The sequence below is a fragment of the Mycobacterium cajalii genome, from assembly GCF_045809005.2.
Classification (GTDB): Bacteria; Actinomycetota; Actinomycetes; order Mycobacteriales; family Mycobacteriaceae; genus Mycobacterium.
Map to the genome: position 1 here is coordinate 4,971,341 of NZ_CM141436.1, position 56,333 is coordinate 5,027,673.

The 56,333-nt window shown below is 70.2% G+C and carries 51 protein-coding genes, 1 tRNA gene and 4 pseudogenes (2 of these 56 running past the window's edge); 24 read left to right on the forward strand and 32 right to left on the reverse strand.

All coding sequences use genetic code 11. The annotated features are described in order from the left end of the window. The 3 genes from ACJ512_RS23545 to glyA all read right to left on the reverse strand — a co-directional run. Window positions 1–960: the 5' portion of a PhoH family protein gene (locus ACJ512_RS23545; protein ID WP_407685609.1), read on the reverse strand. 342 nt of this gene lie to the left of the window's left edge; only the first 960 of its 1,302 coding nucleotides appear in the window; its start codon is at window positions 958–960; the stop codon falls past the left edge of the window. 195 nt (window positions 961–1,155) lie between these two features. Then, the gene (locus ACJ512_RS23550; protein WP_369737351.1) at window positions 1,156–1,983 is read right to left on the reverse strand and encodes an acyl-ACP desaturase; all 828 of its coding nucleotides are present in this window, start codon (window positions 1,981–1,983) and stop codon (window positions 1,156–1,158) included. A 98-nt stretch (window positions 1,984–2,081) separates the two neighbouring features. Further along, on the reverse strand, window positions 2,082–3,362 hold the full coding sequence (gene glyA, locus ACJ512_RS23555; RefSeq protein WP_369741469.1) for a serine hydroxymethyltransferase: 1,281 nt from the start codon (window positions 3,360–3,362) through the stop codon (window positions 2,082–2,084). A gap of 126 nt (window positions 3,363–3,488) precedes the next feature. Between glyA and coaA the strand changes: the two genes are divergently transcribed. Continuing rightward, window positions 3,489–4,427: a type I pantothenate kinase gene (gene coaA, locus ACJ512_RS23560; RefSeq protein WP_369737350.1), complete on the forward strand. Its 939-nt coding sequence runs from the start codon at window positions 3,489–3,491 to the stop codon at window positions 4,425–4,427. Window positions 4,428–4,468: 41 nt separating this feature from the next. Here the strand turns inward: coaA and ACJ512_RS23565 are convergent, their stop codons facing one another. From ACJ512_RS23565 to ACJ512_RS23575, 3 genes are all read right to left on the reverse strand, one after another. Beyond that, window positions 4,469–4,891: a hypothetical protein gene (locus tag ACJ512_RS23565; protein ID WP_369737348.1), complete on the reverse strand. Its 423-nt coding sequence runs from the start codon at window positions 4,889–4,891 to the stop codon at window positions 4,469–4,471. Between the two features lie 105 nt (window positions 4,892–4,996). Beyond that, window positions 4,997–6,097 carry a methyltransferase gene (locus ACJ512_RS23570; RefSeq protein ID WP_369737347.1) on the reverse strand — a complete coding sequence of 367 codons (1,101 nt, stop codon included), beginning with the start codon at window positions 6,095–6,097 and terminating at the stop codon, window positions 4,997–4,999. Window positions 6,098–6,250: 153 nt separating this feature from the next. Then, window positions 6,251–7,039, reverse strand: coding sequence for a (2Z,6E)-farnesyl diphosphate synthase (locus ACJ512_RS23575; protein WP_407685610.1), 789 nt, complete (start codon window positions 7,037–7,039; stop codon window positions 6,251–6,253). Between the two features lie 164 nt (window positions 7,040–7,203). On the opposite strand from ACJ512_RS23575, the gene trhA reads away from it, so the two are divergent. Continuing rightward, window positions 7,204–7,974: a PAQR family membrane homeostasis protein TrhA gene (gene trhA, locus ACJ512_RS23580; protein WP_369737345.1), complete on the forward strand. Its 771-nt coding sequence runs from the start codon at window positions 7,204–7,206 to the stop codon at window positions 7,972–7,974. A 13-nt stretch (window positions 7,975–7,987) separates the two neighbouring features. Here the strand turns inward: trhA and ACJ512_RS23585 are convergent, their stop codons facing one another. The 4 genes from ACJ512_RS23585 to mca are packed head-to-tail and all read right to left on the reverse strand — an operon-like array spanning window position 7,988 to window position 11,585. After that, window positions 7,988–8,371 carry a nuclear transport factor 2 family protein gene (locus tag ACJ512_RS23585; protein ID WP_369737344.1) on the reverse strand — a complete coding sequence of 128 codons (384 nt, stop codon included), beginning with the start codon at window positions 8,369–8,371 and terminating at the stop codon, window positions 7,988–7,990. A 22-nt stretch (window positions 8,372–8,393) separates the two neighbouring features. Beyond that, window positions 8,394–10,418, reverse strand: coding sequence for a thioredoxin domain-containing protein (locus tag ACJ512_RS23590; protein ID WP_407685611.1), 2,025 nt, complete (start codon window positions 10,416–10,418; stop codon window positions 8,394–8,396). Next, on the reverse strand, window positions 10,405–10,716 hold the full coding sequence (locus ACJ512_RS23595; protein ID WP_369737342.1) for a hypothetical protein: 312 nt from the start codon (window positions 10,714–10,716) through the stop codon (window positions 10,405–10,407). Before ACJ512_RS23595 ends, ACJ512_RS23590 begins: the two co-directional genes overlap by 14 nt. Continuing rightward, complete coding sequence (gene mca / locus ACJ512_RS23600) at window positions 10,713–11,585, reverse strand: mycothiol conjugate amidase Mca (protein ID WP_369737340.1); 873 nt, start codon at window positions 11,583–11,585, stop codon at window positions 10,713–10,715. The genes ACJ512_RS23595 and mca overlap by 4 nt, the downstream gene beginning before the upstream one ends. A 113-nt stretch (window positions 11,586–11,698) precedes the next feature. Between mca and ACJ512_RS23605 the strand changes: the two genes are divergently transcribed. Then, window positions 11,699–12,133 carry a DUF4307 domain-containing protein gene (locus tag ACJ512_RS23605; protein WP_407685612.1) on the forward strand — a complete coding sequence of 145 codons (435 nt, stop codon included), beginning with the start codon at window positions 11,699–11,701 and terminating at the stop codon, window positions 12,131–12,133. Window positions 12,134–12,343: 210 nt separating this feature from the next. Continuing rightward, window positions 12,344–12,838: a transcription elongation factor GreA gene (gene greA, locus ACJ512_RS23610; RefSeq protein WP_369737338.1), complete on the forward strand. Its 495-nt coding sequence runs from the start codon at window positions 12,344–12,346 to the stop codon at window positions 12,836–12,838. A gap of 21 nt (window positions 12,839–12,859) precedes the next feature. Here the strand turns inward: greA and ACJ512_RS23615 are convergent, their stop codons facing one another. The 4 genes and pseudogenes from ACJ512_RS23615 to ACJ512_RS23630 all read right to left on the reverse strand — a co-directional run bounded on the left by ACJ512_RS23615 (window position 12,860) and on the right by ACJ512_RS23630 (window position 17,359). Further along, entirely contained in the window at window positions 12,860–14,029 is a 1,170-nt protein-coding gene (locus ACJ512_RS23615; RefSeq protein WP_407685613.1) for a cystathionine gamma-synthase, read from the reverse strand. Between the two features lie 8 nt (window positions 14,030–14,037). After that, on the reverse strand, window positions 14,038–14,781 hold the full coding sequence (locus ACJ512_RS23620; protein ID WP_461479861.1) for an RDD family protein: 744 nt from the start codon (window positions 14,779–14,781) through the stop codon (window positions 14,038–14,040). Between the two features lie 79 nt (window positions 14,782–14,860). Further along, window positions 14,861–16,253, reverse strand: a pseudogene (locus ACJ512_RS23625) (cystathionine beta-synthase). A 32-nt stretch (window positions 16,254–16,285) separates the two neighbouring features. After that, a complete protein-coding gene (locus ACJ512_RS23630) occupies window positions 16,286–17,359 on the reverse strand; it encodes an alpha/beta hydrolase (RefSeq protein WP_369737335.1) in 1,074 nt (357 codons plus the stop codon). 245 nt (window positions 17,360–17,604) lie between these two features. On the opposite strand from ACJ512_RS23630, the pseudogene ACJ512_RS23635 reads away from it, so the two are divergent. Then, window positions 17,605–18,409: pseudogene (locus ACJ512_RS23635) on the forward strand (SGNH/GDSL hydrolase family protein); the annotation flags it as partial. A 231-nt stretch (window positions 18,410–18,640) separates the two neighbouring features. Next, a complete protein-coding gene (locus ACJ512_RS23640; RefSeq protein WP_369737334.1) occupies window positions 18,641–19,858 on the forward strand; it encodes an acetyl-CoA C-acetyltransferase in 1,218 nt (405 codons plus the stop codon). A 58-nt stretch (window positions 19,859–19,916) separates the two neighbouring features. On the opposite strand, the gene ACJ512_RS23645 is transcribed toward ACJ512_RS23640, so the two are convergent. Beyond that, complete coding sequence (locus tag ACJ512_RS23645; RefSeq protein WP_369737333.1) at window positions 19,917–20,762, reverse strand: Bax inhibitor-1/YccA family protein; 846 nt, start codon at window positions 20,760–20,762, stop codon at window positions 19,917–19,919. A gap of 260 nt (window positions 20,763–21,022) precedes the next feature. Between ACJ512_RS23645 and ACJ512_RS23650 the strand changes: the two genes are divergently transcribed. The 3 genes from ACJ512_RS23650 to ACJ512_RS23660 are packed head-to-tail and all read left to right on the forward strand — an operon-like array spanning window position 21,023 to window position 24,608. Continuing rightward, entirely contained in the window at window positions 21,023–22,060 is a 1,038-nt protein-coding gene (locus ACJ512_RS23650) for an enoyl-CoA hydratase/isomerase family protein (protein ID WP_369737332.1), read from the forward strand. A gap of 14 nt (window positions 22,061–22,074) precedes the next feature. Further along, entirely contained in the window at window positions 22,075–22,857 is a 783-nt protein-coding gene (locus tag ACJ512_RS23655) for an enoyl-CoA hydratase (protein ID WP_369737331.1), read from the forward strand. Window positions 22,858–22,865: 8 nt separating this feature from the next. Then, complete coding sequence (locus ACJ512_RS23660; RefSeq protein WP_369737330.1) at window positions 22,866–24,608, forward strand: alpha/beta hydrolase; 1,743 nt, start codon at window positions 22,866–22,868, stop codon at window positions 24,606–24,608. On the opposite strand, the gene ACJ512_RS23665 is transcribed toward ACJ512_RS23660, so the two are convergent. Together ACJ512_RS23665 and ACJ512_RS23670 are read right to left on the reverse strand one after the other, a co-directional pair. Further along, entirely contained in the window at window positions 24,605–24,994 is a 390-nt protein-coding gene (locus tag ACJ512_RS23665; RefSeq protein ID WP_369737329.1) for a rhodanese-like domain-containing protein, read from the reverse strand. The genes ACJ512_RS23660 and ACJ512_RS23665 overlap by 4 nt on opposite strands. Further along, complete coding sequence (locus tag ACJ512_RS23670; protein ID WP_369737328.1) at window positions 24,994–25,554, reverse strand: cysteine dioxygenase; 561 nt, start codon at window positions 25,552–25,554, stop codon at window positions 24,994–24,996. The genes ACJ512_RS23665 and ACJ512_RS23670 overlap by 1 nt, the downstream gene beginning before the upstream one ends. A gap of 116 nt (window positions 25,555–25,670) precedes the next feature. Here ACJ512_RS23670 and ACJ512_RS23675 point away from each other — a divergent pair, with 116 nt between their 5' ends. Both ACJ512_RS23675 and ACJ512_RS23680 read left to right on the forward strand, forming a co-directional pair. Then, window positions 25,671–26,126 (forward strand): lipoprotein LpqV, encoded by a 456-nt coding sequence (locus tag ACJ512_RS23675; RefSeq protein WP_369737327.1) that lies wholly within the window; start codon window positions 25,671–25,673, stop codon window positions 26,124–26,126. A gap of 87 nt (window positions 26,127–26,213) precedes the next feature. After that, window positions 26,214–27,284, forward strand: coding sequence for a patatin-like phospholipase family protein (locus tag ACJ512_RS23680; RefSeq protein ID WP_369737326.1), 1,071 nt, complete (start codon window positions 26,214–26,216; stop codon window positions 27,282–27,284). Between the two features lie 10 nt (window positions 27,285–27,294). Here ACJ512_RS23680 and ACJ512_RS23685 read toward each other — a convergent pair whose 3' ends face one another. The 8 genes from ACJ512_RS23685 to ACJ512_RS23720 all read right to left on the reverse strand — a co-directional run bounded on the left by ACJ512_RS23685 (window position 27,295) and on the right by ACJ512_RS23720 (window position 35,739). Further along, a complete protein-coding gene (locus ACJ512_RS23685) occupies window positions 27,295–28,164 on the reverse strand; it encodes a patatin-like phospholipase family protein (RefSeq protein WP_369737325.1) in 870 nt (289 codons plus the stop codon). 28 nt (window positions 28,165–28,192) lie between these two features. After that, the gene (locus ACJ512_RS23690; RefSeq protein ID WP_407685615.1) at window positions 28,193–29,059 is read right to left on the reverse strand and encodes a class II glutamine amidotransferase; all 867 of its coding nucleotides are present in this window, start codon (window positions 29,057–29,059) and stop codon (window positions 28,193–28,195) included. Between the two features lie 93 nt (window positions 29,060–29,152). Next, the gene (locus ACJ512_RS23695; RefSeq protein ID WP_407685616.1) at window positions 29,153–30,787 is read right to left on the reverse strand and encodes a fatty acid--CoA ligase; all 1,635 of its coding nucleotides are present in this window, start codon (window positions 30,785–30,787) and stop codon (window positions 29,153–29,155) included. A 105-nt stretch (window positions 30,788–30,892) separates the two neighbouring features. Next, a complete protein-coding gene (locus ACJ512_RS23700) occupies window positions 30,893–31,966 on the reverse strand; it encodes a YncE family protein (protein ID WP_407685617.1) in 1,074 nt (357 codons plus the stop codon). A gap of 363 nt (window positions 31,967–32,329) precedes the next feature. Further along, a complete protein-coding gene (locus ACJ512_RS23705; protein WP_407685618.1) occupies window positions 32,330–33,094 on the reverse strand; it encodes a DUF427 domain-containing protein in 765 nt (254 codons plus the stop codon). Between the two features lie 7 nt (window positions 33,095–33,101). Further along, complete coding sequence (locus ACJ512_RS23710) at window positions 33,102–33,374, reverse strand: DUF6295 family protein (protein ID WP_407685619.1); 273 nt, start codon at window positions 33,372–33,374, stop codon at window positions 33,102–33,104. 12 nt (window positions 33,375–33,386) lie between these two features. Further along, entirely contained in the window at window positions 33,387–34,142 is a 756-nt protein-coding gene (locus ACJ512_RS23715; RefSeq protein WP_407685620.1) for a dienelactone hydrolase family protein, read from the reverse strand. A gap of 112 nt (window positions 34,143–34,254) precedes the next feature. Beyond that, on the reverse strand, window positions 34,255–35,739 hold the full coding sequence (locus ACJ512_RS23720) for an esterase-like activity of phytase family protein (protein ID WP_461479862.1): 1,485 nt from the start codon (window positions 35,737–35,739) through the stop codon (window positions 34,255–34,257). Here ACJ512_RS23720 and ACJ512_RS23725 point away from each other — a divergent pair. After that, the gene (locus ACJ512_RS23725) at window positions 35,708–35,887 is read left to right on the forward strand and encodes a hypothetical protein (protein ID WP_461479863.1); all 180 of its coding nucleotides are present in this window, start codon (window positions 35,708–35,710) and stop codon (window positions 35,885–35,887) included. The genes ACJ512_RS23720 and ACJ512_RS23725 overlap by 32 nt on opposite strands. Window positions 35,888–35,901: 14 nt before the next feature. Here the strand turns inward: ACJ512_RS23725 and ACJ512_RS23730 are convergent, their stop codons facing one another. After that, entirely contained in the window at window positions 35,902–36,684 is a 783-nt protein-coding gene (locus ACJ512_RS23730) for a hypothetical protein (protein WP_407685621.1), read from the reverse strand. Between the two features lie 160 nt (window positions 36,685–36,844). Between ACJ512_RS23730 and ACJ512_RS23735 the strand changes: the two genes are divergently transcribed. The 4 genes from ACJ512_RS23735 to ACJ512_RS23750 are packed head-to-tail and all read left to right on the forward strand — an operon-like array spanning window position 36,845 to window position 42,434. Next, window positions 36,845–39,283 (forward strand): GcvT family protein, encoded by a 2,439-nt coding sequence (locus ACJ512_RS23735; protein ID WP_407685622.1) that lies wholly within the window; start codon window positions 36,845–36,847, stop codon window positions 39,281–39,283. 6 nt (window positions 39,284–39,289) lie between these two features. Next, window positions 39,290–40,438 carry an N-methyl-L-tryptophan oxidase gene (gene solA, locus ACJ512_RS23740; protein ID WP_407685623.1) on the forward strand — a complete coding sequence of 383 codons (1,149 nt, stop codon included), beginning with the start codon at window positions 39,290–39,292 and terminating at the stop codon, window positions 40,436–40,438. Further along, a complete protein-coding gene (locus ACJ512_RS23745) occupies window positions 40,435–41,586 on the forward strand; it encodes an aromatic ring-hydroxylating oxygenase subunit alpha (protein WP_407685624.1) in 1,152 nt (383 codons plus the stop codon). The genes solA and ACJ512_RS23745 overlap by 4 nt, the downstream gene beginning before the upstream one ends. A 38-nt stretch (window positions 41,587–41,624) precedes the next feature. Continuing rightward, entirely contained in the window at window positions 41,625–42,434 is an 810-nt protein-coding gene (locus ACJ512_RS23750) for an IclR family transcriptional regulator (protein ID WP_407685625.1), read from the forward strand. An 8-nt stretch (window positions 42,435–42,442) separates the two neighbouring features. On the opposite strand, the gene ACJ512_RS23755 is transcribed toward ACJ512_RS23750, so the two are convergent. The 5 genes and pseudogenes from ACJ512_RS23755 to ACJ512_RS23775 all read right to left on the reverse strand — a co-directional run bounded on the left by ACJ512_RS23755 (window position 42,443) and on the right by ACJ512_RS23775 (window position 46,385). After that, window positions 42,443–43,786: a ClC family H(+)/Cl(-) exchange transporter gene (locus tag ACJ512_RS23755; protein WP_407685626.1), complete on the reverse strand. Its 1,344-nt coding sequence runs from the start codon at window positions 43,784–43,786 to the stop codon at window positions 42,443–42,445. Window positions 43,787–43,852: 66 nt separating this feature from the next. Beyond that, complete coding sequence (locus tag ACJ512_RS23760; protein WP_407685632.1) at window positions 43,853–44,224, reverse strand: ArsI/CadI family heavy metal resistance metalloenzyme; 372 nt, start codon at window positions 44,222–44,224, stop codon at window positions 43,853–43,855. A gap of 21 nt (window positions 44,225–44,245) precedes the next feature. Beyond that, a pseudogene (gene arsB / locus ACJ512_RS23765) lies at window positions 44,246–45,692 on the reverse strand (ACR3 family arsenite efflux transporter); the annotation flags it as partial. A 35-nt stretch (window positions 45,693–45,727) separates the two neighbouring features. Then, a complete protein-coding gene (locus ACJ512_RS23770; protein WP_407685627.1) occupies window positions 45,728–46,093 on the reverse strand; it encodes an ArsR/SmtB family transcription factor in 366 nt (121 codons plus the stop codon). Between the two features lie 218 nt (window positions 46,094–46,311). After that, a tRNA-Leu gene (locus ACJ512_RS23775) sits at window positions 46,312–46,385 on the reverse strand. A gap of 470 nt (window positions 46,386–46,855) precedes the next feature. On the opposite strand from ACJ512_RS23775, the gene ACJ512_RS23780 reads away from it, so the two are divergent. The 4 genes from ACJ512_RS23780 (at window position 46,856) to ACJ512_RS23795 (ending at window position 49,756) form a co-directional block, all read left to right on the forward strand. Then, window positions 46,856–47,704 (forward strand): PPE family protein, SVP subgroup, encoded by an 849-nt coding sequence (locus ACJ512_RS23780; RefSeq protein WP_407685628.1) that lies wholly within the window; start codon window positions 46,856–46,858, stop codon window positions 47,702–47,704. 66 nt (window positions 47,705–47,770) lie between these two features. After that, window positions 47,771–48,961 carry a PPE family protein gene (locus ACJ512_RS23785; protein WP_407685633.1) on the forward strand — a complete coding sequence of 397 codons (1,191 nt, stop codon included), beginning with the start codon at window positions 47,771–47,773 and terminating at the stop codon, window positions 48,959–48,961. A gap of 169 nt (window positions 48,962–49,130) precedes the next feature. Next, window positions 49,131–49,427 (forward strand): WXG100 family type VII secretion target, encoded by a 297-nt coding sequence (locus tag ACJ512_RS23790; protein WP_066914021.1) that lies wholly within the window; start codon window positions 49,131–49,133, stop codon window positions 49,425–49,427. A 44-nt stretch (window positions 49,428–49,471) separates the two neighbouring features. Then, the gene (locus tag ACJ512_RS23795) at window positions 49,472–49,756 is read left to right on the forward strand and encodes a WXG100 family type VII secretion target (protein WP_144947333.1); all 285 of its coding nucleotides are present in this window, start codon (window positions 49,472–49,474) and stop codon (window positions 49,754–49,756) included. A 75-nt stretch (window positions 49,757–49,831) separates the two neighbouring features. On the opposite strand, the gene ACJ512_RS23800 is transcribed toward ACJ512_RS23795, so the two are convergent. Next, on the reverse strand, window positions 49,832–51,184 hold the full coding sequence (locus tag ACJ512_RS23800; protein ID WP_407685629.1) for a PPE family protein: 1,353 nt from the start codon (window positions 51,182–51,184) through the stop codon (window positions 49,832–49,834). Between the two features lie 715 nt (window positions 51,185–51,899). Here ACJ512_RS23800 and ACJ512_RS23805 point away from each other — a divergent pair. The 4 genes and pseudogenes from ACJ512_RS23805 to ACJ512_RS23820 all read left to right on the forward strand — a co-directional run. Beyond that, window positions 51,900–53,210 carry an ISL3 family transposase gene (locus tag ACJ512_RS23805; RefSeq protein ID WP_461479864.1) on the forward strand — a complete coding sequence of 437 codons (1,311 nt, stop codon included), beginning with the start codon at window positions 51,900–51,902 and terminating at the stop codon, window positions 53,208–53,210. 325 nt (window positions 53,211–53,535) lie between these two features. Continuing rightward, window positions 53,536–54,309: a response regulator transcription factor gene (locus tag ACJ512_RS23810; protein ID WP_407689725.1), complete on the forward strand. Its 774-nt coding sequence runs from the start codon at window positions 53,536–53,538 to the stop codon at window positions 54,307–54,309. Further along, a complete protein-coding gene (locus ACJ512_RS23815; RefSeq protein WP_407689726.1) occupies window positions 54,306–55,835 on the forward strand; it encodes a sensor histidine kinase in 1,530 nt (509 codons plus the stop codon). Before ACJ512_RS23810 ends, ACJ512_RS23815 begins: the two co-directional genes overlap by 4 nt. 210 nt (window positions 55,836–56,045) lie before the next feature. Continuing rightward, window positions 56,046–56,333, forward strand: a pseudogene (locus tag ACJ512_RS23820) (PPE family protein) (its annotated part continues 317 nt past the right edge of the window); the annotation flags it as partial.

The following is a 56,333-nucleotide window of genomic DNA, read 5'->3' on the forward strand; positions in this document are numbered from 1 at the left end:
GTCGAGAACCGCCGGGCTGGCCAGGCCCTCGAGGGTGTCGAACACCGCCTGCGCCCACGGCCCCATCTTCTCGCTCTCGCTGCCCGGCAGGTAGCCCAGCTCCTGGCCGCCGACCGCGTAGAGCGGGCGGAACACCACCACCTTGCGGTGGGTCCGCCGTTCCAGCACGGCCTCCAGGCCCGCGCACAACGCCAGCGCGGACTTCCCGGTGCCGGCCTTGCCGCCCAGCGACACGATGCCCACCGACTCGTCGAGCAGCAGGTCGAGCGCGACCCGCTGCTCGGCGGAACGGCCGCGCAGCCCGAACACCTCGCGGTCACCGCGGACCAGCTGGACGCGTTTGGTGGCGGTGACCCGGCCGAGCGCATGCGAGCTGCCGCCAAGAAGCCGAATCCCGGTGTGGCACGGCAAATCCCGCGCCTCGGCCAAGTCGATCTCACCGTCGGCGAACAGCGTGTCGATGTCCTCGGCTGCGGTGTCGATCTCGTGCATCCCCGACCAGCCGGAGGTCACGACGTCCTGGGCGTGGTACTCGTCGGCGGGCAGGCCCACCGCAGCCGCCTTGACCCGAAGCGGAATATCCTTGCTGACCAACGTAACTCGTCGACCTTCGGCGGCGAGGTTGGCGGCGCAGCTCAGGATCCGGGAGTCGTTGCTGTCGGTGCGGAAGCCGGCCGGCAGCACCGAGGGATCGGTGTGGTTCAGCTCGACGTGCAGCGTACCACCTTGTGTCCCAACGGAAATAGGCTGATCGAGTCGTCCGTTCTCGAGGCGCAGGTCGTCGAACAGGCGCAACGCCTGACGCGCGAACCACCCCAGCTCGTGGTGGTGCCGTTTGGCCTCCAGTTCGCTGATCACCACCAGCGGAACCACCACCTCGTGCTCGGCGAACCGGCTGCACGCCCACGGGTCGGACAGCAGCACGGAGGTGTCGAGAACGTAGGTCCGGATATCGGTCACGTGGCGCTCCTCGAGCGGGTTGAGCCCGCGCGGACCCACACAGGCATGTCGGTGGGAATCGCGACACCAGGGCCGGGGCCGGTCCTGCCGTTGTGTTGACGGGAGGTGCCGCCCTGGCAGCTGAGCTTGTCGCTGGCCATCACCGACGACGCTACTCTCGTGGGCGCGTGCGCGCCGCGCAGGCGCGCCGAGGTCTTAACCGATGACGAACTGGCCCAGCGCGGGCTCGTCGGCCACACCCCAGGCGGTGATGCGGTCCGAGATCGCCTGCCGCAGTTCCGCGGGACCGAAGATGCCCGCCTGGGCGACGTTGCGCACCTTGTCCTGGTAGGAGTCGATGTCGGCGCCGGGGACCTGCAGGTCGGCGGCGCGGGCCGCGATCGCCGCGATGGTCTCGTCGCGGGTGTAGTCGAGGCAGTGCGCGACGAGGTTGGAGAAGAACTCCTCGTGCCGCACCTCGTCGCGGGCGATGCGGTCGACGAGTCCGGCCAGGACCGGCTCCTCGACCTTGGCCGCCAGGTTGGCGCAGAAGATCGCATGGGTGCGTTCGGTGAACGCCATGTACACCAGGGTTTCAACTTGGGTGTACGTGTCGGCGCGGTAGCCCTTCATCACGTGCTCGACCCGCGCCTGCTCGTTGGCGGTCGGGTCGACCTCGCGGGTCACCACCAGGTATTCGCGCAAAGCGATCGCGTGCAGGTGCTCCTCGGCGGTCCAGCGGCCCAGCCAGCGGCCCCACCACTCCTCGAGGATGAAGTGCTCGACGAGCTCGCGGTGATGGCCGGCGAGGTTGTCCTTGAGCAGCAACATGATCTCGCAGGCGTCGGTGATGTCCTTGGGCAGCGTGGCCTGCGACGCATCCCAGTCGCGACCGCCCAGGAAGGCGAAGTTCTCCCCGCGTTCGAACGGCACGTAGTCGTGGGCGAACCAGAGTTCCTCGGTGTTGAGGTGCCGGTCCATGTTCGCCTCGACGACGGGCTCGAGTTCCAGCGTCAGCGCATTAGCGACAGGTTTCTGTGCCATGGGGTTACTGTAACCTGCGTACACAGGTGAGTGAAATTCTCCGGTCGTGTCGCAACCGATTGGTGACTTTGGTCCTTTCGGGACCGACCGGCCGTCCGCTAACCGTCGACCAGCGTCCAGTCCTCGATGCCCTCGTAGAGGGGAAAGTTCGCGGCCAGCGTGGTGACCCGGCGCCGGAGCGCGGCGACGTCGGCCGACGTCCCCGCCGCGAGCGCGGTGGCGATGATGTCGGCGACCTCGGCGAACTCGGCGTCGGCGAAACCGCGGGTGGCCAGCGCCGGGGTCCCCACCCGCAACCCCGACGTCACCATCGGCGGGCGGGGGTCATTGGGCACCGCGTTGCGGTTGACGGTGATGCCGATGTCGTGCAACAGGTCCTCGGCGGCCTTCCCGTCGAGCGGCGAATCGCGCAGGTCGACCAGCACCAGGTGGACGTCGGTGCCGCCGCTGACCACCGACACGCCGGCCTTGGTCACGTCGGGGGCCGTCAGCCGCTCGGCGATGAGGCGCGCGCCGGACAGCGTGCGCCGCTGCCGGTCGGCGAACTCCGGCGTGGTGGCGATCTTGAGCGCGACCGCCTTGCCCGCCACTACGTGCATCAGCGGGCCGCCCTGCTGGCCCGGGAAGACCGCCGAGTTGACGGCCTTGGCGTACTCCTGCTTACCCATGATCATGCCGGAGCGGGCTCCGCCCAACGTCTTGTGCACGGTGGTGGACACCACGTCGGAGTGCGGCACCGGCGACGGGTGCAGTCCGGCGGCCACCAGGCCGGCGAAGTGCGCCATGTCCACCCACAACTTGGCGTCGACCTCGTCGGCGATCGCCCGGAACGCCGCGAAGTCGAGGGTCCGCGGATACGCCGACCAGCCGGCGATGATGACCTTCGGACGGAACTCGAGGGCCTTGGCCCGAACCGCGTCCATGTCGACCAGGTGCGTGGTGGGGTCGACGCCGTAGAAACCGGTCTCGTAGAGCTTGCCGGAGAAGTTCAGCTTCATGCCGTGCGTCAGGTGCCCGCCGTTGGCCAGGTCCAGCCCCAGCAGCCGCTCCCCCGGCGTCATCAACGCGTGCAGCACCGCCGCATTGGCCTGGGCCCCCGAATGCGGCTGGACGTTGGCGAACTCCGCGCCGAAAAGCGCCTTGGCCCGGTCGCGGGCGATGTTCTCCACGACGTCGACGTACTCGCAGCCGCCGTAGTAGCGCCGGCCGGGCAGACCCTCGGCGTACTTGTTGGTCAGCACACTGCCCTGGGCCTGCAGCACCGCGCGCGGCACGAAGTTCTCCGACGCGATCATCTCCAGGGTGTCGCGCTGCCGCTGCAGCTCCTTGCCGATCAACTCCGCGATGTCCGGGTCGACCTCGGCGAGCGGGGCGGACATCACAGAGGACGTGCCGGGAGCGGTGGCGCGGGCGTCAGGTGCAGCAGTCACACGGGCAGTCTATCGAGCGGCACTTTTAGCCAGCCCAGCCGTCGGGCGCCCGACGGGCCCTGCCACACTTGCTCTATGCCGCGGCTTAGCGAGCCGAGCCCTTATGTGGAGTTCGACCGGAAGCAATGGCGTGCGCTTCGCATGTCGACGCCGCTGGCCCTCACCGAGGAGGAGCTCGTCAGCCTGCGCGGACTCGGCGAGCAAATCGACCTGCTCGAAGTCGAAGAGGTGTACCTGCCGCTGGCCCGGCTCATCCACCTCCAGGTCGCCGCCCGCCAGCGCCTGTTTGCTGCCACGGCGGAGTTCCTCGGCGAACCGCAGCAGAACCCCGACCGGCCCGTGCCGTTCATCATCGGCGTCGCCGGCAGCGTCGCGGTCGGCAAGTCGACGACCGCGCGCGTGCTGAAGGCCCTGCTGGCCCGCTGGGAACACCACCCGCGGGTCGACCTGGTGACCACCGACGGGTTCCTGTACCCCAACGCCGAGCTGGACCGGCGAAACTTGATGCACCGCAAGGGATTTCCCGAGAGCTACAACCGGCGGGCGCTGATGCGTTTCGTGACCGCGGTCAAGTCCGGTTCCGAGTACGCGTGCGCGCCGGTGTACTCCCACCTGCACTACGACATCATCCCCGCGGCCAAGCAGGTCGTCCGCCACCCCGACATCCTGATCCTGGAGGGCCTCAACGTCCTGCAGACCGGCCCGACCCTGATGGTCTCGGACCTGTTCGACTTCTCGCTGTACGTGGACGCCCGCATCGAGGACATCGAGCAGTGGTACATCTCGCGGTTCCTGGCCATGCGCAGCACGGCGTTCGCCGACCCCGAATCGCACTTCCACCACTACGCGCCCCTCAGCGACACCAAGGCCGTCGCCGCCGCGCGCGAGATCTGGCGCTCGATCAACCGGCCCAACCTGGTCGAGAACATCCTGCCCACCCGGCCGCGCGCGACCCTGGTGCTGCGCAAGGACGCCAACCACTCCATCAACCGGCTGCGCCTGCGCAAGCTGTAGCTGCGGGGCCCGCCCGGACCCCGCAGCCACGCGTCGGGCGCTCAGGCCGCCAGGCGGCGCACCCCCAGATACTGCAGCGCGGCGAACGCCGTCGTGTACACGGCGCTGCCCAGCATCGCCGCAACCCCGAGGCCGGTCATGGGCACCAGGTCGGCGGCCAGCACCGCGGCCAGCGTGCAAGCGACGTTCGCGACGACGACACTGGCCCCGGCGCGGCGCGGACGGGGCACCGCCGCGAGGCTGAACACCACCAGCCCGTAAAGCACGAAAGCGGCGCCGAGGCCGTATTCCACGCCCGACGGCAGGCCGGTCAGCGACGACAGCGGGTCGGCGGCGAAGGCGACGGCGAGCCCGCACAGCCCGGTCACCGTCGCGTCGGCGCGCATGGCGAAACGCAGCAGCGAGTCGGTCGAGTCGTAGAGATGAGGGGCGCCGAGACCGGACGCACCGGATACCGAGGTCATGCGATCACTCCTTGCGATGGCGGATGGGTCGAACACGTCTCAGCGTCGCCGCGGAGCACTGCCACGTCGACGCGCGGCACTGCCAACCACTGCCACCGACCCCGCCTACACCGCCTCGGCCTCGATGACGCTGAACGGCGAGGCCGTCTCGACCACCCGCGTCAGCCGGAAGCCGGCGCGCTGCAGGAGCCGGCGGTATTCCTCCGCGGTGCGTTCGCGGGCGGCGGCGCTGACGAACATGTCCAGGTCCAGCCATTTGCCGGGGGAGTCGCGGTCGTGCGCCGGGATCACCAGCTCGATGAGCAGCACGTGCTTGCCGGTCGCGCACGCCGAGCGCACGTTGCGCAGGATGCGCTCGGCGTCGTCGTCGAGCCAGTCGTGGATCACGTTCTTCAGGACGTAGATGTCGCCGCCGGGCGGAATCACGTCGTCGAAGAACGAACCCTCGGCGATCTCGACGCGGTCGGCGACGCGGTGTCTGCGCAGTTCCTCCGGCGCCCCCGCCACCACCTGCGGCATGTCGAACAGGACGCCGCGCGCCTGCGGGGTGGCGGCCAGGATGGCCGAAAGCAGCCGGCCGTGCCCACCCCCGACGTCGACGATGGTGGCGCGGGCACCGAAGCTCCCGAAGTCGTAGGCCGCCATGAGCGGGGCGATCGAGAGTTCGGAGACGTTGGTCATGGCCTGGTTGAAGATATCGTTCAGTTCCGGCTGGCCGGCCAGGTAGTCGAACATGTTCTGGTCGGCCATCTCGGCGGCGACGCATCGGCCCGCGCGGATGCCGTCGCTGAGATGGCTCCAGCGCTCGCGCAGCTGGGGCGAGCCCGCCCAGCGGGCCCACGCGGCCAGCGAGATCTCGGCGTCGCGACGCAGCGGCTGAGCCAGCGGGGTCAGGTCGTAGCGGCCGTCACGGCGCTGGCGAAATATCCCGCGCGAGATCAGGGCGCGCATGAGCCGGGTGAGTGCGTCGGTGTCCGCGCCGACCGCCTTCGCCAGGTCCCCGGCCGCGAGCGGGCCGCTCGCCAGCGCGTCGGCGATGCCGAGATCGGCCGCCGCCGTGATCGCCTGCGCCACCCACGCGTCCATCAGCATTTCCAGCAAGACCGCCGGAGCGGGAAGCGTCCGGCGGTACAGCCGGCCGAGGTGATGCCTGGCGCGTTCGATCGCCCGGACGACCTTCGCGGGCGGAATCGTCGACATAGCCATTCCAGTGCCCTTTCGGTAACCGATGCCCCGGCTGCGAGAGTAACTGCCGCGGCGCGGGTGCACCGGGTTCGTCAACGCGGGGCCGCGGTCGGCGAACCGGCATCGACGCGCCCGCGCAGGTCTGGCACGCCGGGGACCCGCCGATAACCCTCGCTACTTGCCGTACCTGCGGTGCCGCTCGCTGTAGGCGCGCAACGCGCGCAGGAAGTCCACCCGGCGGAACGCGGGCCAGTGCGCCTCGGTGAACCACATCTCCGAGTACGCGCTCTGCCACAGCAGGAACCCGGACAGACGTTGTTCGCCGGACGTGCGGATCACCAGGTCGGGGTCGGGTTGCCCGGAGGTGTAGAGGTTCTCGGAGATGGCGTCCACGGTCACCGCCTCGACGAGTTCCTCGGCCGTCGCGCCGTTGGCGAGTTCCTTGCCCAGCAACGCCCGCACCGCGTCGACGATCTCGCGGCGGCCGCCGTAGCCGACCGCGACGTTGACGTGGAAGGACGCCACGGCCGGTGTCGACTTCACCGCGCCGCGCAGCCGCCGGGCCGGTTCCTCGCCGAGCAGCTCGAGGTCCCCGACGGTGCGCACGCTCCAGCGGTTGGCCGGGGCGCAGATCTCCTCGACGACATCGGTGATGATCTCGATCAGCCCGGCCAGCTCGGTGGGATCGCGTTGCAGGTTCTCGGTGGACAGCAGGTAGACGGTGGTCATCTCGATGCCGGCCTCCTGACACCAGCGCAGCATCTCGGCGATCTTGGCGGCGCCCATCCGGTAGCCGTAGCTGACGTCGTCGTAACCCGCGTCGCGCGCCCAACGCCGGTTGCCGTCGCACAGGACCGCGATGTGGCGCGGCAGTTCGGCTTTGGACGCGGCCAGGCCCTGCCGCAGCCGCAGCTCGTAGACCTTGTAGAGCGGCTCCTTGAGCCGGGGCGGGATGATCTCCACGAAGACCCACCCTACTGTCGGGCGGCCCGATTCCCGCCGTGATTGCGGCGGATGACACCGCGCGGGCGTCATCGCAGCGACGACCCTCCGCGGCTAGTGTGGAAGGCCAGCGCTCGTGGCATGTTTTTCGACGTGCGAGCCCGACGTGCAAGGCAACAGGAGACATGAGCAGGCAAACCAGCACACCCGCCGATTCGGGGGCCGATTCGGAACCCCGATCAGAGTCATCCGCCCCGGAGAACCCGGTCGAAGAGCTCGTCGAAGACGCCGCCCGGATCCTGACGAAGCCGCGGATGCGCGGCTGGATCCACTTCTACTCGGCGTGGCTGGCGGTGGTGTGCGGGACGACCCTGGTGTCGGTGTCGTGGGCGCTCGCCTCGCCCCGCGCCGGGCATTCGACGCTCATCTACGCCGCGGCCACCGTGGCGATGTTCGCCGTCAGCGCCACCTACCACCGCGTCCAGTGGAAATCGGTGGCCGCCCGGCAGTGGATGAAGCGGCTGGACCATTCGACGATCTTCTTGTTCATCGCCGGCAGCTACACTCCGTTCGCGCGCCTGGCCATGCCGCAGAGCACCGGGGTGACGGTGCTGTGGATCGTGTGGGGCGGCGCGGCGGCGGGGATCGTGCTGAAGGTGTTCTGGCCGACGGCGCCCCGCTGGGTGGGCGTGCCGCTGTATCTTCTGCTGGGCTGGGTGGCGGTGTGGTACGCCCCGACGATCATCCACACCGCCGGGGTGGCGGCGATGGTGCTGCTGGCCGTCGGCGGAGTGTTCTACAGCGTCGGCGGCGTGTTCTACGCACTGCGCTGGCCCGACCCGTGGCCGCGCACGTTCGGCTATCACGAGGTGTTCCACACGTTCACCGTGCTCGCGGCGGTACTGCACTACATCGCCATGTGGCTGGCGGTCTTCTACGTCGGCCACCCGGCCTGATCGCGCCGGAGCTTCAGAGCTGGGTCACGTCGGTGGCCGACCAGTACGCCTTCATCGTGGTGACCTTGCCGCGCTCGTCGAAGGCCATGACGTCGATCGGCTCGATCAGCATCCGCTGACCGCCCGCGTTCACGGTCAGCCGGAACTGGAAAGCCGCCTCGTTGCCGGCCACCCGCAGCGACACCAGTTCGCACTCGCGCTGCGCACCCTCGAGCGCGGAGTAGAAGCCGTGGATCGCCTGGCGGCCGATGTGCACCTCACCGCCGACCGGGTCCTCGACCGTGGCATCGTCGGCGTAGAGCTCGACCAACTCGTCCGCGCTGCCCCCGGCGACCAGCGCGATGTAACGGTTGACGGTTGCGGTGATCGCTGGGGTGCGATCGTCGGCGTGCGGCATGAGACGCAGGGTAACGGCCGCGCTAGCGCCGGGGGATACCCAGGGCCGCGGCCAGCTCCGCGGCCCGGGTCACCGGGAGGTCGCACACCCGGCCCCGGCACACGTAGGCAGCGTCGGCGTCGCCGACCCTGGCGCGGCCGGCGAGCAGCGCCGACGAGTCGGGCGCGCCCCCGACGACAATCGCCCCGCCGGGCGCCAGGCGGCGCGCCTCGGCGAGCAGCTCCGAGCGTGCCGGGTCGCAGGCGACAGCGACCTGCAGCGGCCCGCGAACCGCCAGCTCGGCGACCGACACCCAGTTGCCGGCCGAGCGCGGCGCCTGCGCCAGCAGCACCGAATGGGCGTCGAGCGCGGCGGAGGCCGCCTGCAGGTACCGTTCGGCGCGGGGCCCGTCGACCAGGTGCGCCGCAGTCAGCAGCGCCTCGGTGACCGACGACGCGCCCGACGGCGTCGCGCCGTCCAGCGGGTCGGCGGGCCGCAACATCAGCTCCTCGGCATCGTCGGCCGTGTCGAACCAGCGGCCGGGCCGGTCCGGGTCGGCGAAGCGCTCCAGCGCGGTGTCCAGCAGCCCGGCCGCCGCCGTCAGCCAGTCCTCCTGGGCGGTCAGCTGATACAGCGCCAGCAGGCCGGCGGCCAGCATCGCGTGATCGTCCAGGGTGGCGGCGCTGTCGCCGACCACCCCGCCCAGGCTGGTCCGCCGCAGCCGGCCGCCGACGATATGCAGGTCCAGCAGCGCGGCCGCACAGCGCGCCGCGGCGCGGGCCAACTCGGGTTCGTCCAGAGCCACGCTGGCCTCGGCCAGCGCGGCGATCGCCAGCCCGTTCCAGCAGGTGACGACCTTGTCGTCGCGGCCCGGCTGGGCCCGGGTGCGGCGGGCGGCCAGCAGCGCGGACCGCACCCGTTCCAAGCGTTGCGGATCGTCGGGGTCTTCGCGCAGCTGCAGCACCGAGGCCCGGTCCTCGAACGTGCCGGACCGTGTCACCGCGAAAATCTGCGCCGCCCAGCGGCCTTCGTCGTCACCGAGCACCTCGCTCAGCTGCTTGCGCGTCCAGACGTAGGTCGAACCCTCGCGGCCGTCGGCGTCGGCGTCCAGCGACGAGACGAACATGTCGGCGTCGGACAGCTCGACGAGCAGGAAGCGCGCCGTCTCGGCGGCGATGCGGCGGGCCAGCGGATCCCCGGTGCGGCGGGCCCAGTGCGCGTAGGCGCGCAGCAGCAGCGCGTTGTCGTAGAGCATCTTCTCGAAATGCGGGACCACCCAGGCGTTGTCGACGCTGTACCGGGCGAAGCCACCGGCGAGCTGGTCGTAGATTCCGCCGCGGGCCATCGCGTTGCCGGCGCGTTCGACCGCCTCCAGGGCGGCCGGCGAACGGGTGCGCTCGTAGTTGCGCAACAACGCCTCGAGCACGGCAGCCGACGGGAACTTGGGTGCATCGCCGAAGCCGCCGTTGACCTTGTCCTCGCCGGCCAGCAGTGCCGCGACGGCGTGGTCGCACACCGCCGGGACCAACGCCGAACTCCCGCTTGCTTGCTCCCAGAACGTGGCCGTCATCGTCCGCAGCTCCCCGGCGATGCGGTCAGACGCCTCCTCGACGTCGTCGCGGCGGTCCCGCCAGGTCTCCGTGACGGCCGTGAGGATCTTCAGAAAATCGTCTTTCGTGTAGTACGTGCCGCAGAAGAAGGGCCGGCCGTCGGGGGTCAGAAAGCATGTCATCGGCCAGCCCCCCTGACCGGTGAGCGCGACGGTGGCGTTCATGTAGACCGCGTCGATGTCCGGCCGCTCCTCGCGGTCGACCTTGACGCAGACGAACCCCGCGTTCATCGCGGCGGCCACCTCGTCGTCCGCGAACGACTCGTGGGCCATGACGTGACACCAGTGGCAGGCGGCGTAGCCGACGGACAGCAGGATCGGCACGTCGCGCGCCGCCGCGGCCGCCAGCGCCTCCGGCGTCCACTGCTGCCAGTGCACGGGATTGTCGGCGTGCTGGCGCAGGTACGGGCTGGCCGCCAGCCCCAGCGTGTTCGTCCGGGCCAGGTCAGCGGGGCTCATCACCGGATCCTGGTGGCCGCGTCGCGCCGTCGACGTCGCCCCCCTCGTCCGCGGCCGGGTCGACGGTGTCGGTGCCCTCGTCCGCGGCCTGGTCGGGGGCCGGGTGCTCGGGGTCGAACGATTCGGGCACCTTCTTCAGTTGCCGGTTCATCGACCGCAGCAGAAACAGCGTGGCAATCAGCAGCAGCACGATCACCAGCAGCCCCAGCGGGCTGGCCTTGCCGAAGTCGGGCCCATGGTTGCGCGGCGCACCGTCGGCCCAAACCGCGACATGGGCCGCGAGAAGAACATGATTCACCCGTCGACCTCGATTCCGGCGAACAAGTCGTCCTCGGGCAGGCGGACCGGCACCCGGGAGCGGGCCAACTCGAACTCCTCGGTCGGCCACAGCCGCTCCTGCCATGCGATGGGAGCGGCGAAGAAGTCGTGGTTGGGGTCGATCTGCGTGGCGTGCGCCCGCAGTGCGTCGTCGCGCCGGCCGAAATAAGCCGAGCACTCCACACGCGTCGTCACCCGCGACTCGAACGGGTCATGCTCGGGATCCCAGTGCTCGAGCCACTTCTTGAACGGGGCGTCGCGGCCGTGCTTGAGGGCCTCGTCGTGCAGCAACTGCATGCGCGCCCGCAGGAACCCGTGGATGTAGTAGAGCTTGGACACCGTCCACGGGTCGCCGGCCTCCGGGAAGCGCCGGTAGTCGCCCGCGGCCTCGAAGGCGCCGACCGAGACCTGGTGGCAGCGGATGTGGTCGGGATGGGGGTAGCCGCCGTTCTCGTCGTAGGTGGTGATCACGTGCGGCCGGAACTCGCGAACCAGGCGCACCAGCGCCTCGACCGACTCCTCCAGCGGCGCCAGCGCGAAGCAGCCCTCGGGCAGCGGCGGCGGCGGTTCGCCCTGGGGCAACCCGGAGTCGACGAAACCCAGCCAGGCGTGCTCCACGCCCAGGATCTCGGCCGCCTTCGCCATCTCGTCGCGGCGGACCTCCGGCAATCGCCCGCGCACGTCGGGCAGGTCCATCGCCGGGTTGAGGATGTCGCCGCGTTCCCCGCCGGTCAACGTCACCACCAGCACGCGATGCCCCTTGTCGGCATACTTGGCCAGTGTGGCCGCACCCTTGCTGGATTCGTCGTCGGGGTGGGCATGCACCGCCATCAACCGCAGTTCGCTCACACGCTCCCTCGTCGCTCCGCCGGCCGGCCCGTTCGACCATATAATTGCAGTTCTCGATCGTCGGCATCCCCTAGGCCGGGGTTGCCCGATCGCCATCCAGATATGAATCACGCATGAGCGAGACTTTTATTCCTCGCCCCGAGGGCCGCTACGGGCGTCCTCGACTGTCGCGGATGTCGCGGCGGGGCCTGGCCATCGCGCTGGCCGTCCTCGCGGTCGCGGCCGGTGTCGTGGTCGCCGTCATCGGCTATCAACGGCTCGGCACCAGCGACGTCTCGGGTTCGCTGGCCGGCTACCAGGTCATCGACGACGAGACGGCCTCGGTGACGATCAGCGTGACGCGCTCGGACCCGTCGCGGCCCGTGGACTGCATCGTGCGGGTTCGCGCCCGGGACGGCAGCGAGACCGGTCGACGAGAGGTGCTGGTCCCGCCATCCGACCAGGCCACGGTGCAGGTCACGACAACCGTGGACTCCTACCGGCCGCCGATGATGGCCGACATCTACGGCTGCGGCACCGACGTCCCCGACTATCTGCGACCGTCCTGACCGCGAACTGCGAATTTGTGGGTCACCAGATGTTTCCGCGGTGGTAACATGGATGAATGCACGGTTCCTGCTGGGACCGTGTATTGCTGCATTAATGGCCGTGGGCGGGGCGACGCGGCAGCAACCGGGGGTTCCCGAGGCGCCCGCCGGCGGCAGCACACGAAGGCTTACGCGACGGCGCGGAAGCGACAACACGAGGAGCGCGACGAGATGACGGATACTCAGGTGACCTGGTTGACCCAGGAGTCACATGACCGACTCAAGGCCGAGCTCGATCAGCTGATCGCCAACCGTCCGGTCATCGCAGCCGAAATCAACGACCGCCGCGAGGAGGGCGACCTGCGCGAGAACGGCGGGTACCACGCGGCGCGTGAGGAGCAGGGCCAGCAGGAGGCCCGTATCCGCCAGCTGCAGGACCTGCTGAGCAACGCGAAGGTCGGCGAGGCGCCCAAGCAGTCCGGCGTCGCCCTGCCCGGCTCGGTCGTGAAGGTCTACTACAACGGCGACAAGTCCGACACCGAGACGTTCCTGATCGCCACCCGCCAGGAGGGCGTCAACGACGGCAAGCTCGAGGTGTACTCGCCGAACTCGCCGCTGGGCGGCGCGCTGATCGACGCCAAGGTCGGCGAGACCCGCAGCTACACTGTTCCCAACGGCAGCACCGTCGAGGTCACGCTCGTCAGCGCGGAACCCTACCACTCCTAACGCCTAGTGCTGGCGCGCGGGTTAGCGCAGGGCCTGGTCGAGATCGGCCAGCAGATCCGCCACGTCCTCGATGCCGACCGAGAGCCGCACCAGGTCGTCGGGAACCTCCAGCTGCGACCCGGCCGTCGACGCGTGCGTCATGGCGCTGGGATGCTCGATCAGCGACTCCACCCCACCCAGGGACTCGGCCAGGATGAACACCTCGGTGCGGGCGCACAGTTCCTGGGCGGCGCGCCGCCCGCCCCGCATCCGCACCGAGACCATGCCGCCGAAGCCCCGCATCTGCCGCGCCGCGACCTCGTGCCCCGGGTGGCCGGCCAGGCCCGGGTACAGCACGGTGGTCACCGCGGGGTGCTCGGCGAGGAATTGCGCCACGGCCAGGGCGTTCTCGCCGTGGCGTTGCATCCTTAGCACCAGCGTCTTGAGGCCACGCATCGCCAGGTAGGCGTCGAACGGGCCCGGTACCGCGCCGGCCCCGTTCTGCAGAAAACCGAAGGCGGCGTCCAACTCCTCGTCATCGGTGACCAGCGCGCCGCCCACCAGGTCGGAGTGGCCGCCGATGTACTTGGTGCACGAGTGCAGCACGACGTCGGCGCCCAGCGTCAGCGGTTGCTGCAGCGCGGGTGAGGCGAACGTGTTGTCGACCAGCACCCTCGCACCGCGGTCCGCCCCGAGACCCGCGATGGCGGCGATGTCGGCGATCGACAGCAACGGGTTGGTCGGTGTTTCGACCCAGATCAGCCGCGTCTGCGGGGTGATCGCGGCGCGGACGGCGTCCAGGTCCGCCAGCGCCACCGGCGTGTAGCCGACACCCCATTGGGTGAACACCTTGTCGATGAGGCGGAAGGTGCCGCCGTAGGCGTCGGTGGGGATGATCAGGTGGTCGCCCGGTCTCAGCATCGCCCGCAGGGCGCAGTCGGCGGCGGCCATCCCGGAGCTGAACGCCCGCGCGAACGCGCCCTCCTCGACGGTCGCCAGCGAGGCTTCCAGCGCGGCCCTGGTCGGGTTGCCGGTGCGCGCGTACTCGAACCCACCGCGCAGGACGCCCACACCGTCCTGCGCGAACGTGCTGCTGGCATAGATCGGGGCGTTCACAGCCCCGGTCGCGGGATCCGGCGGGTAGCCGGCGTGGATGGCCCGGGTGGCCAGTCCGGCCGTCCCGCGGGGAGGTGTGCTGCGCTCTCCTTTCATCCGCGCGGCTACCTACCTCCGATCGGCAGACAAACCGTCGACATGATCTTGTCGGCCAGCGTCTGCCGCTTGGCGTCCCACAGCGGGAACAGGAAGCCGACGAAGCAGATGATCGCGTCGACGAAATGCGCGAAGACACGCAGGATGGACCGCCCGAACCCGATGGGCTGCCCCGTGACCTCGCTGACCACCTTGAAGTTGAGCACCGACTTGCCCAGGGTCGAACCGGTGGTGCCCTGGCGGTAGCCGTAGTTCCAGATCAGGTAGAACAACCCCACCGCCGAGGTCAGTGCCTGCGCCAGCACCCCGACGGGTGAGTTCTGGGTGGCGCACACCTGGTTGACGGCGTACGACGTGATGTCGGTGACGCAGGACGTCTGCTGGGTGGTCATCAGGATTCCGGTGCCGATCGAGTGCAAGATGACGTAGGGCAGGATGTCGATGACGAACGCCAGCACCCGGGAAAACCACGACGTGTAGTCGCTTTTCGGCAGGGTGCGGATCGCCGGGCCGGGCGGCGGGGGCGCGTACCCGCCGGAGGGCGGGGGCGGCGGGGGGTAAGCCCCCCCGCCGGGCGGCGGGGGCGGCGGCGGGGAGGACGGGCCGGGGGGCGGCGGGTAAGCGCCTCCGCCCGGCGGTGGGGGCGGCGGTGGCGCCTCGTGCTTACCGGCTTCCGGCTCAGGCCCGCCGGAGGGCCCGGGCGACGACGGCGGGGGCGGGTAAGCGCCGCCGGGTGGCGGTTGATCGGTCATGGGCAACCTTCCGCTGCGGAGTTGGTCGAACCGGGCCGACCCACATTACCTGAGACGGGGGCCGCCCAAGAGGTCTCCCCTAGCGCCGCCGCGGCACGTCCGAGAGGAAGCCGAGCAGGTCCTGCCGTGTGATGACACCGACGGGTTTGCCCTGTTCCACCACCATGAGGGCGTCCGAGTCGCGCAGGGCTGCGCCGGCCACCGAGCGACTCGCCGGCGCCGATCATGCGCAGCGGCGGGCTCATGTGTTGCGATACGGCGTCGGCCAGTCTGGCGCGACCCTCGAACACGGCCGAGAGCAGTTCGCGTTCGGAGACGCTGCCGGCGACCTCGCCGACCCGCACCGGGGGCTCCGCGCCGACCACCGGCATCTGTGACACGCCGTATTCGCGCAGGATCCCGATGGCGTCGCGCACCGTCTCGGAGGGATGGGTGTGCACCAGGGCGGGCAGCGCACCGGATTTTCCGCGCAGCACCTCGCCTACCGTGGGTTGCTCGGTGGAGCCGTCGAGGCGGCTGCGCAGGAACCCGTACGACGACATCCAAGCGTCGTTGAAGATCTTCGACAGGTAGCCGCGGCCGCCGTCGGGAAGCAAGACGACGACGAGGGCGTCGGGTCCGGCCCGCTCGGCGACCTCCACCGCGGCCACCACCGCCATCCCGCACGAGCCGCCGACCAGCAGCGCCTCCTCGCGAGCCAGCCGCCGCGTCATGTCGAACGAGTCGGAGTCGGACACCGCGATGACCTCGTCGGGCACGCCCGGGTCGTAGGCCGCCGGCCAGAAGTCTTCGCCGACCCCCTCGACCAGGTAGGGCCGGCCACTGCCGCCGGAGTACACCGATCCCTCGGGGTCGACGCCGACGATGCGCACCCGCCCGCCGGACACCTCCTTGAGGTAGCGGCCGGCGCCGGTGATGGTCCCGCCGGTGCCGATCCCGGCGACGAAGTGGGTGACCCTGCCGTCGGTGTCGGCCCAGATCTCCGGGCCGGTCGTCTCGTAGTGGCCGGCCGGTCCCTCCGGGTTGGCGTACTGGTCGGGCTTCCACGCCCCGTCGATCTCTCGGGTCAGCCGGTCCGAGACGCTGTAGTAGCTGTCGGGATGCTCGGGCGGCACCGCCGTGGGGCAGACGACGACCTCCGCGCCGTAGGCGAGTAGCACGTTGCGCTTGTCCTCGCTGACCTTGTCGGGGCACACGAAGACGCACCGGTACCCGCGGCGCTGGGCGACCATGGCGAGACCGACGCCGGTGTTGCCCGACGTCGGTTCGACGATGGTCCCGCCCGGTCTGAGCTGCCCGCCGGCCTCCGCGGCATCGATCATCTTGGCCGCGATCCGGTCCTTGGAGCTGCCTCCGGGGTTGAGGTATTCGACCTTTGCCGCCACGACGCCGGCACCGGCGGGGACGACGGCGTGCAGGCGCACCAGCGGGGTACCACCGATCAGGTCACTGATGTGCTGCGCGATCCGCATCCGCTCATCGTCTCAGGCGCACGTCGGGCCGCCTAGCCGGTGGCCTCGCGGATGTACTCGCCGATCTGGCGCAGCGAGCGGACCGCTTCCGGCACCATCGGCGCGGCCAGCTGGAAGTCGTGGATCTGACCGGGCCAGACGCGCAGTTCGGCCGGGACCCCGGCCGCCGCCAGCCTGCCGGCGGCCAGCTGGGCGTCGTGCAGCAACACCTCGGAACCCGAGACGTGGATCAGGGTGCGCGGCAGCCCGGGGGTGATGTGCTCCAACGGCTCGTAGATCTCCTCGGGTTTGCCGTCCACCGTGTTCTTGGCTGCCGAGCTGGTGACGAGGACGTCGAGGGCGTCGAACGCCTTCGGGGGGAACATCGCGTCGCTCCTGATGTTGGGGTGCGCCTGCTTGCACTCCTTCGCCAGCTGCAGCAGCGGCGAGATCGCCACCAGCGCGGCCGGTACCTCGCTTTCCTCTTCGCGTTGCAGACGTTGCGCCAGCGCGAGCGCCAGGTAGCCGCCGGCGGAGTCGCCGGCCAGCACGATCTGGTCGGGCTCATAGCCGCGCTCACGCAGCCACCGGTATCCGTCGTGGCAGTCGTCGAGGGCCATGCCGATCGAATGTTTGGGCAGCAGGCGGTAGTTGACCACCAGGACGGGCGCGTCGGCGAACTCGGACAACGCTTCGACGAGCCTGCCGTGCGAGTTCGCCCCGCAGGTCAAGAACGCGCCGCCGTGCAGGTAGACGACGACCCGGCGGGTGCCGTCCGCGGGCAGGACCCCGGGCGCGCGCACCAGTTGCGCCGAGGCGTTGCGCAGGTTGATCGTCTCGCGAACGGTGGCCGTCACCGGGAGCAGCACCCGCGACGCGAAGTCGATCAGCCCCCAGGGCCACGGCACGTGAGGGGCATGGCTGCCCACGGCAAGCACCGGCCGGATCGTCAGCCGCGCGGCCAGGCCTGCCACCCGCGCGGCGATGCTGGGCCCGGATTCGAGGACCTCGACCGGTGCGCCGTCGCTGATGGCGAATCGGCGGGCCCGGGCTCTGCGGGCCTTGAGGACATCGTGGGTGCGGACGGGGGGTCGGGGCGAGCTGTATTCGTCGCGAAATGCGGTCATGCTCAACACTTCCTACGTCTTTGTAGTCCGATACGGCATGCGACGCGGCAGCTAAGCGTCTGGTTACCGGCTCCCGCCGCGCCATTCAGCTAACCCGTCGAGCGTCAGCTTGACACGCGTTGCCACAGAAGGCGATTGAACGGCCAAAGTTGATACCACATCTGATTCACAACGTGATCAGTTTGTTCAGAAGGCGCCCGCGCAAACCCCCGAGCCGGTCTAAACTGATCACCGTGACCATCCGGGTGCCGCGTCGTTCGACGATCGCCCTGGCCACAGCAGGGGCTCTCGCCTCGACGGGTACCGCGTACCTGGGCGCTCGCAACCTGCTGCTCGGCCAGGCGACGCACGCGCGCACCGTGATCCCGAAGTCGTGGGACATCCCGCCGCGGGCCGACGGCGTCTACGCGCCCGGCGGCGGTCCGGTCGAGCGATGGTATCGCGGCATTCACTCCGACCTGCATGTGATGATCTTCGGCGACTCGACGGCAACCGGGTACGGCTGCACGAGCGCCGAGGAAGTGCCGGGCGTGCTCATTGCCCGCGGGCTCGCCGAACGCACTGGAAGCCGCATCCGGCTGAGCACCAAGGCCATCGTCGGCGCGACGTCGAAGGGGGTGTGCGGGCAGGTCGACGCGATGTTCGTCGCCGGCCCCCCGCCGGACGCGGCGGTGATGATGCTGGGCGCCAACGACGTGACCGCCCTCAACGGCGTCGGCCCGTCGGCGCAACGGTTGGCCCTGACGGTCCGCAGGTTGCGCACCCACGGCGCGGTGGTGGTCGTCGGCACCTGCCCGGACCTCGGCGTGATCAGCGCCATCCCGCAGCCGCTGCGCTCGCTGGCACACGCGCGCACCTCGCAGCTGGCCCGCGCCCAGGCCGCCTCGGTGCGGGCCGCGGGCGGGGTCCCGGTGCCCCTGGCCCATCTGCTGGCGCCGCAGTTCCGGGCCACGCCCGAGGCGATGTTCTCCGCCGACGGCTACCACCCCTCCCCCGCCGCCTACGCGCTGGCGGCCGACGCGCTGTTGCTGGCGCTCGTCGATGTGCTCAGCGGGAGGGACGAAGCCCCTGCGCCGGCCATCCCGGCGTCGCCGGCGCAGTCCGGCATCCCCGTGGTGTCGCGGCTGTGGCGGCGTCCGGAAGCGGGGTCATCAGCCCCGTCGTCGTACCAGCCGGTGGGCAGCGATTAGATTTGGGGTGGTCGCGTCCGGGCCCGTAGGCGGTGGGCGCACGACCGGCTCTTGAAGCGCGCACGCCCCATCGGATTCGAAGGAAATCGTCATGCCTGAAGCTGTCATCGTGTCCACCGCTCGCTCGCCGATCGGCCGCGCCATGAAGGGGTCACTGGTCAGCATGCGGCCCGACGACCTGGCCGCCCAGATGGTGCGCGCCGCGCTCGACAAGGTTCCCGCGCTCAACCCGCACCAGATCGACGACCTGATGCTGGGCTGCGGCCTGCCCGGCGGCGAATCCGGGTTCAACATGGCGCGCGTCGTCGCCGTCGAGCTGGGCTACGACTTCCTGCCGGGCACCACGGTCAACCGGTACTGCTCGTCGTCGTTGCAGACCACGCGGATGGCGTTCCACGCGATCAAGGCCGGGGAGGGCGACGCGTTCATCTCCGCGGGCGTGGAAACGGTCTCCCGCTTCGGTAAGGGCAACTCCGACTCGTGGCCCGACACCAAGAATCCGCTGTTCGACGCGGCCCAGGAGCGCTCGGCGGCCGCCGCGGCTGGCGCCGACGAGTGGCACGACCCCCGCGCCGACGGCAACCTGCCCGACGTCTACATCGCGATGGGCCAGACCGCCGAGAACGTGGCGCTGCTGACCGGGATCAGCCGCGAGGAGCAGGACCGCTGGGGGGTGCGCAGCCAGAACCGGGCCGAGGAGGCCATCAAGAGCGGCTTCTTCGAGCGCGAGATCTGCCCGGTGACCCTGCCGGACGGAAGCACTGTCAGCACCGACGACGGCCCGCGGGCCGGCACCACCTACGAGAAGGTCAGCGAGCTCAAGCCGGTGTTTCGGCCCAACGGCACGGTGACGGCGGGCAATGCCTGCCCGCTGAACGACGGCGCCGCCGCGCTGGTCATCACCAGCGACACCAAGGCCAAGGAACTCGGCCTCACACCGCTGGCGCGCATCGTGTCCACCGGGGTCAGCGGGCTGTCGCCGGAGATCATGGGCCTGGGCCCGATCGAGGCGTGCAAGCAGGCCCTGGAGCGCGCCCGGATGTCGATCGGCGACATCGACCTGTACGAGATCAACGAAGCGTTCGCGGTGCAGGTGCTGGGCTCGGCGCGCGAGCTGGGCATGGACGAGGACAAGCTGAACGTGTCGGGCGGGGCCATCGCGCTGGGCCACCCCTTCGGCATGACCGGCGCGCGCATCGCCACCACGCTGCTCAACAACCTGCAGACCCACGACAAGACGTTCGGCCTGGAAACCATGTGCGTGGGCGGCGGCCAGGGCATGGCGATGATCATCGAGCGGCTGAGCTGAACCGGCGAGCACCAAAAAAACGGCACGCCGGTCGGCGTGCCGTTTTTTGGTGAAGGAACTAGTCGTTCTGCAGGTAACTGAGCAGGCGCAGAATCTCGATGTACAGCCAGACCAGGGTCACCGTCAGCCCCAGCGCGATGCCCCAGGCCGCCTTCTCCGGCGCGCCGGCGCGGACCATCTGGTCGGCGGCGTCGAAGTCGATGAGGAAGCTGAAGGCCGCGATGCCGATACACACCAGCGAGAAGATGATCGCCAGCGGCCCGCCGCTGCGCAGGCCCATGCCCGTGCCGCCGCCGACGCCGAACATCGCCAACACGAAATTGCCGAGCATCAGGACCAGCACACCGAACAGGGCGGCGACGACCATGCGGGTGAACTTGGGCGTGACCCGGATGGCCCCGGTCTTGTAGACCACGAGCATCCCGAAGAACACCCCGAAGGTACCCAGCACCGCCTCGCCGATCAGGGCGCCGGCGCTGGCCGAGGACACCTGGAAGTTCGCGAACACGAACGAGATGGCGCCCAGGAACAGCCCCTCCAGGACGGCGTAGCTGAGCACGATCGCCGGGCTGTCCTGCTTGCGCCCGAAGGTGGCGACCAGCACCAGTCCCAGTCCGCCGAGCGCACCGATCATGGTCAGCGGCATCGCCAGCGCGGCATTCCCGGCCACCAGGAAGTAGGAGACGACCGCGGCGGCCGACAGCACGGCCAGCGTGATGCCGGTCTTGGTGACGACGTCGTCGATGGTCACCGGACGGGTGGCTTTGGCCTCCTGGTAGGGGGCCCGATAAGCATCGGCCTGGTAGTAGCCCTGCTGCACCTGCGACGCGCCCGTGCCGAAGCGCGCGTATCCGCCGCTCTGCTTGGGCAGCGAACGAAATACCGGGTTGCTAGTCTCCCGCACCGTCGGATCCTCTCTCATGGCTGTGGCTTCGAGATATGTGCGAACACACACTCAACGATCGATGGCCCGACCGGAGTTCCCGACAGAGCCGGCGTCTAACGAGTGTTTCCTGCCTCGGATGTGGTCGTCGGCTTAAACATAAACCTTACCCGCAGGCATTGCCGACCTCGGAACGATCTAGATTTCTCGTCGAGGCCGGGTTCGGCTTCGGGGCGGCCGCGCAGAATGCGAACGGATCGCGAACAAGAGGAGGCCAGGGCGTGACAGAGGGATCCGACGAGGTTCTGACCCGCGTCGAGGGGGACGTCGGCTTGATCACGCTCAACCGCCCCAAGGCGATCAACTCGCTGAACCAGCCGATGGTCGACGCGCTGCGGGCGGTGCTCACCGACTGGGCCGGTGACGACGCAGTCCGCGCGGTGGTGCTCGCCGGGGCGGGGGAACGCGGTCTGTGCGCCGGCGGCGACGTCGTCGCGGTCTACCACAGCGCCCGCAAGGACGGGGTGGAGGCGCGGCGGTTCTGGCGTGAGGAGTATCTGCTCAACGCCCAGATCGGCCGGTTCGCCAAGCCGTACGTCTCGTTGATGGACGGCATCGTGATGGGCGGCGGGGTCGGCGTCAGCGCGCACGCGAACACCCGGGTGGTGACCGACACGTCGAAGGTCGCGATGCCCGAGGTCGGCATCGGGTTCATCCCCGACGTGGGCGGGGTTTTCCTGCTGTCCCGCGCGCCGGGCGGGCTGGGTCTGCACGCCGCCCTGACCGGTGCGCCGTTCTCCGGCGCCGACGCCATCGCGATGGGATTCGCCGACCACTACGTCCCGCACGGCGACCTCGAGGCCTTCACCCGCGCGGTCGTCGCCGACGGGCCCGACGCCGCGCTGGCCCGCCACGCCGTCGAACCACCACCGAGTGAGCTTGCCGCACAACGGGACTGGATCGCCGAATGCTATGCCGCCGACAGCGCCGAGGACATCCTGGCCGCGTTGCGCGGACACGGCGCACCCGCCGCGCAGGAGGCCGCCGACCTGATCGCCACCCGCTCCCCCATCGCGGTGTCGGTGACGCTGGCCGCGGTGCGCCGGGCCGAGAAGCTGGGGACGCTGGAAGATGTTCTGGTGCAAGACTATCGGGTGTCGAGTGCGTCGCTGCGATCGCACGACCTGGTGGAGGGCATCCGGGCGCAGCTGATCGACAAGGACCGCAACCCGAAGTGGTCGCCGGCGACGCTGGCCGCGGTGAGCGCGGCCGACGTCGACGCGTATTTCGCGCCGGTCGACGACGACTTGAGCTTCTGAGAAAGGCGGATTCGGTGACAGACACGGAATACGAGACCATCCTCGTCGAGCGCGACGAGCGGGTCGGCGTCATCACGCTGAACCGGCCGCAGGCGCTCAACGCTCTCAACAGTCGGGTGATGAACGAAGTCACCCGCGCAGCGACGGAATTCGACGAAGATCCCGGCATCGGGGCGATCATCATCACCGGATCGGCGAAGGCATTCGCCGCCGGTGCCGACATCAAGGAGATGGCCGCGCTGACGTACGCGGATGCCTTCGGCGCCGACTTCTTCGCCCCCTGGGCGAAATTGGCGGCCGTCCGCACCCCGACGATCGCCGCGGTGGCGGGTCATGCCCTCGGCGGCGGCTGCGAGCTCGCCATGATGTGCGACCTGCTGATCGCCGCCGACACGGCGAAATTCGGCCAGCCGGAGATCAAACTCGGCGTGCTGCCCGGCATGGGCGGCTCCCAACGGCTCACCCGCGCCATCGGCAAGGCCAAGGCGATGGACCTGATCCTGACCGGGCGCACCATCGACGCCGCGGAAGCCGAACGCAGCGGCCTGGTCTCGCGCGTGGTACCGGCCGACGACCTGCTGACCGAGGCCAGGGCCGTGGCCACCACGATCTCGCAGATGTCGCGCTCGGCGACCCGGATGGCCAAGGAGGCCGTGAACCGCTCGTTCGAAACCACCCTGTCCGAGGGCCTGCTCTACGAGCGCCGGCTGTTCCACTCGACCTTCGCCACCGAGGACCAGTCCGAGGGCATGGCCGCCTTCATCGAGAAACGCCCTCCGAACTTCCGCCACCGGTAGGGCTTTCGATGGACCAAGCGGCTTCCGCGACCAGCACCGTCGGCCACCAACCGGCGGCCGACAGTGCGGAAGCCGGAACCGCAACAGCCACACCACGGGAGTCGGTGCTCGGCCGCCGGCAGTGGTGGCTGCGCCACTACACCTTCACCGGCACCGCCGTCGGGCTGGTCTTCGTGTGGTGCTCGATGACGCCGTCGCTGCTGCCGCGCACCGCGCTGTTCCAGGGACTGGTCAGCGGGATCTCCGGAGCTATCGGCTACGGGCTCGGCGTCTTCGCGGTCTGGCTGGTCCGCTACATGAGCGACCGGAATTCCAGCCCGCCGGCGCCGCGTTGGGCCTGGATGGTGCTGATCCCGATCGGGGCGGTCGGCATGGTGATCATGGCGATCCGCTTCCACGTCTGGCAGGACGACGTGCGCGACCTGATGGGCGTGCCGCACCTGCGCTGGTACGACTACCCGGTGGCCGCCGGACTGTCGCTGGTGGTGCTGTTCACGCTGGTCGAGATCGGGCAGGCCATCCGCTGGCTGGTCAGCTTCCTGGTCAGGCGGGTCGACCGGGTGGCGCCGTTTCGGCTCTCGGCGACCATCGTGGTGGTCACGCTCGCGGTCCTCACGATCACCGTGCTCAACGGCGTCGTACTCAAGTCCGCGATGCGCACAATGAACCACACCTTCGCCTCGGCCAACGACGAGATGAACCCCGCCACCGCGCCCCCGAGAACGCCGCTGCGCTCCGGTGGCCCGGGATCGCTGGTGTCGTGGGAGTCGCTGGGCCGGGAGGGCCGCATCTTCGTCGAGGGCGGCCCGACCGTCGAGCAGCTCACCGAGTTCAACGGGGCCCCGGCCACCGAGCCGATCCGCGCCTACGCCGGCCTGGACGCCACCACGGACGGCATCACCGCGACCGCCGAGCTGGCGGCCCAGGAGCTGCAGCGCACCGGCGGGCTGCAGCGCGCCGTCGTCGCGGTGGGGACCACCACCGGCACCGGCTGGATCAATGAGGCCGAAGCCTCGGCGCTGGAGTACATGTACAACGGCAACACCGCGGTCGTGAGCATGCAGTACTCGTTCCTGCCCAGCTGGCTGTCGTTCCTGGTGGACAAGGAGAACGCCCGCCACGCCGGCCAGGCGCTCTTCGAGGCCGTCGACAGGCTGATCCGGCTGATGCCCGAGGGGCATCGCCCCAAGCTCGTGGTGTTCGGCGAGAGCCTGGGGTCCTTCGGCGCCGAGGCGCCGTTCATGAGCCTCAACAACGTCCTGGCACGCACCGACGGGGCGCTGTTCAGCGGCCCGACGTTCAACAACACCATCTGGACGGACCTGACCGCCACCCGCGATCCCGGCTCACCGGAGTGGCTGCCGATCTACCACGACGGCAAGAACGTCCGGTTCGTCGCCCGCCCAAGCAATTTCGCGCGTCCGGACGCCGCCTGGGACGTCCCGCGGGTGGTCTATCTGCAGCACGCGTCGGACCCGATCGCCTGGTGGACGCCCAGCCTGCTGTTCAAGGAACCGGACTGGCTGAAGGAAAAACGGGGCTACGACGTGCTGCCGCAGACGCGCTGGATCCCGGTGGTGACGTTCCTGCAGGTCACCGCCGACATGGCGGTCGCCCTGGACGTGCCCGACGGCCATGGCCATCGCTACGTCGCCGACGTCGCCAACGGCTGGGCCGCCGTCCTGTCGCCACCCGGCTGGACAGCGGCCAAGACCGAGCGACTGCGGCCGCTGCTGCACTCCGGCGACTAACGGGATCCGGGCAGCCGGTCGAGCACCCCGGCGTCGGCCAGCGCGTGATAGCCGCCGACGACGTCGGTGGCCCGGTGCAGACCGATGTCCAGCAGCGCGGCCGCCGCCAGGCTCGAGGTGTAACCCTGCGAGCACACGATCACCCATTCGACATCGTCGCCGACGGCCTCGGGCAGCCTGGCCTCGCTGGTCGGATCGCAGCGCCATTCCAGCACGTTGCGTTCGACGACCAGCGCCCCGGGCAGCTCACCTTCGTCGGAGCGCTGCGCCTGCGGCCGGATGTCGACGAGCACCGCCCCGCGGCGCAGCGCCTCGGGCACCTCGGCGGCGGGAAGCCGGCGGTAGCGGCGCCGGGCGGATCGAAGGACGACGTCGATGCGGCTCATCACGGCCCCTTTGGGTGGCCGGTCAGTTCGGTGCGGTTGCGGCGCAACGTGTCGGCGTCGGTGACCTCGTAGTACGACATCGCGGTCAGCGGCGGCGAGTAGGCGTGCACGCTCAGCGCCGGACGCACACCGCCGTCGCCCCCGCCCGCCCACACCACGTCGTGCACCCAGCCCAGCGGAAACCCGGCCTGATCCCCGGCCTCGAGCCGACGGCGCCGCAATCGCTCGCCGTCCCAACGGAATTCGTCGAGCGCACCGGACAACACGGTCAGCGCCCCCAGCGACCCGCCGTGGTCGTGCAGTTCGGTGGCGTGGCCCGGCACCCAGCCGATCAGCCAGACGTCGAGTTCGTCGTCGCCGTGGATGCGGGTGAACCAGCGCCGCGACTCCGGGATGCCGCCGGTGGGCAGCAGGTGGTCGCAACGTCCGCTGAGCACGTCGTCGGCGGCCCGGTCGGTGGCGTGGAGCAGGTCGGGCACCCGCAGCCGCGTGGGCCCCGAGGACGGGGACGAGATGCCGCGTGCGCGCAGGGCCGCATGACGGGTGACGGGCAGGGACATCGAGGAACTCCAGAGACGGAAAACGGACGGGGCGAGCGGCGGGGTGCTAACGCCGACAACACCTGCAAATTCCGGAGTGCTCCATCACGGCAGCCAGTGTTGCATAGATTGGCAGAGTGCGCCGGCGCAGTCATCGGGTCCCGCGGTGGGGCGCCGTCGTCCTCGCTGCCGGCGTGCTGGCATGTTCGCCGGCGCTCGCCGGTTGCTCGCGCGGCTCGGGCGGTGGCGGGACCACGTCGGCGCCGGCAGGGCCGTCGGGCAGCGCCGGTGTCCGGGGTCCGGCGCCGCCCGCCCCGATCGGCCTGTCCCCCGCCGGCGTGACGACCCGGGTGGACGTCCCCGCCGATTCCACCGAGGAGCAGTACTTCCAGGCCTGTCACGCCGCGAAGGTGTGGATGGATGCCCAGCCCGGCTCCGGCGCATCGTTGGTCGAGCCGTATCTGGCGATGGTCCAGGCGTCGCCGTCGGGAACCCCGGGCAGCTGGGATACCCCGTGGGCGCGGCTGAGCCTGGCCCGGCAGGCAGCGGTGATCGTCGCCGCGCGGGCGGCCGCCAACGACGAATGTGGATAGCGCCGCTGCCGCAGCGCTGTTGAGATCACGGTGCACAAAAGTGCCGCCCGGGCAGCCGGGGACCGCTCCGCCGCGCAGAATGAGTGGATGCCCGGCGAACCTGACGCGGCGGTTGCCCGTCGATCGGCATCGACGCGGGTGGCGCTCTCCCTCGGCAGCGGCGGCGCCCGCGGCTACGCCCACATCGGGGTGATCGAGGCGCTGCAGGCGCGCGGCTATGACGTCGTCGGGATCGCCGGCTCGTCGATGGGTGCGCTGGTCGGCGGCCTGCAGGCGGCCGGACGCCTCGACGAGTTCGCCGACTGGGCGAAGTCGTTGACCCAGCGCACCATCCTGCGGCTGCTGGACCCCTCCATCAGCGCCGCGGGGGTGATGCGGGCCGGCAAGATCCTGGACGCGGTGCGCGATATCCTGGGCCCGCTCGCCATCGAGGAACTGGCCATCCCCTACACCGCGGTCGCGACCGATCTGCTGGCCGGGAAGTCGGTGTGGTTCCAGCGCGGCCCCCTCGACGAGGCGATCCGGGCGTCCATCGCGATTCCCGGGTTGATCGCCCCCTACGAGGTCGACGGACGGCTGCTGGCCGACGGCGGCATCCTCGACCCGTTGCCGATAGCCCCGCTCTCGGCGGTCAACGCCGAGCTGACCGTCGCGGTGAACCTCAGCGGCAGCGAGGTGATCGCCAGCCGCGCCGCCGAGCCGGGCGCCACCGCCGAGTGGTTGAACCGCATGGTGCGCAGCACCTCGGCGCTGCTCGACACCGCCGCCACCCGCTCGCTGCTCGACCGGCCGACGGCGCGGGCGGTGCTGGGCAGGTTGGGCGCCGGGCCCGCCGACGTCGATCGGCCCGACGCGGATCCCGACACCGAGCCGCACGAGGCCGCCGAACCCGCCGACGGCGACGCGGACGTTCCCCGGCTGAGCAGCTTCGAGGTGATGAACCGCACGATCGATATCGCCCAGTCGGCGCTGGCGCGCCACAGCCTGGCGGCCTACCCGCCGGACCTGTTGATCGAGGTTCCGCGCTCGACCTGCCGCAGCCTGGAGTTCCATCGCGCGGTGGAGGTGATCGCCGCCGGCCGCGCGGTGGCCGACCGGGCGCTGGACGCCTTCGAGGCGGGCTCCGGCGCAACCACGCCGCCCGCGATCGAGGCCTGACCCGGCCGGGTCACAGACCCAGGAATCGCGCGACCGCGCCCGCTTCCCGGCGTCCCTGCTCGCGCCCGGCGACCGCGGAGGCCACGCGGCACCGCGGGTCGAGCGGATTGGGCCCGAAGGCCGTCAGCGAGCTCGCGTCGGCGAAGACGGCGAACGCGGCGCCGCCGAACGCCTCCACCTCGGCGGCGGGGCCGGGACCGAACGGCGACGGCGTGTTCACCTCGCTGGGCACCAGGACCACCGCCTCGTCGCAGTCGTCGGCCACCGCGAGGTTCACCGAGCTGGCCACCCCGCCGTCCATGTAGCGCCGGCCCGCGATGGTCACCGGCGGCCACGCCCCCGGCACCGCGCAACTGGCCGCCACCGCGTCGACGAGGCCCACGCCGGAGTCGCGGTCGAAGACGACGAGTTCGCCGGCGGCGGTGTCGACGGCGGTGATCCGCAGCGCGCGGCCGGGCCACTCGTGCGAGGGCAGGCGTTCGGCGATCACCCGGCGCCGGACCGCCTCGGCGACGGTCCTGCTGGCCAGGGCCACCGCGCCGATCCGCTGCATGCGCTGCCGGGTCAGGTCCTGCGAGTCGTCGTAGGGCTCGCGCAGGGCGGCCAGGAACAGTGCGGTGATGTCGTCGACGTCGACCCCGGAGTCGATCTCGGCCGACGACTCGCCCACCTGCCGGCCGTAGAGCGCCTCGAGCGTGCTGCCGCTGCCGAGCTGCGCGGCGACCGCCGCGCCGGCCGAGGTCCCGACCAGCACGTCGGAGTCCAGCAGCAGCCGCGCCGCGGGGGGCGACTCGTCGGCGATGCCGCGCAGAACGCCGGTCGCCCAGGCGATTCCCGCTATTCCTCCACCGGCCAGTACGAGCGCTCGTCGGGGTGCCACGCCCATGCACTCTGCCAGACGGCCGGGTTCACGCCGGCGCGTGCTGCGCCTGCTGCGCCGGCTCGTCCAGGTCGGACTTGGCGAGCTGGTGGCGGGGCGGGCCGGGCAGCGCCACGCTGCGGTCGATGTGCAGCCCGGCGTCGACGTGGATCAGTTCGCCCGGCTCCATCAGCCGCCAGCGTGGGTCGTCGTCCATCCGTTCGCTGGCGAACACCACCGACGACCGGGCGTACAGGTGCCGCGAGTACGCGCGGATCCGGTTGGTGCGCAGGTGGAAATCCCGGTCGGCGTGGTCGTGGCGGCGGTCCAGGACGTAGAGCGTGTGGGTTTCGGGATAGCGCAGCGCCCACATCTCGGTGGCGGTGCTCAGCAGCACGTTGACGGCATAAAGCGGCACGCTGTCCGCGAGCCAGCCCATCGCGTCGAGCAGGCCCGCGGTCACGTCGCCGTCGTGGTCGCGGACGCGGGCGGTGATCAGGGCGAAGACCCGCTCGGAATCGGTCTGGCCGAGCACCAGGTCGTCGGTGCCGGCCTCGCGCAGCCGTTCGTCGACGGCGTCGAGCCCCTCGACCACGCCGTTGTGGGCGAAGAGCCGGCCGTCCTGCAGGAACGGGTGGGTGTTGTGCACGTCGTGCGCGCCGGTCGTGGCGTAGCGGACGTGGGCGAGGAAGGTGGTGCCGGTCATCTCGTGCGCCTCGGTGGCGAAGGCGGCGTCCTCCCAGGCCGCCATCGGCTGCTTGCGCAGCTCCGGGCGGCCGTGCTGGTCGAAGACGCCCAGGCCCGTGCCGTCGGGGTTCCTCCGGCTCTGCCGGGACAGGTTGTCGGGCGCGTCCAGCAGCCAGAAAGTCGCGGTGCAGACGTGATTCCCGGCGTGCAGGCCAAAAAGTCGACACATGCTGGATAGCTTTCCCCGCGAGCAGACACAGAATCGCACGTTCAAGCACCAAACCATGCGATTCTGTGTCTGCTCGCGCAGGAAGGGTGACCCCTAGTCGCGCGCCTCGATCACCCAGTAGCCGTGTTCGGCGTAGCGAGACCGGATGGCCTTCTTGTCGTACTTGCCGACACTGGTCCGCGGGATCTCGTCGACGAACGTCCACCGCTCCGGCAGCCACCAGCGAACGACCTTGTCGGCCAGGAACTCTCGCAGCTGCTCGGCGCCGACCGGCTCGCCCGGTTTGGTCACGACCACCGCGAGCGGGCGTTCCTGCCAGCGTTCGTCGGGAACGCCGACGACCGCGGCCTCGAGCACGTGGGGATGACCGATCAGGCAGTTCTCCAACTCCACCGAGGAGATCCACTCGCCGCCGGACTTGATCACGTCCTTGGCCCGGTCGGTCAGGGTGACGAAGCTGCGCTCGTCCATGCGGCCGACGTCGCCGGTGCGCAGCCAGCCCGAGTCGAACTTGGACTCGTCGCGTCCCAGGTAGTAGGAGCCGGCGATCCACGGCCCGCGGACCTCCACCTCGCCCACGGCCGCGCCGTCGTTGGGCAGCGGACGGCCCTCGTCGTCGACGATGCGCATCTCCACCCCGCACACCGGCTGCCCCTGGGTCGCGCGGTACTCCCACCGCCGCTCCGGCGGGGTCCCGGGCGGCGGCCAGGCCGTGGTGGCCATCGGGGACGTCTCCGTCATCCCCCACATCTGCCGGATCTGGACGCCGTGCTTCTCCTCGAAGGTGCGCATCAGCGACACGGGCACGGCCGAGCCGCCGCAGGCCACCAGCCGCAGCGACGACAGGTCGTGGTCGGGCTCCTCCTCGAGGCGATGCAGGATGTCGTTCCAGATGGTCGGCACCGCGCCCGCCACGGTGGGCCGCAGCTTCTCGATCATGCCGAGCACCGACCGGGCGTCGAGATGGCGATCGGGCAGCACGATGTCGGCACCGGCCATCAGCGCCGCGTACGGCAGCCCCCAGGCGTTGGCGTGAAACATCGGCACGATGGGCAGCACCGTGTCGTCGGTCCCGACGCCGATGCCGTTGGCGGTGCAGGTCGTGATGGAGTGCAGGAAGCTGGAACGGTGGCTGTAGACCACGCCTTTGGGGTTGCCGGTGGTGCCGCTGGTGTAGCACATCGCGGCCGCGGAGCGCTCGTCGATGTCCGGCCAGTCGAATTCGGCGGACTCGGCGGCGACGACATCGGCGTAGCGCAGCACGGTCTTGCCCGACTGCTCCAGCGAGGCGGTGTCACCGTCCCCGACCGCGATCACCGTGTGCACCGTCTCGAGCTCGGGCAGCACCGGGGCGAGTTGCCCGGCCAGTGAGAGGTCGACGAGCACGACGCGGTCGTCGGCCTCGTTGGCGATGTAGGCGATCTGTTCGGGAAAGAGCCGGATGTTGAGGGTGTGCAGCACGGCGCCCATCGACGGCACCGCCAGGTAGGTCGCCAGGTGTTCGGCGTTGTTCCACATGAACGTGGCCACCCGCTGGCCCCCCGTGACGCCCAGGTGGCGCAGCGCGTTGGCCAGCCGGGCCGCCTGCTGGCCCAGTTCGGCGTAGGTGGTGTGCCGGTAGCCACCGCCCCCGGTGGCCGTCGTGACCGTGCGGGCACCGTGGACACCGCAGCCGTGCCGCATGATCGCGGTGATCGTCAGCGGGAAGTCCTGCATCGTGCTGTCCATCGCTGTGCCGCCTTCGCCCCTCGTGTTCGGTGCGCCGAATGCTATCGCCGCGCACGTGCAGGGAGAAAACGGGTTGGTGGAACAACCGCCTTGCGCAGGAGCCCGTTACACGAGGGCGGGCACGTCGGCGACCAGCTCCGATATGACCCACTCGGCGCACTCGATCCCCAGCGCCACGATCGAGGCGACCGGCACCACGGTGACCGCGCCGGAGTACTCGGCGATGTAGAGGTGGGTGGCGTCCGGGCTTTCCACCACGCAGGACGGCTTGTGCACCACGTCGACGGTGCCCACGACGTCCTGCGTGAGCGTGCACAGCACCGTGACGCTGTCGGCGCTGACCAGATAGGCGCGATACCCGTCGCCGCTGAGCGTCAGACCGGTGACGACGCCCGTGACCTCACCGATTTTGCGCGTGCCGATAATCCTGCGGGTCCGGGTGTCGACGACGTCGATGACGGCACCGGCCTCCGGCGCGCTGCTGAGCACGTAGGCCAGCGCCCCGTTGGGGCTGAGCGCGACGTCACGGATCGGCAGGTCGATGTCGACGGAGCCGAGGACGCGCGCGCCACCACGCCCGGACCGCGGGCCGGTCTCGATCACGAGCAGCCGTCCGCCGGCGGCGACGTAGAGGTGGGCGCCGTCGGGGCTGACCCGCAGGCACTCCGTGGTGGTTGCCGGCGCGTCACCGAGATCGACCGTTTCCACCGCACCCGTCGTCGTGTCCAGCACGGCGACGTCCGCGACGCCGGCGCCGTTGCGGCCGGCGTAGACCTGCGTGCCGTCGGGGCTCACCGCCAGGTCGCTCACGCTGTACGCCAGCGGATGCGACGCGACGACGGCCCGGGTGGCCAAGTCGAGGGCCGCGACGGCGTCGTAGGCCGCGGTCGCGGTGCGGACGTACGCGTGACCGGAGTCACGGCCGCCGACGGCGATCGCCGACGGCTCGCCCAGGCCGGCGATGGTTCCGGTGACCCGGCAGGTGGCGGCGTCGATGACGGAGACGCTGTGGTCGGCGTAATTGGTCACGAGCAGCTGCGAGCCGTCGCGGGTGGCGGTGATGGCGCTGATCGGGCCGTTGCCCACGACGATCTTGACGACGATCGGGAATTCCGGCGCCTCGCCGAGTTCGATGAGCTGGCCATCCCGCGCGATCGTCCGGTCGTTTGCGTCTTTCATGCTGACACCGCCTTTGCTGTGTGCGTCCTACCTCCACGCGCGACAGTGGTCGCGAAACACTCGACGAGACCGGCCGCGTGGATTCACCCGTGTCCCAGCACCTGCAAGATTGCCTTTTTCAACAGTACCGGCTGAATTCCGGTCGAAAATAAGGCCAATTCGCGTCCTGTAACCCACATCACCCGACCGGCCCGGCACGTGGCGCTGCGACCGGCCGGTTTTCGGGTCCGGGCAAACGAAGCTTCCTCTGGCTTGCAGGAATTCCCGTGCCGTCGCTAACTTTCTAGGACGCATGCTCACCGGAGCCGAAAACTGAGAAATTCTCAGCTGCGCGCTGATATCGAGGTAAATGTCACAGCGGTCTCAGCCGAAATGAGTCCGCGGCCGGCCCAGCGCCACACCGTCGACGACGACGTCGACCTTTTCGTTGTAGAACGCCACCAGACCGCCGATCGCGGCGACTGCGGGCAATGGGTAGTGGTACGTCCACGCCAGGTCGGGCTGGACGGTGTTGCCGGCCCGCACCGACCAGCAGCCCGACGTCACCCCTTTGTAGGGACACAGCGTCCGGGTCGGCGACGGTTCCAGGTGCTCGAAGGCGATATCGGTTGGATCGATGTAATACCTTGTCGGCAAACCGGTTTCGAAGAGCAGCACGGGAGTCATGGTGTCGGCCAGTACGGCTCCGCCGAGTTCCACCCGGACGTGGCGGTGCGAGCGCAGCGCGTCGACCCGCACGTAGGGACTGCGCGGATGGCCGTAGACCGGTTCGTCCTCCTCGAACCAGCGCAGCGGGCCCCAGTCGAAACGCACGGTGCCCGCCAGCGGGCCGTCGCCGTCGAACACCCGCGCGGCCGATTCGTGGACCCGGTCCCCGGCGACCAGGGAGTGCAGCCGCGCCGGCCCGAACTGCAGGCGCTGCGGGTGCTGCTCGTCGCGCAGGAACCCGGCGCGGACGTCGACGAACGGGATGTAGTACTGCGGGTAGTAGGGCACCTCCCACACGTAGCGGGCCGCGGTGGTGTCGAAGACCAGCGCATCGCCGAGGTAACCGCGGACCCGGCGCGGCGCGGGCTCGATCCTGCCGCGTTCGGCGGCCGGCTGCGGGTAGCCCCGATCGGCGGTCACGAGGCCGCTACTGGTTCTTGGACGCCAGACCGGCCGGCGCGTGCGCGACGGCGTTGCGGATGGCGTCGGCCAGCGCCAGCGCGCTCTCCTCGGTGAGCTCGAGCGCCACCCGCGCCGACGGCCCCAGCCGCGGGTTGATCACATCGATGTTGACGGTGTGGCCGTACGGCGCGTGGACCGGATGGTCGACGTACACGGTCGCGCGGCTGGCGCCGAACCAGCCCGTCGGCCCCTTGCCGCTGCCGTCGATCTCGACGTGTTCGGTGAGATACGTGCACATGGGTTGGGAGACCTAGCCTTTCAAGTGGGTGGCGAAGAAGTCGTCGATGTGCCGCCAGCCGTCCAGCGCCGCCTCCACCCGGTAGGCCGGCCGGTCGACGGCGAAGAACGCGTGGCCCGCGTCGTCGTAGGCGTGGAATTCGTGCGGCTTGCCCAGCTTGTTCAGCTCGGCGTCGAGCGTGGCGACCGCATCGGGCGAGGGGAACTGGTCCTCGTTGCCGAACAGGCCCAGCAGCGGGCAGCTCAGGTTGGGCGCCAGGTCGAGAATCGGCTTGAAGGCCTTGGGCATTCCCTCCGGCGGATCCTCGACGACGAAGGCGCCGTAGCAGTCCACCGCGGCATCCAGCTGCAGCGAGCACGCCGCCAGGAAGGCGTGCCGCCCGCCCGAGCAGTGCCCGATCACGCCGAACTTCCCGTTCGCGCCGGGCAACGTGCGCAGGTGTTCGATCGCGCCGGCCACGTCGCCGACCAGCCGCTCGTCGGGCACCCCGCCCGCCGCACGCGCCGCCGCGGCGGCGTCGTCGGGAGACGCGCCCGGCGCCTCGCGGGAGTACAGGTTGGGCACCACCGCGTGATAGCCGCCGACCGCGAGCCGGCGGACGAATTCCTTGGTCTGCCGGTCATATCCGGGCATGTGGTGGATCCACACGATCCCGCCGCGCGACCCCTCGGCCAGCGGCATGGCGCGGTAGGCCTCGATCTCGTCGCCCCCGTGGCCGGTGATGCCGATCGTCTCCGCGCGGATCGCGTCCGGGCTGACCGTGCTCATCGCGATGCTCCTTGCCGGGCCGCAACGGCGGTGCGGAAGCGCGCGCGGCCCTGCTGGCACGCCCCGCCGGACCCAACGTATCCGACCGTCGGGGCGCCGGCGGGCGCGCCCGTCAGCCGACGACGATCGGGACGGTCACCTCGTCCATCTTGACGGGCACCTTGGCCATGTCCACCGACAGGATCTCCCCGCTGTCCTGGGTGCCGTTGCTCAGCTTCTTGGGCTCGAGCCGGAACGGCGGCGTGTCCGAGCCCGGGGCCAGGCCGGCCAACCCGTAGTCGCTTTCGTTGGCGACGAGCAGCGTCTTCCCGGCGTCCGGGGTGACGAGCCCTTCGACTTTCTCGTGCCCGAAGAAGTCACCGTTGGGCGACAGGGTCCGCAACAGGGCGCCGAGGTTGAGCTTGGGCGCCTTGGACGCAACCGCGATCCCCGCGCCCTTGAGTCTGTTCGTGGCCGCCGCGTCGGTGCTGACGCCGACGAACGTCTCGATCGGCACGCCGCCGACCAGGAGGCCGCCGGCGTCGGGCCGGTACGCCGACCCGGGCACCGTCGCGCGCGGCCCGACGTCGGTAGCCCCGGCGATATCGGTCACGTAGATCTTCTTATTGCCTTGGGGCGCAGGCTTGTTGTCCCGTTCGTCGACCAGGAACGTGGTCGCACCGATCGCCGTGATCTCCGACACCGCCACCTTGGTCTGCTGCGGATCGGTCAACGGGTAGAGGTACTCGTGCACGTCGCCGCGGTCGGTCAGGCCGACGGTCACGATGCGGGTGACCGGCACCGACCCGGACGGCCCGGCCGGTGTCCGCAGCGCCGAGTGCATGATGCCCACCAGCGTCGTGCCGTCCGGGGTGATCGTCAGGCCCTCCATGCCCTGATTCGGGGCGCGCAGCGAGAGCTCTTTGGGCAGCGTCCCATCGGAGGGCGAAAGCCGTTCCAGCTCTTTGCCGTTGGCATCGAAGTGGACCAGCGATGGGCCGTACTCGTCGGACACCCAGAAGCCGCCGTCGGGCATGGCGACCAGCCCCTCGGGGTCCAGGCCGTGATCCGACGGTGCCAGCACCCTGCCGTTGAGGTCCACCAGCGATTCGCCGGAGCCCGCCCGCGAGTCGGCAAGCCCGACCAGGGGGACACCGTCGGTGCCGCACAGCGTGACGGCGCGCTCCACCGACGCCGTTCCGGCGGCGAGCTTGAGTTTGACGATCTGCGGGTGGAAATCCGGTAGGGGAAGCACCTTTTCGCCGGCGATACGCCCGTCGACCGCGGGTCCGCGGTCGGTGAGACCGTAGATCTCGCCGACGCTGCCGGGCACCGCCGCGATCGCGGACCCGTGCGAATTAGCTTGGATCACAACGCCGCCGACGGTGGCGAGCGGTGGCGTGTTCTCGGCGTAGAGCTTGACCGCGTCGCTGACGGTCGCGGGAAGCTGGTCGGTACCGGTGAATCCGGGGTCCGGGGTGTAGATCATCGTGCCGTTGGCACCGTAGGCGATGCTGCCGTGCTCGGGCTTGCCGAACGACACCGGCGTCACCCCGTGGGTGGCGGCCAGCATCCGGGCCGGGGAGATGACGAGTGCCCTGCCGGCGCCGGTGCTCAACGGCGCGTCGGCCGCGGGCACCGACCGGGACGGCGCAGAGCCCGACGAGCAGGCCACCACCGTGGTCAACACGGTCGCCGCCGCGACCGGCCACCCCGCCCTATGCCCCACGCGAATGGCTTACCAAGAGAAGTTGTCCAGCAAGTGAACGCCGCACCGCCGTCACCGCCGCCTGTCGCGCACCTTGTAGGTCGAGGGCCACGATTTTCGTGACTCGTCTCCGGTCAGCGGCGTCCCCATCCCGCCGACCTTGACGCTGTATGCCTCCTTGCCGGGGCCGACTTCGCGGTTGGCGTGTTCCTGCGCCAGGAAGTACAGCTCGTCGATGGTGGCTTCGTCGTAGGCGACGAACGAGGTTTCCCGCACGACGTCCTCGACCCCGGCCAGCAACCGGCCGGGCAGCGCCCGCGACGCCAGCGCGGCCAGGGCCAGCAGCGAGATGGGGACCACCCAGTAGCAGACGTACGACAGCGGGGTCGTCGCGTCGCGGATGCCGGCCCCGGCGTCCACGACGGGCGGGATGGCCGACGACACGGTCATCCCGGCGAACGCGGCGACCCAGACCCAGGTGAGCAGGCGGGCCATCCGGCCGAACAGCTCCGTCCTGACGACGTCGGGCGGCTGCTCGGCAGCGGCGAATTCCGCGACGAACGACTTGCCGAGCAACGCCCCGCTCAGCGTCACGAGCAGGATGCCGGCGTTGCTCAGCGGCAGCAGCCACGCCAGCGCGGACGGCTCGCCCAGCACCACCGTCAACACCGTCAGGACCCCGAACGTGGCGACGGCGCCGGCTTCCGCCACGCGCCCGGACTTCCCGGTCACACCCGCGGTCAGCAGCGCCGCGACGGCGGTCACCAGGGCGACCGCCGCGGCGACCGCCAGGGGGGCGTCACCGACGAGCACCCAGTAGACGATCCACGGCGACAACCCGAAGAGCATGCCCACGAGGGGTCAGTGTATGACCGCCGGCCGACGCCACGGCGGCATCGCGCGCCACGCCGTCATGTCGGCTTGACACCGCCCCCGCGCGGCCCCACTATGTTGCGCATTACGAAACGTGTTTTGTAATACGCACCATAGGCAACTATCTACCGGGGCAGGGGTCATGGGACCGAAAGTTGTCATCGTGGGCGCCGGCATCGTCGGCACGTCCCTGGCCGACGAGCTCACCGCGCGGGGCCTGTCCGAGGTCACCGTGGTCGACCGCGGGGCGTTGTTCGCCACCGGCGGATCCACCTCGCACGCCCCCGGCCTGGTGTTTCAGACCAACGCTTCGCGCACCATGAGCGCGTTCGCCCGCTACACCGTCGAGAAGTTCTCGGCGCTGAGACACCCGGGCGGGCCGGTGTTCAACGGGGTCGGCGGCCTCGAGGTCGCCACCACGGCCGAGCGCTGGGTGGATCTGCACCGCAAGGCGGGCTGGGCGCAGGCCTGGGGCATACCGGGCCGTCTCGTCGACGCCGCCGAGTGCGCCGTACTGCACCCGCTGCTGGACCGCGAGGCGATCCTGGGCGGCTTTTTCACCCCGACCGACGGGCTCGCCGCGGCCCTGCGGGCCGCCGAGGCCCAGGCGCGGCGAGCCGTCGAACGGGGCGCGGTGTTCCTGCCCGGCACCGAGGTGCTCGCGGTGGTGGAGCGCAACGGCCGGGTCCGCGGCGTCCGCACCGGCCGCGGGGTCATCGACGCCGACATCGTGGTGTGCGCGGCCGGTTTCTGGGGGGCTCGGCTGGCCCGGCAGGTCGGGCTGACCCTGCCGCTGGTGCCGATGGCCCACCAGTACGCCAAGACCGGGCAGGTCGCCCCGCTGGTGGGCCGCAACACCGACGAGCGCGACGCGGGCCTGCCGATCCTGCGCCACCAGGACGGCGACCTCTATTTCCGCGAGCACGTCGACCGGCTGGGCATCGGCTACTACGGGCACCAGCCCATGCCGGTCGACATGTCGACCCTGCTGGTCGACACCGCCGGCGAGCCGATGCCGTCGATGCTGCCGTTCACCGAGGAGGACTTCGCCCCGGCCTGGCGCGACTCCGTGCGGCTGCTGCCCGCGCTGGGCGACACCAAGGTGGAGGCGGGCTTCAACGGGATCTTCTCGTTCACCCCGGACGGCTTCTCGCTGCTCGGCGAGCACCGCGACCTCGGCGGGTTCTGGGTCGCCGAGGCGGTCTGGGTCACCCACTCGGCCGGGGTGGCCAGAGCCGTCGCCGAGTGGATCGTCGACGGTGCCCCCTCCCTCGACGTGCACGAGAGCGACCTGTACCGGTTCGAGCAGTTCGCGCGCAGCCCGCGCTTCATCGAGCAGACCTGCGCGCAGGCGTTCGTCGAGGTCTACGACATCGTGCACCCGCACCAGCACCGCGCCGAGCTGCGCGGCCTGCGCACCAGCCCCTTTCACGCCCGCCAGGTCGAGCTGGGCGCCTTCTTCTACGAGGGCGGCGGCTGGGAGCGGCCCGCGTGGTTTCAGGCCAACGCCGGACTGGTCGCGGCCTCCGGCGTGCAGGTCCCCGAGCGCGACGCTTGGGCCGGCCGGTTCTGGTCGCCGATCGCGATCGCCGAAGCCCGCTGGACCCGCGACCACGTCGCGCTCTACGACATGACGCCGCTGACCCGCTACGAGGTCGGCGGCGCGGGCGCCGCCGGCTTCCTGCAGCGGCTCACCACCAACGACGTCGACAAGAGCGTCGGGTCGGTCACCTATACCCTGATGCTCGACGAGACCGGTGGCATCCGCAGCGATCTGACCGTCGCGCGGCTGGGCGAAACCCGGTTCCAGGTGGGCGCCAACGGCCCGCAGGACTTCGACTGGCTGACCCGGCATCTGCCCGACGACGGCAGCGTCACGCTGCGCGACATCACCGGGGGCACCTGCGGCATCGGCGTGTGGGGACCCGAGGCGCGCGAGCTGGTGCAGCCGTTGTGCCGGGACGACCTGTCGCACAAGGCCTTCGGCTATTTCCGTGCGTTGCAGACCTACCTGGGCGCCGTCCCGGTCACGATGCTGCGGGTGTCCTACGTCGGCGAGCTGGGCTGGGAGATCTACACCGAGGCCGGCTACGGCGGCGCGCTGTGGGAGCTGCTGTGGACGGCCGGCCGGACCCATGGCGCCATCGCGGCGGGGCGCATCGCGTTCAACAGCCTGCGCATGGAGAAGGGCTACCGCGCCTGGGGCACCGACATGACCGCCGAGGACCGGCCCGACGAGGCCGGTCTGGGCTTCGCGGTGCGCATGGCCAAGGGAGACTTCGTCGGCAAGGCCGCCCTGCTGGCGTCTTCACCGCGAAAGCTGCTGCGCACCATCGTATTCGACGATCCTTCCGCCGTGGCGCTCGGCAAGGAACCCGTGCACGCCGGGGACGGGTGCATCGGGTTCGTCACCAGCGCGGGACATTCGCCCACGCTGGGCCGCACCGTCGCCTACGCCTGGCTGCCCCCCGGTGCGGCCACCGGCGACACGGTCACCGTCGAGAACCGCGGACGCAGCCACACCGCGACAGTGCATCCCCACGCCGTCGTGGACCCCGAACTCGCCAGGATCCGGAGGTAGACCGAGATGACCACGACCACAACGGCTTACGACGTCATCGTCGTCGGCCTGGGCGGCATGGGAAGCGCGGCCGCCTACCACGTCGCCACCCGCGGGCACCGGGTCCTGGGCCTGGAGCGCCACGAACCGGCGCACGCCAAGGGCTCCAGCCACGGCGGCTCGCGCATCATCCGCCAGTCCTACTTCGAGGACCCCGCCTACGTGCCGCTGCTGCTGCGCGCCTACGAGCTGTGGGACAAGCTGGCCGTCGACGCCCAGCGCGAGGTGTACCGGATCACCGGGGGCCTGTTCGTCGGGCCGCCGGACTCTCAGACCGTCGCGGGCAGCATGCGGGCCAGCCGCCGGTGGGGGCTGGACCACGAGGTGCTCGACGCCCGCGAGATCACCGCGCGGTTCCCGAACTTCACCCCGCACGCCGAAGACATCGCGCTGTACGAGCCCAAGGCCGGCTTCGCCCGCCCGGAGCTGACGGTGCGCGCGCACCTCGACCTCGCCGAACGCGCCGGCGCCACACTGCAATTCGATGAGCCCGTACTGGAGTGGAGCCAGACCCGCGACGGCGTGCGGGTGACCACGCCCCGCGGGTCCTACACGGCCGCGCAGCTGGTGATCTGCCCGGGCGCGTGGGCGCCACAGCTGCTGGGCGAGTTCGGGGTGCCCATCACGGTGGAACGGCAGGTGATGTACTGGCTGGACCCGATCGGCGGCGCCGCCGGGTTCGCGGAGCACCCCATCTTCATCGACGAAAACGCCTCGGGTGCGCAGATATACGGCTTCCCGGCGATCGACGGGCCGCGCGGCGGGGTGAAGGTCGCCTTCTTCCGCAAGGGTGTGAGCTGCACGCCGGAGACCATCGACCGGGCGGTGCACCCGCGGGAGATCGGCGAGATGACGGCGCGGGTCACCGAGTTGCTGCCGGCGCTGGCGGGCGAGTGCCTGCACGCGGCGACCTGCATGTACTCCAACACCCCCGACCAGCACTTCGTCATCGCCCGGCACCCCCACTGCGCCAATGTCACCGTGGCGTGCGGGTTCTCCGGGCACGGCTTCAAGTTCGTGCCGGTGGTCGGCGAGATCCTCGCCGACCTGTGCCTCGAGGGCGCGACCGCCCACCCCGTCTCGTTGTTCGACCCGCAGAGGTTGGTGACCCGATGACCATCACCGAGCAGCCGTCACCGGCGCTGCTGCCGACCCTGGCCGGCGACTACTACACCAGCGCGGCCGTCTTCGCCGCCGAACAGCAGCACGTGTTCGAGAGCATGTGGTTCTGCGTCGTGCGCACCGGTGACGTGGGCGAGCCGGGCCAGTTCAAGAACGTCGGGGTGGGCCGCGAAAGCGTGCTCGTGGTGCGCGGCCGCGACCGGGTGCTGCGCGCCTTCCTCAACGTCTGCCGCCACCGTGGCGCGCTGCTGTGCACCGAACCCGAGGGCCGGGTCCGCCGCAACCTGCGCTGCCCCTACCACTCGTGGACCTACGGGCTGGACGGCACGCTGGTGGCCGCACCCAACCTCGGCTCGCTGACCGACGAGGACGGCGCCGGCATCGACCGCCGCGACTACGGCCTGGTCGCGGTGGCGTTGCGCGAATGGCTGGGCTACGCGTGGGTCTGCCTGGGCGCGGAGCCGCCGTCGTTCGAGGACGAGGTCGTCGGCGCGGCCGCCCACCGCCTCGGCGACCTGCGGGCCATCGACAACTACCGGATCGACACCCTGCAGGTGGGGCGGCGGGTCGTCTACGACGTCGCGGCGAACTGGAAGCTGATCGTCGAGAACTTCATGGAGTGCTATCACTGCGCCACGATCCACCCCGAGCTGACCCGGCTGGTGCCCGAGTTCGCGCGCGGCCAGGCCGCCCAGTCGTCGGTGGGACGCGGCGCCGAGTTCGGCCCGGGCGTGGCCGGTTTCACCGTCGACGGCGGCGCGGGCTTCGCCAGCCTGCCCGGGGTCGGCGCCACACAGGAGCGGTGCTATTTCGCGATCACCGTCAAGCCGACCGTGTTCATCAACCTGGTGCCCGACCACGTCATCTTCCACCGGATGTTCCCGCTGGCCCCCGATCGCACCGTCGTCGAATGCGACTGGCTCTACGCCGCGGACGTGGCGGCCACCGGCGACCTGTCCCGGTCGGTCGAGCTGTTCCACCGGGTCAACGAGCAGGACTTCGACGCGTGCCGGCGCACCCAGCCGGCGATGTCCTCGCGCGCCTACCGCGCGGGCGGCGTCCTGGTGCCCGCCGAGCACCACATCGCCGAATTCCACCGGTGGGTGGTCTCGCGCGTCGGCGCGCCCACCGGGCCCAGGTGAACGGGTCGCCCCTGAACAGCGGTATAAGCTCGATCATCATGGCGAGCGGCGACAACGGAGATCCCCCCGCCGGCCGCTCCGACACAGGCCCCGCGGTTCAATCGGTCGATCGGGCCCTGCTGGTGCTCGAACTGCTGGCCGACATGGGCAAGGGCGGGGTCACCGAGATCGCCGACGAACTCGGCGTGCACAAGTCGACGGCGTCCCGGCTGATCGCGGCGCTGGAGTCGCGCGGCTACGTCGAACAGCTCTCCGAGCGCGGCAAGTACCAACTCGGGATCGCGGTGTCACGACTGGCGCGCTCGCGCAGCGGGCACCTGGATCTGGTCAAGCTCAGCCAGGACGCCTGCGACGCGCTGTCGGCCGAGGTCGGCGAGACGGCGAACCTGGCCGTCCTCGACGAGAACCGGATCGTCAACATCGCCGAAGCCGTGAGCACCGCCGAGATCGCGCTGCAGACCTGGATCGGCCAGACCTGCCCGGCGCACGCCACGTCGGCCGGCAAGGTGCTGCTCGCCGGCCTGGACCCCGGGGAGGTGCGCGACCGGCTCGGCCCGACGCTGGAGGCCTTCACCGACAACACGATCGTGACCCTCGACGCGCTGCAGGCCGAACTGTCCGCCGCGCGCGGCGCCGGATGGGCCGCCGCGCGCGAGGAACTCGAGATCGGGCTCAACGCGGTCGCCGCCCCGGTGTACGACGGCAACGGTCAGGTCGCCGCGGCGCTGAGCGTGTCCGGGCCGGCCTACCGGCTGGAGGCCGCCGCCTTCGCCGAGGTCGCGCAGCGCACGATCGCGGCCGCCGACAGCGTCAGCCGCCGGCTGGGCTGGACCGAGCGCGCCTCTTAGCCGCGGTCTTAACCGCCGCCGCCTTTCGTTCCTTCTATGGCCGCCTCGACGGCCATCCGTTCGCGCAGGCTGTCGTAGATCGGGGGGGATCGCACCACGTAGGCGGCGAGCACCGCCGCGGCGGTCGCGGCCATCATCGGCACGATCACCGTGGTCGTGGCCGTCATCTCGACGACGATGACCATCCCGGTGACCGGTGCCCGGACGGTGGCCGCGAAGAATGCCGCCATTCCCACCAGCGCCATCGGCACCGCCAGCGACGACAGGTTCGCCGGCCACACCAGGCCGAAGACCCCGACGAACAACAGGCCCCACAGCGCACCCACCGCCAGCAGCGGCGCGAACAGTCCGCCCGGCACACCGGCCGAGTACGACAGCGGGCCCGCCACGAGCCGCACCGCGAGGTAGCCGATGACCACGGAGAGAAAGAAGTGGTGCCCGCCCAGGATCCGTTGGCTCACCGGGTCCCCGCCGCCCACGGCCAGCGGATACACGAACATGGCCAGCCCGACGAGCGCACCGATCAACGTCGCCTTCGCGGGCGCGGGGACCCGGCCCAGCGCGGCGACATGGTCGACGAACCACAGCACCAGCCGGTTGTAGGCGGCGCCGAGGGCTCCGGTGAGCAGGCCGAAGGCGATGAAAAGCGGAAGCCATGCCAGGTCGGGGGCGCCGGTCGGGGCGACCTGGAAGTCGGGGTGGTTGCCCAGGACGAGCCGCGCGCACCCGACGGCCGCCGACGCCGCGATGAGCGTGGCCAGCACGGTTTTCACCCGGAACGACTTCGTCACCTCTTCGAGGGTGAAAAGGGTGCCGCCGATCGGCGCGTTGAAGGCGACCGCGAGTCCCGCCCCGCCCAGCGCCGTCTGCATCATCCTGACCTCGGAGTCGGGCAGCCGGGCCCGGCGCGCGGTCTCGGCGCCGATCGCCGCGCCCATGTGCACGGTCGGGCCCTCGCGGCCCAGCACCAGTCCCGAGCCGATCGCCAGCAGCCCGCCGACGAACTTGGCGGGCAGCAAGCGGATCAAAGGTGGCCGGGCGTCGCCGCGGAAGACCGCCTCGACGTGCTGGATCCCGCTGCCCGCGGCCAGGGGTTCCCACCGCACGACCAGCGCGGCCAGGGTGGCGCCGGCCGCGACGGCGGCCAGCGGGACCAGCCAGCCCGGCCCGGGCAGCCGGTGCGCCCACGCCACGAAGTCGACGCGCACGTGGTCGGCGGCCTGCAGGCACCAGCGGAAGGCGCCGCCGACGAACCCGATCGCCACCCCCGCGACGGTGGCCGCGAAGCAGATGCGCAGGGAACCCCGCATCGAATCGTCGGGCTGGTCTGGGCCTGCCGTCGGCGCGGTCATGAACCGTTCTCCTTCGACGCTGGACAAGCCCGACCGGCTCCCAGTCTTCCAGATCGAGGACCGCGATCAGACGGGTGAGTCCGACAGGACGGTGTAGACCTCCCACCTCTCACCGTCGGGGCCGGTGACCCAGACCTTGTCCTGCACGGCATAGCAGCAGGTGGTGCCCATCTCCTCCTCGGGGACCATCCCCGCGCCCGCGAGCCGCGCGATCTCGTCGCGCACCTTGCCGGTCGATCCGACCTCGACACCGAGGTGGTTGAGCGTGCCGCCGTGGCCCGGGTTCTCCAGCAGCACCAGTTTCAGCGGCGGCTCGGCGACGGCGAAGTTGGCGTAGCCGGGTCTGACCTTGGCGGGTTCGGTGCGGAAGAGCTTGGAGTAGAACGCGATCGCCGCGTCGAGGTCGTCGACGTTGAGGGCCAGCTGCATGCGCGACATGGTCGTCCCCTTCTCGTTGGTGAGTTCGGCGATCAACGCCGCGACCCGCTCGGCGATGTCGTCGCGGATGGCACGCACCGTCGACAGGGGTTGGCCCGCGGGATCCGGCAGTGCCCAGTCGCGGTAGGACACGCCCGGGAAGTGCGGGCAGGCGTCGCCGCAGCCCATGGTGATCACGACGTCGCTGGTGCGCACCTCTTCGCCCGTGAGGACCTCGGGGATTGCGGTGGTGATGTCGATGCCGAGTTCGGCCATGGCCGCGACGGCGACGGGGTTGACCCGCTCGGCGGGCTCGGTTCCCGCCGAGCGGACTTCGATGCGGTCCCCGGCCATGCTGCGCAGCAGAGCGGCGGCCATCTGTGACCGCCCGGCATTGTGGACGCAGACGAACAGCACGCTGGGTTTAGTGGTCACCGGCCGGGCCTCCCGTCGGCGCGCTCGGGAACAGCCGGGGGCGCAGTGCCAGGGACACGTACACCAGCCCGACCAGCACGGGCACCTCGATCAGCGGTCCGACGACCCCGGCGAGCGCTTGCCCGGAGGCCGCACCGTAGGTCGCGATCGCCACCGCGATGGCCAGTTCGAAGTTGTTGCCGGCCGCGGTGAAGGCGAGGGTGGTGGTGCGCGCGTAGCCGAGCCGCAGCAGGAACCCGAGGGCGTACCCGCCGGCCCACATGATCGCGAAGTAGACCAGCAGCGGCAGCGCGATGCGCGCGACATCCCATGGGCGCGAGGTGATCTGGTGGCCCTGCAGGGCGAACAGGATCACGATCGTGAACAGCAGCCCGTAGAGGGCCCACGGTCCGACGCGGGGCAGGAACGTCGACTCGTACCAGGACCGACCCTTGGCCCGTTCGCCCAGCCGGCGCGAGAGGTATCCGGCCAGCAGCGGGATGCCGAGGAAGACGAGCACCGACTCGGCGATGTGCCACGGGGAGACGGCGATGCCGGTCTGCGGCAGGTGCAGCCAGCCGGGCAGCACCGACAGGTAGAACCAGCCCAGCACGGCGAACATGGCCACCTGGAACAACGAGTTCAGTGCGACGAGCACGGCCGCGGCTTCGCGGTCCCCACAGGCCAGGTCGTTCCAGATGATGACCATGGCGATGCAGCGGGCCAGGCCGACGATGATCAGCCCGGTGCGGTACTCGGGCAGATCGGCCAGCAGCAGCCAGGCCAGCGTGAACATCACCGCCGGCCCGACGAGCCAGTTGAGCACCAGCGAGGACACCATCATCCTGCGATCGCCGGTGACCTCGTCGAGCCGGTCGTAGCGGACCTTGGCCAGCACGGGGTACATCATGACCAGCAGGCCGATCGCGATCGGTAGTGAGATGCCTTGGACCTCGACGGCACTCAATGCCGGCCCGATGCGGGGAACGAGCCGCCCCAGCAGCAGACCGGCGACCATCGCCACCCCGATCCACACCGGCAGGAACCGGTCCAGCGTCGAGAGCCGGGTCGCCACCGGGGCAGGGGTGGACGCCGACGTCGTGCTGTCGGTCACGGCTCGCACCTCGGCGCGGTCGCGGACGGCTGGCCGTCGAGACGCAGGACGGACGAAAGCTGCTGCAGCGCAGCGGGAACCACCCGGTAGTACACCCAGGTGCCGCGCCGCTCGCAGTCCAGCAGGCCGGCCGTGCGCAGCAGTTTGAGGTGGTGGGAGATCGTCGGCTGGGAGACGTCGAAGGTCGTCGAGATCTCGCAGACGCAGGCTTCGCCGCCGGGGTGGCTGGCGATCAGGCTCAGCAGGCGGAGCCGGACCGGGTCGCCGAGCGCCTTGAACATCGCCGCCAACCGGGCCGCGTCCGGCTCCTCGAGTGCCGCAGCCCCCAGCGCGGGGCAGCAAGCCGTCGCTTGATTTGACATCCTTCTATATAAGCGCGTATCGAATCAACGCGCAAGGCGTGGGGTCCGCGACCTCGGCGACCGGTCAATTCACCGGTGGTGTCGGCACCCGTTCCGGGGTCGTGGTGGTCGTTCATGTCCCCGCACCGGCCGCCCCCGTGCGCCGGTGATTCAACCGCCGCCGGGCGTCACCTACGTCGTGATCGCGAGGTAGCCGGGCCCGGAACGCCACTTCGCGGTGCCCCCAGTCGGACTCGAACCGACACTTGACGGATTTTAAGTCCGCTGCCTCTGCCAATTGGGCTATGGGGGCCCGGCGGCGAATGTAACGCGTGGACCCCGGTGCAGAGCATGGGCCCCGTCCGGAATCGGCCCATGCCCGGACGTGTGGCTGCGGTTCAGGCGATCGACGGGCTACCACAAAGACCATCGGGTCAGAGTGGTTGTGCCGGCACGTCCAGAGCACGGATTTCGCCTGGAACAGTCCGAATGCCGAACATGCGACCCGGCCAGGTCTCGCGTAGGATCCGCGCGCCGCGCCGGCGGCGCCGGGTTTGCCACTCCCGGGCCACGTGACGGCGTTGTGTCGCCCGGCAGGGTCTTGTTAAAACTGCCGCACTCGTCGTTAAGAAGCCGTAAACGGCTGTCACGCTGCCGCTTTCGATCAGGACTGTGGAGGTGTGGGTCGTTAGCCTTACGCCAACACACAGGGGCCGGTAGGCGAACACACAGCATCGACCCACCGCAGACGGGTCGTCACTTCCCGAACACTAGGAGCAGCAGATGTCATTTCTGACAACAGTGCCTGAAGAGTTGCTGGCCGCGGCGGCGCAACTGGGGGCGATCGGTAGCAGCCTGACGGCGCAGAACGCGGGCGCCGCGGCACCGACCACCACCATCGCCCCGGCGGCGGCCGACCAGGTGTCGCAGCTGCAGGCGGGGATCTTCTCGGCGTACGGCACCATGTACCAGCAGATCGCCGCCGAGGCCCAGGCCATGCACGAGCAGTTCGTCAACACCCTCGGCCTGAGCTCCGGTACCTATTCGGCCACCGAGGCCGCCAACGCGAGTTCGTCCGCTGCATCGAGTCCGATCGGTTCCCTGACCGCATTCCTCAACAACGCAAGCACCTTCCTGGGTGGCCCGGCCAACAGTGCCGGGGGCAACCCGTTCAGCCTGTCGGGCAACTCAGCCAACTTCATGAGCTTTGAGAGCGGGAACTGGGCCTCGGCCATGTCGGACTGCCTCGGTATGGCCGGTGGTGGCCTGATCGACTGGCCCGCCGAGGAGGCGGTCGGCGCCGTCGGCGCGGCGGACCTCGCGGGCACGACGGCTCCGGCCGGCGCGCCCATGGGGGCCATGGCCGCGATGCCGGTCGCAGGCATGGGCCAGGCGACCATGGTCGGCAAGTTGTCGGTGCCACCCAGTTGGGCCGGTGCCTTCACCCCGGGCGTCGGCCCCGCCACTGCGGTCCAGACGGTGGGCTGGACCGCAGCCGCGCCGCAGTCCGGGCCGGGCACGATCCTGCCCGGGATGCCCGGGCTGGGCACGGCCGCCCGCAACAGCGCCGGCTTCGGCGCACCGCGCTACGGCGTCAAGCCCATCGTCATGCCCAAGCCGACGGCCGTATAGACAGTCGAAGCGCACCCAGTCATCCAGAAACCGAACCAGTCAGAAGGACGGGATACACACACAATGTTGGACTTTGCAGCGTTACCTCCTGAGATCAACTCCGCGCTGATGTACACCGGCGCCGGCTCGGGGCCGATGATGGCCGCCGCGACGTCCTGGAGCAACCTGGCCGCGGAGCTGAGCACGACGGCCACGCAATACGAGTCGATCGTGACGACCCTCACCACCGAACAATGGACGGGTGCCGGATCGATGGGGGCGGCCGCCGCGGCTCATCCTTACATCTCGTGGCTGAGCACCACAGCGGCGGCGGCCGAGCAGGCCGCCGCACAGGCATCGGCGTCGGCGGCCGCCTATGAGTCCGCGTTCACGGCCACGGTGCCGCCGCCGGTCATCGCCGCCAACAGGGCGACGCTGGCGGCGCTGGTCGCGACGAACTTCCTGGGCATCAACACACCGGCGATCATGGCCACCGAGGCCCATTACGCCGAAATGTGGGTGCAGGACGCGACCGCGATGTACACCTATGCGGCGGCCGCGGGCGCCGCCGCGGCCCTGCAGCCCTTGACACCCGCCGCGCAGACCACCAACCCGGCCGCACCGGCGTTGCAGTCCGCGGCGGTGGCTCAGGCCGCCACGGCGAGCCCCGCCCAGACACTGCTCGGTTCGCTGTCGTCGTTCGGCAGCCAACCATTCGGTACCGGTATATGGAACTTCTTGTCGACCAACTTCCCCCAGGAGGCGGCTCTCATCAGCGCCCTCGACGGGTTCGGCGGTACCCTGTTCAACTTCAACTTCGTCCAGCAGGTCGGTGTCACGGCGGCATGGTTCGTCGGCAACACCATCCCGACGGCGGTGTCCTGGTTCCACACGCTTGCCAACACGCCGGCGGCGATCGGCGGCTGGGCCGTCGACGACGTCGCGCCCGTGGCCGGCGCGGCCGGCGTCGCGGAAGGCACCATGGTGGGCTCGGTGGGCTACGGCGGAGCGGTGTCGGCGGGCCTGGGTGAGGCCTCCGCGGTCGGCGGCCTGTCGGTGCCGGGCGCCTGGTCGGCGGCCACCCCGGCGACGTTGGCCTCCTCGACCGCCCCGGTGGAGGGCTCGGGCTGGACCGTCGCCTCCGAGGCGGCCGAACCGGTCACGGCGATGCCCGGCATGCCGGGGATGGCGGCGGCGGCCAAGGGTGCCGGCGCCTACGGGGCCGGGCCGCGCTACGGGTTCAAGCCGATCGTCATGCCCAAGCAGGTGGTCGTATAAAGGGAGAAAAAGGCCGGACATGTCATCCGGTTGAGGCGAATAGTTAACCGGTAGGCCGTACCGTGTCCGGGGTGCGGCCACCACCGCCGGCGCCACGGCCGTTGAAGACCGTTACAGACTTCGACCAACCCAAGGCTCGAAAGACAAGAAAGACAAGGAGATAGGCAACATGGCTACACGTTTTATGACCGACCCGCACGAGATGCGGGCGATGGCGGGCCGTTTCGAGGTGCACGCCCAGACCGTCGAGGACGAGGCCCGCAAGATGTGGGCGTCGTCGATGAACATCGCCGGGGCGGGCTGGAGCGGTCAGGCCCAGGCCACCTCGTACGACACGATGGGCCAGATGAATCAGGCGTTCCGCAACATCGTGAACATGCTCCACGGGGTCCGCGACGGGCTGATCCGCGACGCCAACAACTACGAGCAGCAAGAGCAGGCCTCCCAGCAGATCCTCGGCAGCTAGTAGCGAAAACCGCTGTCGTCCAACACTTTCAAAGGAGTTGAGCAATGAGCATCAATTACCAGTTCGGGGATGTGGACGCCCACGGCGCCACGATCCGCGCGCAAGCCGCCTCGTTGGAGGCCGAGCACCAGGCCATCGTTCGCGATGTGCTGGCCGCCGGTGACTTCTGGGGCGGTTCGGGTTCGGTGGCCTGCCAGGAGTTCATCACCCAGTTGGGTCGCAACTTCCAGGTGATCTACGAGCAGGCCAACGCCCACGGGCAGAAGGTGCAGAGCGCCGGCAGCAACATGGCCAGCACCGACTCGGCCGTCGGCTCCAGCTGGGCCTGACGCGACCTTTTCCACGAAGGGGCCCGCACACCTTGGGTGTGCGGGCCCCTTTCTCGGTTCGCAGGGCCTGAGCCGTTACCCGGCTACGGGGGAACGCGGGATCAGCGAGGGCCGGAATCCGACCCGCTGCACCGCGCCGTCGGCCTCGCGTCCGATCATCCCGCCCAGCGGGAGCTTGGACACGCCGGTCGTCGACACGGGGGTGGCGCTGGTCGCCGCACCCCATCCGCCCGGCATCATGTTGGCGTCCATCGCGGGCAGCGGTGCGACCGAGGAGACCGTGCCGGCCCAGCTCTGCGGCACGGACAAGGTCCCGAGCGAGGCCGCCTGGCCCACACTGGCCGACGCGCCTTCGCCCAGACCCCCCAGGCCCCCGACGCCGCCCAGGTCGCCCAGCGCGCCCAACCCGCCGGCCCCCTCGGCGCCGATGATCGAGCCCGCGCCCTGCAGGTCCAGCGCCAGTCCCTGATAGTCGAGGCCCAGGCCGTAGAGATCGAAGCCGACGCCACCGACATCGGAGATCGAGCCGCCCACGTCCCCGAACACGCCGAGGCTGGTGCCGAGCACCACGCCCTCCGGCGACGCCAAGGCGCCCGCCAGTCCGCTCAGCGCGGAAGCGGAAGTGGTGCCCGACGCGGCGGTGGCGGCGGCTTTCGCGGCACCCTTGCCGGGCCCGTTGGCCACCGACGTCAACGAGCTCAGTGGCGAGTACGCGGCCGACGCCATCGACGCCCCGTCGCCCATCGCCATCCCGGAAACCCCGGACGTCGATCCGGGATTGGCCAGGCCCTGCAGGGTTTGCGGCACCGAGGAGAACAGCTGGGACGTCGTATGGGCGTGGCCGGCGACCTGGGTCGCCGCCGCATGGGCGACCGTGCCGGCCTGGCCGGAGACGCCCGCCGGATTCGTGGTCTGGGGCGGCGACTGGAAAGTCTTGAAGGCGGACGCCATTGCCGAGCTGGCGGCATAGTTGTACATCGCCATCGCATCCTGTGCCCACATCTCGGCGTACTGCGCCTCGGTGGCCATGATCGCCGGCGTGTTCTGGCCCAGGAAGTTGGTCGCCACCAGCGTTGCCAGCTGAACCCGGTTGGCCACCACCACCGGCGGCGGCACCGTCATCCCATAGGCCGTCTCGTACGCCGCCGCGGCGGAGGTGGCCTGGGTGGCGGCCAGCTGGCATTGCTCGGCGGTGGCCCGCATCCACGTCACATAGGGTGCGACGGCAGCCGCCATCGCCGTCGACGTCGGGCCCGTCCACGACTCGTCGGTCAGACCCGTGATCACCGACCGGTACCCGTTGGCGGCATCCTGCAGTTCGGCGGCCAGCGACTCCCAGCCCGCGGAGGCGGCCAGCATCGTTCCCGGCCCCGGACCCGCATACATCCGGCTCGAGTTGATTTCCGGCGGCAATGCCCCGAAATCCATTCTTCTCCCTCGCTTGTTCCGATATTTGTTTGCCGGCTATGTCACACGCCACACACATGCGGACGCCTCGCCGTCGGCCACCCCATCCGGCCGGCAACGGGACGACGACCCGCCTGCACCGCGCCACCACGACTCGATGCGCGACGGGGGCTGCGGCCCGGCGAGCCGTCACACCGCCCCGCCGCGCGGTAGGCGGCCGGCCGGCGCCACTTGTGCGCGGGCCACGCAGGACCCGCCACGGTCGGGTGATGGTCAGCCACCGGGGCGTGGCGCGGCGCCGGTTGCGTGAGAGGCGTCCCGGTCACCGGCTGGCCCCGGAAACACATTTGGACCTACCGACATTCGTCACAGCACGTAACCTTTTGTTAACGAAAGCCGGGACCCCGTTGTCCCCCGCCGTCCCGCGCACACCTGGGGCGACGACGGCGTCCGCCGAAGTGCAGCGCCTAATGGTCATCGAAACTCGTTCTCATGCCGCCGATTTGGTGAGCCTCACCTGAGAAACAGTCCGCTTCGTCAGGCTAACGACCATGCATCCCAGTATTTTTAGGAATTCGGCCAATCTCAAGCGCTCTGATACAACGCATATAGAACACATATTTGTGGCTCCCCTGACGCTTCCGTGGGTGGTTTTGTGCGCTGAGTAGGCGCACGTCGTTGTGGCTTAGGGTTTCTGGCTGTCAAAGGTCAGGAACCAAAGGAAGCGGGCAACGACGTGCGCAATGCGAGGTTATGGCGTGCGCTGCTGGGTGTCGATAGGCGCACGGTGGTCGAGGACATCGAATTCTGCGAGGAGGACGAGGGCGCCGAGGTGGTGGTGGCGCGGGTGCGCCCACGCAGCGGTGTTTCACAGCGTTGTGGGCGCTGTGGGAGCAAGGCGCCTTGGTATGACCGCGGGGAGGGTCTCCGCCGGTGGCGGGGCCTGGATTTGGGGACGGTGCAAGTGCTGTTGGAGGCCGAGGCGCCGCGGGTGAACTGCCCCACCCACGGGCCGACCGTGGTTGCGGTGCCGTGGGCGCGTCATCACGCCGGACACACGCTGGCCTTCGATGACACGGTGGCCTGGCTGGCGGTGGCTTGCTCGAAAACGGCGGTCTGCGAGTTGATGCGCATCGCGTGGCGCACCGTCGGGGCGATCGTGGCGCGGGTGTGGGCCGACACCGAAAAGACTGTTGATCGGTTTGCCAACCTACGCCGGATCGGCATCGACGAGATCTCCTACAAACGCCACCACAAGTACTTGACGGTGGTCGTTGACCACGACAGCGGGCATCTGGTCTGGGCCGCGCCGGGACGCGACAAGGCGACCCTGCGACGCTTCTTCGACGCTTTGGGTGCTGAGCGGGCCGCGTTGATCACCCACGTCTCCGCCGATGCCGCGGACTGGATCGCTGCCGTGGTCGCCGAACGCTGCCCGGACGCGATCCTGTGCGCCGATGCGTTTCATGTCGTGTCCTGGGCCACCGAGGCCCTTGATGCCGAGCGGCGCCGGGCCTGGAACGATGCGCGGACGCTGGCCCGTAGCGAGCCCAAACGCCGCCGCGGCCGCCCCGCCAACGACGCCGCACCCAGACCCGGACACGAGCAGGCCCGCCGACTCAAAGCCGCCCGCTACGCGCTGTGGAAAAACCCCGAAGACCTCACCGAACGCCAGAGCGCCAAGTTGGCCTGGATCGCCAAAACCGACACCCGGCTTTACCGCGCCTACCTTTTGAAAGAGGGCCTGCGGCATGTGTTCTCGGTCAAAGGCCAAGAAGGCAAAGACGCCCTCGATAAATGGACCTCCTGGGCGCGGCGCTGCCGCATCCCGGTGTTCGTCGAGCTGGCCCGCCGCATCGTGCGCCACCGTCAAGCCATCGACGCTGCCCTCGACCACGGCCTATCCCAAGGACTGATCGAATCCACCAACACCAAGATCCGGGTCCTGACCCGCATCGCATTCGGCTTCCACAACCCCGCCGCACTGATCGCCCTGGCCATGCTCGCCCTCGGCGGGCAGCGACCCGCCCTACCCGGCCGCGGCTGACACCCCCCACCAGGGCACCTCTCGGAGGGTGCCCCCTTCCCCGAGCGTTGCCGATTCTGCGCCACCCGCTCGTCGGCGTCCATGTCGTTCCGCCTCGCTGCGCTCGGGGGCTCCACATGGACCCCTCCCTACGCGAGGCAGCGCCAAAAGCAACTATCGCGGAAAGGACCAGACAAACGTCCAACCATCACCAGATCGGACCCACGGATGCGTCAGGAGAGCCATATTTGTCCGGCCCCTCCGGCCGCTCGCCGGGCACCGTTTCATTTGAGAACTCTATGAACTTCGTGACAACCGCGTGTGACGCTTGCGAGAATGCGGGAACATGACTGCAATGTCGCAACACGCAGGCAGCCAGCGGCCGCGCCAGGCCGTTCTCGGCCAGCTGCCCCGGATCTACCGCGCGGACGGATCACCGATTCGGGTTTTGCTGGTGGACGACGAGCCCGCGCTGACCAACCTGGTGAAGATGGCGCTGCACTACGAGGGCTGGGTCGTCGAAGTCGCCCACAACGGGCGCGAAGCCATCGCCAAGTTCGACACGGTCAACCCCGACGTGCTGGTCCTCGACATCATGCTGCCCGATGTCGACGGGCTGCGGATCCTCGAGCGGATCCGCGAGGCGGACGCCTACACCCCGACGCTGTTTTTGACCGCGCGCGATTCGGTCATGGACCGGGTCACCGGCCTGACGGCGGGCGCCGACGACTACATGACCAAGCCGTTCAGCCTCGAGGAACTCGTCGCCCGGCTGCGCGGACTGCTGCGCCGTTCCAGCCAACAACCCGCGCCGAACGCGGAGACCCTCAAGGTCGGCGACCTGCGGGTCGACACCGCCAGCCGCGAGGTCACCCGCGACGGCGCGCCGGTGTCGCTGTCCTCGACCGAGTTCGAACTGCTCAGGTTCCTCATGCGCAATCCGCGGCGGGTGCTCAGCCGCACCGAGATCCTCGACCGGGTCTGGAACTACGACTTCGCCGGCCGCACCAGCATCGTCGACCTGTACATCTCCTACCTGAGGAAAAAGATCGACTCCGGCAGGGAGCCGATGATCCACACCGTCCGCGGCGTCGGGTACATGCTGCGGCCGGCGGAATGACCCGCCAGCGCAACACGCCCTGGTGGCTCCCCCGCTCGCTGCGCCGCCAGCTGCTGCTCGGCGTGCTCGCCGTGGTCAGCGTGGTGCTGGTGGCCGTCGGCGTCGTCTCGGTGGTCAGCCTGCGCGGCTACGTCACCGCGATGAACGACGAAGACGTCGCCGAGTCCCTGGAGGCGTTGAGCAACTCCTACAACAGGTACCGCGACGGCGAACACACCTGGGAGCATGCCGGCACCCCACCGCTGGGGCAGGCAATGCTGGAGTTCACCGACCAGACGCCGGGCAACGTCATCGCCGTGCTGCGCGACGGCACCGTCATCGGCTCGGCGGTCTTCTCCGAGGCCGAGGCGCGGCCCGCACCGCCCGACGTGGTGCGTGCCCTCGAAGCGCGGTCGCAGGCCGACGGGCGACCACGAACGGAACGCCTGGGCAGCCTGGGCTCCTACCGGGTGGCCAGCCACCTCGACGGCTCCGACCGGCTTCTGGTCGGGCTGTCGCTGCAGCGCGCCGACAAGATCATCACCCGCAAACAGGTCACCACCGCGGCGCTGGTCGCGGCCGCCCTGGCGCTGACCGCGGGGCTCACCGTCTGGGTGGTCGGGTACACGCTTCGCCCACTGCGCCGGCTGACCGCCACGGCGGCGGAGGTCGCCGCGATGTCGCTGACGGACGGTGACCAGCGCATCAGCGTGCGGGTGTCACCGGAGGACACCGACCCGGACAACGAGGTCGGCATCGTCGGCAACACGCTCAACCGGTTGCTGGACAACGTCGACAGCGCGCTGGCTTATCGCGCCGAATCCGACCTGCGGATGCGCCAGTTCATCACCGACGCCAGCCACGAACTGCGCACCCCCCTCGCGGCGATTCAGGGCTACGCCGAACTGACCCGCCAGGACAGCTCGGAGCTGCCGCCGACCACCGAATACGCGCTGGCGCGCATCGAGTCGGAGGCACAGCGCATGGGGGTGCTCGTCGAGGAGTTGCTGCTGTTGTCGCGGCTGGGCGAAGGCGTGGATCTGCATCCCGAAGACGTCGACCTGGCCGGGCTGGTGACCGATGCGGTGAACGACGCGGCGGTCGCGGCGCCGACCCACCACTGGGTCACGGAGCTGCCCGACGCGCCGGTGTGGGTCCGCGGCGACCCGGCCCGGCTGCACCAGCTCGTCAGCAACCTGCTCGGCAACGCCCGGGTGCACACGCCCCCCGGCGTCACCGTGACGACCAGGATCGCCTGCCACGTGGTCCCCGAAGGCGGATCCGGCACGCCCTACGCCGAACTCAGCGTCGCCGACGACGGGCCCGGCATCGACCCGGCTTTGCTCCCCCGGTTGTTCGAGCGGTTCGCCCGCGCGAACACGTCCAGGTCGAACGGGTCGGGCATCGGGCTCGGGCTGGCCATCGTCAGTTCGATCGTCAAGGCACATACCGCCACGGTCACCGCCGAATCCGCCGACGGCCGAACGGTCTTTAGGGTGCGCATCCCGATGATCGACCCGCCTGTCCCGGCGCGCACGCCCGGCTGAGCCGGCGCGTCGCACACCGGAAAGCGTTGCGCCCCAGCAGCTGCGCTCCCGCCAGGGGTTCAGGACCGCTCTCGCGTTCGCCTTTCGCGACGCCCTCCCCTCCCCGCCGACGCCAAAGCGAACCGCCGGAGCCGTTTACCGGACCAGCTCCCGGGTAAGCGGCTAGCGGCAACTGCGGCCGTGTCGAATTGCGGCCAGGGAAAGGTGCGGATGGATTTTGGGCTTCTACCGCCGGAGGTCAACTCCGGCCGGATGTATGCCGGCCCCGGCACGGGCCCGATGCTCGCCGCATCCGCGGCCTGGCCGCCGAGCTGCACTCCACCGCGGCGTCCTATTCGGCGGTGATCTCGGAGCTGGCCGCCGGGTGGCAGGGCCCGACGTCGGCCGCGATGGCCGCCGCCGCCGCACCGTACGCGGCATGGATGAGCGCCACGGCCGCCCAGGCCGAGCAAACCGCCGCCCAGGCCAAAGCGGCTGTGGCCGCCTATGAAAGCGCCT

Coding starts and splice junctions, on each gene's coding strand:
- ACJ512_RS23550 (WP_369737351.1), bottom strand. CDS start 1,983: ATGGCACAGAAACCTGTCGCTAATGCGCTGACGCTGGAACTCGAGCCC.
- glyA (WP_369741469.1), bottom strand. CDS start 3,362: ATGTCCGCCCCGCTCGCCGAGGTCGACCCGGACATCGCGGAGTTGATC.
- coaA (WP_369737350.1), top strand. CDS start 3,489: ATGCCGCGGCTTAGCGAGCCGAGCCCTTATGTGGAGTTCGACCGGAAG.
- ACJ512_RS23565 (WP_369737348.1), bottom strand. CDS start 4,891: ATGACCTCGGTATCCGGTGCGTCCGGTCTCGGCGCCCCTCATCTCTAC.
- ACJ512_RS23570 (WP_369737347.1), bottom strand. CDS start 6,097: ATGGCTATGTCGACGATTCCGCCCGCGAAGGTCGTCCGGGCGATCGAA.
- trhA (WP_369737345.1), top strand. CDS start 7,204: ATGAGCAGGCAAACCAGCACACCCGCCGATTCGGGGGCCGATTCGGAA.
- ACJ512_RS23585 (WP_369737344.1), bottom strand. CDS start 8,371: ATGCCGCACGCCGACGATCGCACCCCAGCGATCACCGCAACCGTCAAC.
- ACJ512_RS23590 (WP_407685611.1), bottom strand. CDS start 10,418: ATGAGCCCCGCTGACCTGGCCCGGACGAACACGCTGGGGCTGGCGGCC.
- ACJ512_RS23605 (WP_407685612.1), top strand. CDS start 11,699: ATGAGCGAGACTTTTATTCCTCGCCCCGAGGGCCGCTACGGGCGTCCT.
- greA (WP_369737338.1), top strand. CDS start 12,344: ATGACGGATACTCAGGTGACCTGGTTGACCCAGGAGTCACATGACCGA.
- ACJ512_RS23615 (WP_407685613.1), bottom strand. CDS start 14,029: ATGAAAGGAGAGCGCAGCACACCTCCCCGCGGGACGGCCGGACTGGCC.
- ACJ512_RS23620 (WP_461479861.1), bottom strand. CDS start 14,781: ATGACCGATCAACCGCCACCCGGCGGCGCTTACCCGCCCCCGCCGTCG.
- ACJ512_RS23630 (WP_369737335.1), bottom strand. CDS start 17,359: ATGACCGCATTTCGCGACGAATACAGCTCGCCCCGACCCCCCGTCCGC.
- ACJ512_RS23640 (WP_369737334.1), top strand. CDS start 18,641: ATGCCTGAAGCTGTCATCGTGTCCACCGCTCGCTCGCCGATCGGCCGC.
- ACJ512_RS23660 (WP_369737330.1), top strand. CDS start 22,866: ATGGACCAAGCGGCTTCCGCGACCAGCACCGTCGGCCACCAACCGGCG.
- ACJ512_RS23665 (WP_369737329.1), bottom strand. CDS start 24,994: ATGAGCCGCATCGACGTCGTCCTTCGATCCGCCCGGCGCCGCTACCGC.
- ACJ512_RS23670 (WP_369737328.1), bottom strand. CDS start 25,554: ATGTCCCTGCCCGTCACCCGTCATGCGGCCCTGCGCGCACGCGGCATC.
- ACJ512_RS23680 (WP_369737326.1), top strand. CDS start 26,214: ATGCCCGGCGAACCTGACGCGGCGGTTGCCCGTCGATCGGCATCGACG.
- ACJ512_RS23690 (WP_407685615.1), bottom strand. CDS start 29,059: ATGTGTCGACTTTTTGGCCTGCACGCCGGGAATCACGTCTGCACCGCG.
- ACJ512_RS23695 (WP_407685616.1), bottom strand. CDS start 30,787: ATGGACAGCACGATGCAGGACTTCCCGCTGACGATCACCGCGATCATG.
- ACJ512_RS23700 (WP_407685617.1), bottom strand. CDS start 31,966: ATGAAAGACGCAAACGACCGGACGATCGCGCGGGATGGCCAGCTCATC.
- ACJ512_RS23710 (WP_407685619.1), bottom strand. CDS start 33,374: ATGTGCACGTATCTCACCGAACACGTCGAGATCGACGGCAGCGGCAAG.
- ACJ512_RS23715 (WP_407685620.1), bottom strand. CDS start 34,142: ATGAGCACGGTCAGCCCGGACGCGATCCGCGCGGAGACGATCGGCATC.
- ACJ512_RS23725 (WP_461479863.1), top strand. CDS start 35,708: ATGACGAGTGCCCTGCCGGCGCCGGTGCTCAACGGCGCGTCGGCCGCG.
- ACJ512_RS23735 (WP_407685622.1), top strand. CDS start 36,845: ATGGGACCGAAAGTTGTCATCGTGGGCGCCGGCATCGTCGGCACGTCC.
- solA (WP_407685623.1), top strand. CDS start 39,290: ATGACCACGACCACAACGGCTTACGACGTCATCGTCGTCGGCCTGGGC.
- ACJ512_RS23745 (WP_407685624.1), top strand. CDS start 40,435: ATGACCATCACCGAGCAGCCGTCACCGGCGCTGCTGCCGACCCTGGCC.
- ACJ512_RS23750 (WP_407685625.1), top strand. CDS start 41,625: ATGGCGAGCGGCGACAACGGAGATCCCCCCGCCGGCCGCTCCGACACA.
- ACJ512_RS23755 (WP_407685626.1), bottom strand. CDS start 43,786: ATGACCGCGCCGACGGCAGGCCCAGACCAGCCCGACGATTCGATGCGG.
- ACJ512_RS23760 (WP_407685632.1), bottom strand. CDS start 44,224: ATGTCGCGCATGCAGCTGGCCCTCAACGTCGACGACCTCGACGCGGCG.
- ACJ512_RS23770 (WP_407685627.1), bottom strand. CDS start 46,093: ATGTCAAATCAAGCGACGGCTTGCTGCCCCGCGCTGGGGGCTGCGGCA.
- ACJ512_RS23780 (WP_407685628.1), top strand. CDS start 46,856: ATGTCATTTCTGACAACAGTGCCTGAAGAGTTGCTGGCCGCGGCGGCG.
- ACJ512_RS23790 (WP_066914021.1), top strand. CDS start 49,131: ATGGCTACACGTTTTATGACCGACCCGCACGAGATGCGGGCGATGGCG.
- ACJ512_RS23795 (WP_144947333.1), top strand. CDS start 49,472: ATGAGCATCAATTACCAGTTCGGGGATGTGGACGCCCACGGCGCCACG.
- ACJ512_RS23800 (WP_407685629.1), bottom strand. CDS start 51,184: ATGGATTTCGGGGCATTGCCGCCGGAAATCAACTCGAGCCGGATGTAT.
- ACJ512_RS23810 (WP_407689725.1), top strand. CDS start 53,536: ATGACTGCAATGTCGCAACACGCAGGCAGCCAGCGGCCGCGCCAGGCC.
- ACJ512_RS23815 (WP_407689726.1), top strand. CDS start 54,306: ATGACCCGCCAGCGCAACACGCCCTGGTGGCTCCCCCGCTCGCTGCGC.